Consider the following 55,177-nt stretch of genomic DNA (forward strand, 5'->3'; position numbering starts at 1 on the left):
TGCGCGACTGCGACGCAGCGGAACTGGGATTCTGGACGCAGTTCAGCACCTACATCCCCGAGGGCCTCGCGGAGCTCGAGCGGCGACCGGACCTGCTCGACACCGCCGATGTGGCTCGCGCGCAACGGGAGTGGGCCGACATCGCGCCGGTCTTCGCATCGCGCGCGGCGTTCGAGCGTGAATTCCCCGGCGTGGACGTCCAACCGATCCACGGCGATGCCCCCTTCTACAACATGATCGCCACCCCGTCGGGCGAGTACTGGTCGGACTTCGAGCTGGTCACGCTCGGGGCCGTCGAATCCGACCTCGCGCTCGCCGGCGCCGAGGGGGTGGCGGCCTACGACGCGGCCGCGGCGCGGCTGGGTATGCGGAAGCTCGACGAACGGGTGCTCGCGCTCACCGAGGCCGCGGGCCGGCTCGCCGCGGTAGCCGTCCTGGCGCTGGCGCCGCAGCTGCCGATGCTCGCCGACGCGCTGCGGCCGACGGTCGACGAGTGGCGTTCGCGACCGCGCGATTAGGCGGGTGGGCCGGACGTGCGGCCGCGGATCAGCTCGATGTCGAGCAACTCGACCTCCGGCAGTCCCGAGCGCGGCGGGTGGTGCAGCAGCCTGCCTGCGCGCCGGCCCTTGTCCATGCTGGGCTGCACCACGGTGGTCAGGCCGCGGCGCAGCGCGTCGGGGATGCCGTCGAAACCTGTCACGGTCATCTGGCCGGGCACGTAGATGCCGCGGCCGCGCAGGTGATCCATCGCCGAAAGCGCCAGCACGTCGGCGGTGCACATCAACGCGGTGAGTCGCGGATTGGCGGCCAGCGCCACCTCGGCGGCGGCCCCGCCCGAGGAGGGCATGTGCTCGTAACTCTCCACCACGGTCAACGATTCGCGTGACAGTCCGGCTGCGGCGAGGGCGTCGTACACCCCGTTGACGCGTTCGCGCTGCACGTGGAAGTGCGGTGTGGACAACCGCTGCGGGTCGGCCACCGCCGGCTGGACGCTGCCGTTCGGCGGCTCCCTGCCCAGCCGCATCGTCAGCAGAGCGATCTCCCGATGACCCAGCCCGACAATGTGTTCGGCGAGCCGGCGCATCGCCGACCGGTCGTCGATGCCGACCCGCGACAGGCCTGGCACGTCCTTGGGCTGGTCGACCACCACCACCGGCAGGTGCCGCTGCTGCACCACCGGAAGGTACGGGTCGTCGTCGGAGGCGGAGTACACCACGAAGCCGTCGACCCCGGCGGCCAGCACCGCGGCCGAACCGTCCTCGACGCTGCGGTTGGGACCCATGGCCACCAGCAGCAGGCCCTGTCCGGCTTCCTCGCACGATTCGGCAAGGCCGGCAACGAAATCGAGCGCCGCCGGATCGCTGAACGAATAATTCAGCGGCTCGGTGATCATCAACCCCACCGCGCCGGCCCGCCGGGTGCGCAGTGAGCGGGCCACCGGATCAGGCCCGGGATAGCCGAGTTGCTTGGCGGCGGCGAAGATTCGGTCACGAAGGTCCGACGACAACTGGTCGGGGCGGTTGTAGGCGTTGGAGATCGTGGTCCGCGACACCTTGAGTTCGGCGGCCAGCGAGGCCAGGGTCGCCCGCCGGCGCGGGTGCGGACTCCTGGACATGCTGTGTCAGGTTAGCGGACGCACCGTCGATCGCGAGGTGGGTGCGGGCAGGTCAGGTCACCAGTACGCGGTTCGCCGACGACCGCAGCCCTCGCTGCGCCGCCCACACCACCGCCCAGACGGTGCAGGCGATGGTGATGACGACGAAGCTCGGCGGGGCGTTGAACATCGCTGACACCCCGAGCCCGAGCCACACCGACACCAGGCTGATCAGCGTCGCGACGCCGATCGCCGCCGGAGGCCGCGGTGTCAGCATGATCGCCGCCGCCGCAGGAGTGACGACGAGCGCGAACAGCAGCAGCGTGCCGACGGCCTGCACGGCCATCGTCACCGTGAGGCCCAGCAGCACCATGAATGTGATCGACAGCCCGCGCACCGGGACGCCGCGGGCGTCGGCCACCTGCGCGTTGATCGAGGTGAACAGCAGCGGCCGGTAGATGACGCCGATGCTGAGCACGACCATCCCCAGCAGCGCGGCGAAGGTGACCAGCTGCTGATCGGTGATGGCCAGCAGGTTGCCGAACAGCACGTTGGTCAGGGTGCTCGAGTTGCGGGTGGCCAGAGAGTTGAACAGCAGGCCGAGACCGGTGGCCATCGCCAGCACGGTTCCGGTCGCGACCTCGCGGTCGGCGGCGCGGCGCCCCAGCGCGCCGATGACCAGCGCTCCCCCGACGCAGAACACCCCGAGGCCGAATACCACCGGCAGCCCCAGCAGCACCGCGCCGGTCGCGCCGGGCAGACCGATGTGCGCCAGTGCGTGCGCCGCGAACGCCGTGTTCCGGACGACGACGAAGTAGCCGATGAGCCCGGCGGCCAGCGCCACGAGCGTGCCGCCGATCAGGGCGTTGCGCATGAAACTCGACGTCAGGATCTGCCACCAGTTCTCCTGGTAGCCCAACGCCACCAATGTCGTGGTCACTCAGGTCCTCCGCACGTACAGGTCGCCCTGTGGAGTGTGCACGACCTCGACCGTGGTGCCGTAGAGGTGGGTCAGCAGGTCCTCGTCGACGACGCCGTCGATGGTGTCGTAGTGCGGGTGCCCGTCGAGCAGGTAGACCGCGCCGGTGAGCACTCCCAGCAGCGGGTTGAGGTCGTGGGCGACGACCAGGATGGTCACGCCGAGCTCGGCGTTGATCCGGCCGAGCAGTGCGACCATCTCGCGCTGGTTGCGCAGGTCGAGTGAGGCCAGCGGTTCGTCGAGGATGAGCATCTCGGGGTCGCTCACCAGTGCCTCGGCCAGCGCGACGCGCTGCCGCTGCCCGCCGGAGAGCTGCGACAGCCGCTTGTCGGCCAGCTCGGTCGCGTCGACGGCGGCGAGCACCTCGTCGACACGCCTGCGCTGGTCACGGTTGGCGACGCCGAATCCCCAGCGGTGTCCGTTGAGACCGAGCGTCACCGCGTCGCGCACCCGGATGGCCTCACCGGTGTGAGAACCGATGGTCTGCGGCACGTAGCCGATGCGTTCGTTGTCGGTGCCGGGCGGGCGGCCGAACACCCGGACCAGGCCCGCCGACAGCGGTAGCACTCCGAGCACCACCTGCAGCAGCGTGGTCTTGCCGGTGCCGTTGGAGCCGATGACCGCGACGATCCCGCCCGCGGGGATCTCGAAGTCGGCATGCGACCAGACCGTGCGCCCGCCGCGGGCGACGGCGGCGCCCTCGAAGGTGAGCGCCGGTTCAGCGGTCACCGGATCAGGCGGGGACACCGAGCGCCTTCGCGAGTGCGGTCAGCTGGTCGACCTGCCACGTCTGGAACGACTGGGCGTCTGCGGGCACCGTCTCGGTCACCTCGACCACCGGCACGCCCGCCTGTTCGGCCGCCGTCCGGATCTGCTGCGGGACAGAGCCTTCGGTCTGCACGTTGTACACCAGGACGTCCACTCGGCGATCGCCCAGCAGCCGCAGGAACGCGTCGAGGTCGGCCGGTGACGGGTCGCTCTCGGAAGCCGAGGCCGCCCGGTAGCCCTCGGGCGTGCGGTCGGTCAGGCCGACGGCGGTGGCCATGTCGTCGAAGACGCTCTCGGTGGCGGCGGAGGTCTTGCCGGATGCGCCTGCCTTGATCGACGCGATCAGGTCGTCGTACGGCGCGAGCGACTGACCGAATTCGGCCCGCCGCTCACCGAAGTAGCCCTTGGCGTCCGGGGCGAGCTTTCCGAGCTCGGCGGTGACCGCGTCGGCGACCGCCGTGACGCCGGTGGGGCTGTACCAGACGTGCGGGTTCGGTTCGCCGTCCTCGTGGGCGTGGGCCTGGCCTGCCTCGTCGGCGTGGTCCTCGCCTCCGCCTGCCTCGAGCGCGTCGATCAGTGGCGCGTCCGGCGCCGAGCCGGCGGCCAGCTTGGTGGCCCACTCGTCGTAGTGACCGCCGTTGACGACCACGAGCTGGGCGTCCTCGAAGAGCGCGGCGTCCTTGGGAGCGGGCTCGAAGTCATGCGGATCGACACCAGACCCGGCGAGCACCGTGGTGACCTTCGCACACTGTCCGCCGAGGTCGGAGACGATGTCGCCCCACTGGTCGACGCTCACCACCACCGACACCGGATCGGTGGGGCACGCGGGCGCGGCGGATTGCGCCGGGGTGGCGGAGGGTTCGTCGCCGTTGCCACAGGCCGCCGTCCCGAGGGGCAGGACCAGCAGTGCACCGGCGGCCAGTGTGCGGACCACAGCGCGCTTCGTCGTCACCCGATAATGATAACGGTTTGCATTATCGGTGGCGAACCGAGTGCACGTCAGTGTCCGGTGGCCACCGCCCGGGTGGGGTCCGACGACCATTGCGACCACGAACCGGGGAACAGCTCCGCCTCGACGCCCGCGGCGCGCAACGCCGCGATCGTCACCGCGGCGGTGACACCGGAGCCGCAGTACACGCCAACCCCGGGAGCCACTGTGGCGCCGTGTGATTCGAATATCCGGGTGAGGTCCGCCGTCGGCAGGAACGTGCCGGCGTCGTCCAGCACGGCCGTGCTCGGTGCGTTGCGCGCGCCCGGGATGTGACCGGCCACCGGGTCGACGGGTTCGACCTCGCCGCGGAAGCGTTCAGGTGCACGCGCGTCGAGAAGCACCCCGCCGTAGCCCGCGACGTCGTCGGCGGTCAGCGTCGGCAGCGCGCCGGCGTACAGATCATCGTGTGCGACGGTGACGTCACCGGGAGCCGGGGTGACGGGGCCCGACTCGACGGCACCGCCCGCCTGCCGCCACGCGGCCAGCCCGCCGTCGAGGATTCGCACGCCGGAGATTCCTGCGGCGGTCAGCACCCACCACGCCCGGGCCGACCCGGCGCGATTCCAGTCGTCGTAGACGACGGTCGGTACACCGTCGCGCGCACCCCACCCGCGTGCCGCCGACTCGACCGCGCGGCCGGCAGGCAACGGATGGCGACCCCGGCCGGTGACGCCGTGGTCGGACAGCTCGTCCTCGAGCGAGACGTACACCGCGCCGGGCAGATGACCGCGAAGGTAGGTGTCGCGGCCGTCGGGCTCGGTGAGCTGCCAGCGCACGTCGAGCAGGGTGACCGGCCGCCCATCGGCGAGCAGGCCGAGCAGCTCGTCGGCGGTGATGAGGACGTCGGCACGGGCCACCACTCGATGGTGCCATCCCTAAGCTGGGCCGGTGACCGACCATGCGTTCAGCGCCGCCGAGCGGCGTGCCGTCTACCGGGTGATCGCCGAGCGGCGCGACATGCGCCGGTTCGTGGCGGGCGCGACGGTCGACGAGGAGGTGCTCGGCCGGCTGCTTCAGGCGGCCCACGCCGCGCCCAGCGTGGGGCTGATGCAGCCCTGGCGCTTCATCCGCGTCACCGACGGCACACTGCGGCGCCGGATTCACGCAGTGGTCGACGAGGAGCGGCTCCGGACCGCCGAGGCGCTCGGTCCGCGCGCGGCGGAATTCCTGGCGCTGAAAGTCGAGGGGATCCTCGAGTGCGCGGAACTGCTGGTCGTCGCACTCGGCGACGACCGGGCGCGGCACGTGTTCGGCAGGCGCACCCTGCCGCAGATGGACCTCGCCTCGGTGTCGTGCGCGATCCAGAACCTGTGGTTGGCCGCCCGCGCCGAGGGCCTCGGCATGGGCTGGGTGTCGATCTTCGACCCGGACCGGCTCGGCGCGCTGCTCGGACTGCCCGACGACGCGCAGGCCGTGGCGGTGCTGTGCCTCGGCCCGGTGCCCGAGTTCCCCGACCGGCCCGCGCTCGAGATCGACGAGTGGACGCACGGTCGCCCACTGGCCGAGTTCGTCAGCGAGAACTCCTGGCCCTCCGGACCACTCGGTGATCGTGTCGGACCGGATGCCGCCGCACTAGGCTGACGGCATGCCAACGGCTCGCGCCGAACTGTCCGTCGACCTCAACGCCGACCTCGGCGAGGGCTTCGGGGTCTGGGACCTCGGCGACGACGACGCGATGCTCGACATCGTCACCAGCGCCAACGTCGCCTGCGGCTTCCATGCCGGCGACCCGGCCCGGCTGGCCCGGGTGTGCCGCGCCGCCGCCGAGCGCGGCGTCCGGATCGGCGCGCAGGTCAGCTACCGCGATCTCGCCGGCTTCGGCCGCCGGTTCATCGACGTCACCCCCGACGACCTCACCGCGGACGTGATGTATCAGATCGGGGCGCTGCAGGCGCTCGCCCATGCCGCGGGGTCACGGGTGTCCTACGTCAAACCCCATGGTGCACTGTACAACTCGATTGTCAGCCATCACGCCCAGGCCAGGGCGGTGGCGGCCGCGGTACACGCCGTCGACCCGGGACTGCCGGTACTGGGCCTGTCCGGGTCGGTGTTCTTCACCGCCGCCGAGGAACTCGGATTGCGCACGGTGCCCGAGGCGTTCGCCGACCGGGCCTACCGCGCCGACGGTCAACTGGTGTCGCGACGCGAACCCAACGCGGTGCTCGGTGACGTCGGCGAGATCGTCGAACGGGTGGTGTCGATGGTGACCGAGGGCCGCGTCGACGCGGTCGACGGGTCGACGATCCCGATCTCCGTCGCCTCGGTGTGCGTGCACGGCGACTCACCGGGCGCGGTGCAGATCGCCACGGCGGTGCGGCGCCGCCTCACCGACGACGGCATCACCGTCGCACCGTTCACCGGCTAGCGGGCCGCCTCCCGGTTGGCGCCCGCGACGACGGAGCCGAGCAGACCCGGCAGCGCCGCGTCCACCTCCTCGATGCGCAGTCGCTGGCAGGTGTGCCCGTCGAGCACGAGTCGCTCCGTGAGCCCCGCCTCGCGCAGGATCCGGAAATGGTGGGCGGCCGTCGACTTGTTGATGCCGTCGTAGAGCCCGCCGCACTGCACCGGGGCGCCTGCGTTGAACAGCCGGCGCACCATCTCCAGCCGCACCGGGTCACCGATGGCGCCCAGCACCTGCTGGACGGACCCGACCGGATGGGTCGGGTAGGCGGCGGTCGTCGGTGTCATGTGTCCTCTGCCACGCGAAGTTTGATGTCGATCGAACCTAACGTACTCTCGATTGAAGTTCGATGCCTGTCAAACCAATCGTCAGGAGGGATCGGGAGTGGTCGCGATCGAGCCCCCGCGCACCGACACGCAGCGCTGGGCATACCCGCTGCTGCTGGTGCTCAGCGGTGTGGCGCTCGGGGTCTCCGGACTGCCCGCCCCGCTCTACGGCATCTACGAGTCCGTGTGGCACCTCTCGCCACTGGCCACCACCGTCGTGTTCGGGGTCTACGCGGTCGCGGCGCTGGCCGCCGTGCTGGTCTCCGGCCGCATCTCCGACGTGGTGGGCCGCAAGCCCGTCCTGGTCGGCGCACTGATCGCCCTGCTCGTCGGACTCGGCGTGTTCCTGATCGCCGACAACATGGCGCTGCTGCTGGTGGCCCGCACGATTCACGGCGCGGCCGTCGGCTCCATCGTCGTCGCGGGCGCCGCCGCACTGCTCGACCTCCGTCCCCACCACGGCGTGCGCTCCGGCCAGCTGAGCGGCGTCAGCTTCAACATCGGCATGACGATCGCCATCGTCGGCTCCGCGCTGCTGGCCCAGTACGCGCCGCACCCGCTGCGGACCCCGTATGCGGTGGTGGCCGTCCTGTGCCTGATCGTCGGCGTCGGCCTGCTGGCGCTGCGCGAACCCCACCTCGCCCGCAGCAGCGGACCGATCCGCATCGCACGTCCCGCCGTGCCGGCCGAGATCCGCGCCGACTTCTGGTTCGCCGCGCTCGGCGTGATGGCGTCGTGGTCGGTGCTCGGTGTGCTGCTGTCGCTGTACCCGTCGCTGGCCGCCCGCCAGACCCACATCGACAACCTGGTGTTCGGCGGCGCTGTCGTCGGCACCACCGCCTTCGCCGCCGCGCTGTCACAGCTCTTCGCCACCCGGGTGCCCGCCCGGCGGGCGGCCGTCGTCGGAGACGTCGGCATGGCGGTCGCGCTCCTCGTGACCATCCCGGTGCTGATGTCGCACCAGTGGCAGCTGGTGTTCGTCGCGGCTGCGCTGCTCGGCGCGACCTTCGGGCTCGGCTTCGGCGGCTCGCTGCGCCACCTGTCCGACGTGGTGCCCGCCGACCGTCGCGGCGAGACGATGTCGGCGTACTACCTGCTGGCCTACACCGCGATGGCGGTGCCGACGCTGATGGCCGGATGGGCCGCGACACGCTGGGACATCACCGCGGTGTTCCCGTGGTTCGCCGGCGCTGTCGCAACGGCCTGCCTGGTGGCCGCCGCCTTCGGCATGCGCAGCACCCGGGCCGCCGCCCGCGGCTAGCGGGAGCAGCACCGCTCTAGAGTCGAGCCATGCGCCTACGCGCCGGCCGGCCCGACCTCGATGCCCACGCCCACCTGTTCGACGCGCCCGCCGCGGCCGCCGACAGCCCCCTGACCGTCACGTGGGCCGGCGTCACCACCCTGCTGGTCGACGACGGCACGTCGGCCCTGATGACCGACGGCTTCTTCTCCCGGCCCGGCCTGCTGTCCGTCGGGCTGGGCCGGATCGCGCCGTCACCGCCGCGGGTGGACGGGTGCCTCGGCCGGCTCGGCGTGCAGCACCTGGACGCCGTGCTGCCGGTGCACACCCACTTCGACCACGCACTCGACTCCGCACTGGTCGCCGAGCGCACCGGCGCCACGCTGGTCGGCGGTACCTCGACCGCCCAGGTCGGGCGCGGTCACGGACTGCCCGCCGACCGGCTGCTGATCGCCGAACCCGGGACGACGATGACGCTCGGCGCCTACCGCGTCACACTGCTCGAGTCGGAACACTGCCCACCCGACCGGTTCCCGGGTGAGATCACCGAACCCGTCAGGCCGCCGGTGCGAGCGTCGGCCTATCGCTGCGGGGAGGCGTGGTCGACGATGATCGAGCACTCCCCCACCGGCCGGCGGCTGCTGATCGTGGGCAGCGCGGGCTTCGTGCCCGGCGCGCTCGACGGCAGCCAGGCCGACGTGGTCTACCTGGGAGTCGGCCAGCTCGGCGTGCAGCCCGAGCGCTACGTCGTCGACTACTGGACCCACGTGGTGCGCGCCGTCGGCGCCCGCCGCGTCGTGCTCATCCACTGGGACGACTTCTTCCGGCCGCTACACCGGCCGTTGCGGGCGCTGCCCTTCGCCGGCGACGACCTCGACTTCTCGGTGCGGGTGCTCACCCGCCTCGCCGAGGCCGACGGCGTGCCGCTGCATCTGCCGACACTGTGGCAGCGCGAGGATCCCTGGCTCACCTGATCCGGACATACGCCGGCGGCAGCGGCATCCCGAGGCCGGCCAGCACCGCGCGCAGCCTGGTCGGGTAGTCGGTGATGATGCCGTCGGCGCCCGCGGCGATCTGCGCGCGCATCGCATCCTCGTCGTTGATCGTCCACGGGATCACCCGCAGGCCCGCCGCGTGTGCCCGGTCGACGAACGCCCGGTCGGCCACCAGCCGGAAGCCGGGATCGGCGGGCGTCTGCCCGTAGGGCACCGAATAGCCCGGCGACAGGATGTTCGCGCCGACCTGCTGCGCGGCCGCGATCGGGTCGGGCGTCACCGCCGGGTCGATGCCGGCAAGCCACGGCGACCCCGGCACCCAGGTGGTCTCGTCCCACAGGGCGACCAGCGGGATCGACGGCTCCGCGCGGCGAACCATCGGCAGGGTGCGCCAGTCGAAGCTCTGGATGTCGACCCGGCCGACCTTGCCCGCCGCCCGCACCGCCGCGAGGATCACGTCGACGAACACCTCCGGGGCCGCCGACTGCTCGGGATGTTCGGCCTCGACCTTGGTCTCGATGTTGAACCGCACGCCCGCCCCGAAGTCGTCGGCGAGGGTGAACACCTCCGGCAGCACGGCGATCCTGTTGCCCCGCACGACTTCGGCATTCGGGTAGTCGGCCAGCATCTTGCCGCAGTCGAGCGTGCGGATCTGGGCGAGGGTGAGGTCACGCACCAGCTTGCCGACGTAGGGATACTGCGGGTCGGCGGGGAACGCCGGGGCGGTGTCCGCGCACTTCTCCGGTGCGATCTTCGGGTCGTGCCACACCAGCGGCTGGTTGTCCCTGGTGATGACGACGTCGAGTTCGAGTGTGCTGACCCCCAACTCGAGCGCCTTGGTGAACGCGCGCAGCGACTCCTCGGTGGTCTCCCCGCGCCCGCCCCGGTGCGCCTGCAGATCGAAACCCGACGGCTGCGCGGCGGCAGGGGGTACGCCGAACGCGACCGCAGCGGCGACGAGCATGATGAGGGTGGCAGCTCTGCGCATGGCTGAAGACGTTATCCGCGTCGGCGCTGCAGCAGGCGGAGTCGAGGCGGACCAACGCAGTTTCGTCATCGAGAGTTCGAAGGGATGTCACGCGCGTTGGTCATGAGCCTGCTGCTGCTCGCCGTCGTGCTTGCGTTCGCGGTGATCCGCCCGCGGGGCCTGCCCGAGGCGGTCGTCGCCGTGCCCGCCGCGGCGCTGCTCGTCGGCGTCGGCGCGATCTCAGTCGACGACGCCGCCGCCGAGATCCGCGAACTCCTGCCGGTGGTCGGGTTCCTGGCGGCGGTGCTTGTGCTGTCGCGGCTGTGCGACGACGAAGGCCTGTTCCACGCCGCGGGCGTGCTGATGGCCCGGGTCAGTGCGGGCGATCCGCGGCGCCTGCTGAGGATGGTGTTCGTCGTCGCGGCCGCTGTCACCGCGGTCCTGAGCCTGGACGCCACCGTGGTGCTGCTGACGCCGGTGGTGATCGCCACCGCGGCGACGCTGTCGATACCGGCGCGGCCGCACGCCTACGCGACCGCCCACCTGGCCAACAGCGCGTCGCTGCTGCTGCCGGTGTCCAACCTGACCAACCTGCTGGCGTTCGCGGCGGCCGGGCTGTCGTTCACCCGGTTCGCCGCACTGATGGCGTTACCGTGGCTGGTGACGGTCCTCGTCGAGTTCCTGCTGCTGCGTTGGCTGTTCGCTCGCGACCTGGCCGTCGCACCGCAACGGTCCGATCACCCGCCGCCTGCGGAGGTGCCGGTGTTCGTGCTCGTGGTGCTGGCGCTCACGCTGCTCGGGTTCGCGCTGACCTCGCTGGCCGGCCTGTCACCGGCGTGGGCGGCACTGGCCGGCGCCGGGGTGCTCGGCGTGCGCGGCCTAGCACGGCGCCGCAGTTCGGTGGCCGGTATCGCGCGGGCGGTGAACGTGCCGTTCCTGGCGTTCGTGCTGGCGCTGGGTGTGGTGGTCGAGGCGGTGATGGTGCACGGCCTCGACGACGCGATGCGCGACATCCTGCCCGGCGGCCACAGCCTGCCCGCGCTGCTGGGGTTCGCGGCCGTCGCCGCGGTGCTCTCCAACGTCGTCAACAACCTGCCCGCGGTGCTGGTGCTGCTTCCACTGATCGCGGGCGCCGGTCCGGCCGCCGTGCTCGCGGTGCTGATCGGGGTCAACGTCGGACCCAATCTCACCTATGTGGGTTCGCTGGCAAACCTGTTGTGGCGCAATGTGGTTCGCAGACACGACATTCCGGCGGGTGCGATCGAGTTCAGCCGGGTCGGGGTGGTCACCGTGCCGCTGACCCTGGTCGCCGCGGTGGTCGCGCTGTGGGCCGGCATCCGGCTGTTCGGCGTGTGAGCCGTGGCGTACCGAGCGGATCCGGCGGCGACTGGGCACAATTGGGGCCGTGCCGAGGTTCAGCAGGTACGTGGCGATCGGAGACTCCTTCACCGAGGGAGTGGGTGACCCGCATCCGGGCAGCAGGAACGGACTGCGGGGCTGGGCCGACCGGGTGGCCGCCCACCTCGCGCACGGCCATTCCGGATTCGGCTACGCCAACCTCGCTGTGCGGGGCCGGGTGATGGACGACATCGTTGCCGAGCAGATCCCGCTGTGCGCGCTGCTCGAACCCGACCTGGTCACCGTCTACGCGGGCATGAACGACCTGATGGCGCTGGCCGTGGACACCGACGCGGTGATGGCCCGCTACGCCGAGGGGCTCAAGGCGCTGCAGCAGACCGGCGCGGTAGTGCTCGCCTTCACCGCACCCGATCTCGGCGCCAAGCCGCTGTTCCGCGGACTGCGCGGCCGGGCCGCCATCTACAACGAACTGCTGCGCGCCACCACCGACGACCTCGGCATCGGCCTGGTGGACTTCTGGCGGTTCGACGAGTTCCGCGACCCACTGCTGTGGGACGGCGACCGGGTGCACCTGTCACCGCTCGGCCACGAGGTGATGGCGGCGCGGGTGCTCGAGGCGCTGCCGGACACCGGGTCGCGCGCGGCGCCGGTGCCGAACTTCATCCCGGCGCCCACGTCGGGCGCGGACGTGTACACCAATGTCCGGTGGGCGATCTCGTTCGCCGCACCGTGGGCGATCCGGCGGCTGCGGCGGATGACACCGGGAGCGGGCATCGAACCGAAGTCGAGCACGCTCGTCAGCGTCGGCTGACGAGATCTCAGCTGCGTCGCTGGCGGGCGATCTCGGCGAGCACCACGCCCGCGGCCACCGATGCGTTCAGCGATTCCGTCGGTCCGGCCATCGGGATCGACACCACGGCGTCGCAGGTCTCGCGGACCAGTCGGGAGAGCCCCTTGCCCTCGGAACCGACCACCACCACCATCGGCCCCGTGCCCTCGAGCTCGTCGACCGTGATGTCGCCGTCGGCGTCCAGCCCGACCACCTGCAGACCGGCGTCCGACCACGACTTCAGCGTGCGGGTCAGGTTGGTGGCCCGGCTCACCCGCAGCCGGGCCGCGGCGCCCGCGCTGGTGCGCCACGCGACGGCGGTGACCGACGCCGAGCGGCGCTGCGGGATCAGCACACCGTGGCCGCCGAACGCCGACACCGACCGCACGATCGCGCCGAGGTTCCGCGGGTCGGAGATGTTGTCCAGCGCGACCAGCAGCGGCGGCGCGCCTGCGGCCTTGGCCGCCTTGAGCAGGTCGTCGGGATGGGCGTAGTCGTAGGGCGGCACCTGCAGGCCGAGCCCCTGGTGCAGGGTGAACCCGCTCATCCGGTCCAGGTCGGAACGCGGCACCTCGAGGATGGAGATGCCTGCGTCGGCGGCGATCTGCACCGCCTCGGTCAGACGTTCGTCGTTGTCGGCGCCCAGCGCCACGTACAGCGCCGTCGCGGGCACGCCGGCCCGCAGGCACTCCACCACCGGATTGCGGCCGAGCACGAGTTCGGTGGTGTCCTCGGGCTTCTTCTGCCTGCCCTGCTGTGACCTCGCGGTCTTGGCCGCACGTTTCGCCGCCGGGTGGCTCGGCCGCTGATGGGCGGGCGGCGTCGCGCCGCGGCCCTCGAGGCCACGTCTGCGCACCCCGCCCGAACCGACCGTCGGCCCCTTCTTCGTGCCTTCCTTGCGTACCGCCCCGCGCCGCTTGGAATTACCCGCCATGGTCAGTCGTCCTTGCTGTGGCCGTCGAGCAGCGTCCACTGCGGACCGTCGGCGGTGTCGGTGACCTCGATGCCGGCCTCTTTGAGGCGATCGCGGATCTGGTCGGCGGTGGCCCAGTCCCGGGTGGCGCGAGCCTCGGCGCGGCCCGCGAGCGCCCACTGCACCAGCACGTCGACCGCCGCCAGCGCGGCCGTCGTCTCGTCGCGGGACTCCCAGCGCTCGTCGAGCGGGTCGCACCCGAGGATGCCCATCATCGCCCGGATGGCGCGGGCGTGGCCCATCGCCGTCTCGTGGTCCCCGGACTCGAGCGCACGGTTGCCTTCGGCGCGCGCGGCGTGCACCTCGGCCAGCGCCGCGGGCACCGCCAGGTCGTCGTCCAGGGCGGCGGCGAATCTCGGCGTCCAGTCACCGGGCACCACGGTGCCGACGCGGCTGCACACCCGGTGCAGGAAGTCCTCGATGCCGGTGTAGGCCTTCACCGCGTCCTGCAGCGCGTTCTCGGAGAACTCGAGCATCGACCGGTAGTGCGCGCTGCCCAGGTAGTAGCGCAGCTCGGCAGGCCGGACCCGTTGCAGCACAGCGGGAATGGAGAGCACGTTGCCCAGCGACTTGCTCATCTTCTCGCCGCCCATGGTGACCCAGCCGTTGTGCAGCCAGTACCGCGCAAAGCCGTCGCCGACCGCCTTGGCCTGGGCGATCTCGTTCTCGTGGTGCGGGAACACCAGATCCATTCCGCCGGCGTGGATGTCGAACTCCGCGCCGAGATAGGACTCGCACATCGCCACGCACTCGGTGTGCCAGCCCGGGCGGCCCGGGCCCCAGGGCGTGGGCCACGACGGCTCGCCGGGTTTCGCGCCCTTCCACAGCGTGAAGTCGCGCTGGTCGCGCTTTCCGGTGGCGACGCCCTCACCCTGGTGTACGTCGTCGATGCGGTGCCCCGACAATCTGCCGTAATCCGGGTAGCTCGCCACGTCGAAGTAGACGTCGCCGTCACCGGTGTAGGCATGCCCCTGGTCGATGAGTCGCTGGATCAACTCGACCATCTGGGTGATGTGCCCGGTGGCGCGGGGTTCGGCCGAGGGCGGCAGCACGCCGAGGGCGTCGTAAGCGGCCGAGAACGCCCGCTCGAAGGTGGCGGCCCACTCCCACCACGGCCTGCCCGCGTCGGCGGCCTTGTTGAGGATCTTGTCGTCGATGTCGGTGACGTTGCGGATGAACGCGACGTCGTAGCCCTTGGCGGTGAGCCAGCGGCGCAGCACGTCGAAGGCGACGCCACTGCGGACATGGCCGATATGCGGGAGGCCCTGAACCGTTGCGCCGCACAGATAAATGGACACGTGGCTGTCGCGCAGCGGGACGAAGTCACGCACGCCACCGGTCCAGGTGTCGTGGAGGCGGAGGTCGCCTCCGGCGCGGGCTTCGGTCACGACGCGCCAGCTTACCGGCAGGTTTACGACATTCCGGCATCGGCGACGACAAGAGCCGTCGCGATCGCCGCCAGCCCCTCGCCGCGCCCGGTCAGCCCCAGGCCGTCGGTGGTGGTCGCCGACACCGACACCGGTGCCTCGAGCAGTTCCGTCAGCAGGCGCTGAGCCTCCGCCCGCCGCGGCCCCACCTTGGGCCTGTTGCCGATGACCTGCACCGCGGCGTTACCCACCCGGAAGCCCTCGGCGTGCAGCAGGCCGTGGACGTGGCGCAGCATGTCCGCCCCGCCGACGCCCCGCCACTCCTCGCGACCGGTGCCGAACACCGAGCCCAGGTCGCCGAGCCCGGCCGCCGAGAGCAGCGCGTCACACAGCGCGTGTGCGGCGACATCGCCGTCGGAGTGCCCCGCGCAGCCGTCGTCGTCAGGGAACAGCAGCCCGAGCAGCCAGCACGGCCTGCCGGGCTCGACGGGGTGGACGTCGGTGCCGAGACCGACGCGCGGCAGGTTCACGGTCGGCCCCTCACACCCGGGCGCCGAGCAGGGCCTCGGCCAGCAGCAGGTCGTTCGGCGTGGTGATCTTGAAGGCCAGCGGGTCCCCGTCGACGGTCTGCACCTGACCGCCCATGCGCTCGACCATCGACGCGTCGTCGGTGAACCCGCCGCCGCCGGCGGCGGACCGATAGGCGCGCCGCAGCACGTCGGTGTGGAAGCCCTGCGGGGTCTGCACGGCGCGTAGCCCCGCCCGCTCGGGCGTGCCGAGCACCGCGCCGTTGGCATCCACGGCCTTGATCGTGTCGGTCAGGGGCAGCGCAGGCACGACGGCGGTGTGGCCGTCCTGCAGTGCGCGCACCACCCGCACGATCAGCGATGGTGGGGTCAGCGCGCGCGCTGCGTCATGGACGAGCACGAATTCCGCGTCACCCACCGCGTCGAGCGCCAACCGCACGGATTCGGTGCGATCGGCCCCGCCGGAGACGATCACCGCATGCGCGCCGAAGACCAGTTTCGCCTCGTCGGTGCGGTTGGGCGGCACAGCCACCACCACGCTGTCGACGACACCAGAATCCCGCAGGCCGGCCAGCGCGTGTTCGAGCATCGGCCGACCGGTGAGATGGACGAACGCCTTGGGCGCGCCCGCCGCGAGCCGTTGACCGGATCCCGCGGCAGGCACGACGGCCACCGTGGTCATCGGGCGTCAGGACGCGGTGGCAAGCGCCTCGTCGAGGATGTTCATGGCCTTCTCGTTATCGGTGTTCTCGGCCAGTGCGAGTTCGCCGACGAGGATCTGCCGGGCCTTGGCCAGCATCCGCTTCTCGCCTGCCGACAGGCCGCGCTCCTGATCGCGGCGCCACAGGTCGCGAACCACCTCGGCGACCTTGTTCACGTCACCCGAAGCCAGCTTCTCGAGGTTGGCCTTGTAGCGGCGCGACCAGTTGGTCGGCTCCTCGGTGTGCGGGGCGCGCAGCACCTGGAAGACCTTGTCGAGGCCCTCCTGTCCGACCACGTCGCGAACGCCCACATATTCGGCGTTGTCAGCGGGCACTCGAACGGTCAGATCACCCTGGGCGACCTTCAGGACGAGGTATTCCTTCGCCACACCCTTGATCGTCCGGGTTTCAATCGCATCGATCAACGCAGCACCGTGATGCGGGTAAACAACGGTGTCTCCGACCTTGAAAATCATCAGTTTCGAGCCCCTTTCACGTGTCCATGTTAACACGACGCCCAGACAGGCGGGGATCAACGATGCAGGTCAGGGGCGTTGACCGGGAAGACCAGGGGTTGACACCGCCAAGAATCCGTGCAAGGCGAGGGTTGCCTGGCCGCGTTGTCCGGCGAACCTGTGACGGCCCCGAATGGTGTCTGGGAGGGCCCTTCGCGGCCCGCCGCGCAAACCCGCTCCGCCCTGCGGTACCGCCCGCTCACCGCACCTACTACTCTGCATAGTCGAACGGCATGTCGTCGGTCCGTCATCGCCGGACCCGCACCCAGGAGGCTCGAGTGAACCGCTTCGGACTGCGCGCTTCGGCGGTCACCTCCGGCCTGGCCGTCGCCGGGCTGGCCGCGACACTGACACTCAGCGGATGCAGCGCCGGGCAGATCGCCCAGACGGCCACCCAGGAACCCGCGATCAACGGCGTCAGCGCCAACGCCGGCGAGATCGCGTTGCGCAACGTGCACCTGCGGGCCCCGCAGACGTCGGACTACGTGCGCCCGGGCACCGATGCCGAACTGCTATTCGTCGCCGCCAACAACTCCCCCGACGTCAACGACAAGCTCGTGTCGATCCGCTCCGACATCGCGACGGTCACCCTCGCCGGTGACGCGCAGATACCCGCAGGCGGCGCCCTGATCGTGGGCGAGCCCGACGGCCAGATCGCGCCGCTGGAGGCCGTCGAGGCCGCAGACACCGTGACCGCCCAGGTGAAGCTGACCAAGCCGATCTCCAACGGCCTGACCTACGACTTCGAGTTCACCTTCGAGCGCGGCGGCAAGGCCACGGTCGCGGTGCCGATCTCCGCGGGCGAGCAGCAGCGCCGCGACGACCCCGGCCAACTCGACAACGAGGGCGACGAGGGACACGGCGCCGGACACTGACGTTCTGTCGGTCGCGCGGGATACCGTCGACCCGTGGCAAGAGCGCGCGCGCAGTACCGCTGCTCGGAATGCCGGCACATCACCGCCAAGTGGGTCGGGCGCTGCGCTGAGTGCGGCACCTGGGGCACCGTCGAAGAGATCGCGGTGCTCGCGCCCATCCGGACCGGGCAGCTCGGCCAGGCCGGTACGGCGCTGCGGATGCCCGCCTCCCCCGCGGTGCCCATCAGCGCCATCGCCGCGGGCACCACACGCCATGAACACACCGGCGTCCCCGAACTCGACCGGGTGCTGGGCGGTGGGCTGGTCCCGGGCTCGGTGACCCTGCTGGCCGGCGAGCCGGGCGTCGGCAAGTCGACGCTGCTGCTCGAGGTCGCGCATCGCTGGGCCGCGGCGGGCCGGCGCGCGCTCTACCTGTCCGGCGAGGAGTCGGCAGGCCAGGTCAGGCTGCGCGCCGAACGCACCGGCTGCACCCACGACGAGCTGTACCTGGCCGCCGAATCCGATCTGTCGACCGCGCTCGGCCACATCGACGCGGTGCAGCCGACGCTGGTGATCGTCGACTCGGTGCAGACCATGACCAGCGGCGAGACCGACGGCGTCCCCGGCGGGGTCACCCAGGTGCGGGCGGTCACCACCGCGCTCACCTCCTACGCCAAGAACAGCGGCGTCGGCGTGTTGCTGGTCGGCCACGTGACCAAGGAGGGCGCCATCGCAGGGCCGCGGTCGCTGGAACACCTGGTCGACGTGGTGCTGCACTTCGAAGGGGACCGGGCGTCGACGCTGCGGATGGTCCGCGGCGTCAAGAACCGGTTCGGCGCCGCCGACGAGGTGGGCTGTTTCCAGCTGCACGACACCGGGATCGAGGGCGTCGCCGACCCGTCCGGACTGTTCCGCGACCAGCGCACCACACCCGTGCCGGGCACCGCCGTCACCGTCACGCTCGACGGCAAGCGGCCGCTGATCGGCGAGGTGCAGGCGCTGGTCGGTGCACCCACCGCGGCGATGCCGCGGCGGGCGGTCAGCGGCATCGACTCGGCCCGCGCCGCGATGATCGCCGCCGTCCTCGACAAGCACCTCCGCCTCGGCGTCGGAAGCCAGGACATCTATCTGTCCACCGTCGGCGGCATGCGGCTCACCGATCCGTCCGCGGACCTCGCCATCGCGCTCGCGATGGCATCGGCGCGCAAGGACCTGGCGATGCCCGCCGATTCGGTGGTGATCGGCGAGGTCGGCCTGGCAGGTGACCTGCGCCGGGTCACCGGGATGGACCGCCGCCTCGCCGAGGCGGCCCGGCTGGGCTTCACCTCGGCCGTGGTGCCCGCCGGGTTGAAGTCCGTTCCGACCGGGATGCGCGTGCTGCAGGCCGACAACATCGGCGCGGCATTGCGGGTGCTGCGCCGGATCGCGGACAATAGCGCCCGATCCGAGGAGTAGCCATGGCAGTGAAGTCGACCGGCCGGACCGGCCGCACCGGGCGCAACGTGGTGCCACTGACGCGTCCGACGCTGCGGGAGACGCTGGGCAGGCTCGCACCCGGGACACCACTGCGCGACGGCCTCGAACGCATCCTGCGCGGCCGCACCGGTGCCTTGATCGTGCTCGGCTACGACGACAGCGTCGAGGTCATCTGCGACGGCGGCTTCGAACTCGACATCCGCTACGCCCCCACCCGGCTGCGCGAGCTGTCCAAGATGGACGGCGCGGTGGTGCTGTCCACCGACGGCAGCCGCATCCTGCGCGCGAACGTGCAACTGGTGCCCGATCCGTCGATCCCCACCGACGAGTCCGGCACGCGGCACCGCTCGGCCGAGCGCACCGCCATCCAGACCGGATATCCGGTGATCTCGGTGAGCCACTCGATGAGCATCGTCACCGTCTACGTCGCCGGCGAGCGGCACGTGGTTCCCGACACCCCGACCATCCTGTCGCGGGCGAATCAGACCATCGACACCCTGGAGCGCTACAAGACCCGGCTCGACGAGGTGAGCAGGCAGCTGTCCACCGCCGAGATCGAGGACTTCGTGACGCTGCGCGACGTGATGACCGTGGTGCAGCGGCTGGAGATGGTGCGCCGGATCAGCCTCGAGATCGACGCGGACGTGGTGGAACTCGGCACCGACGGCCGTCAGCTCAAGCTCCAGCTCGAGGAACTCGTCGGCGACAACGACACCGCCCGTGAGCTGATCGTGCGCGACTACCACGCCAACCCCGATCCGCCGTCCCCCGCGCAGGTCGGCGCCACGCTGGAGGAGCTCGACAGCCTCTCCGACGCCGAGTTGCTCGACTTCACCACTCTCGCAAGAGTTTTCGGCTACCCGTCTACGCCGGAGGCGCAGGACTCGGCGATGAGTTCACGCGGCTACCGGGCGATGGCGGGCATCCCGCGGCTGCAGTTCGCCCACGTCGACCTGCTGGTGCGGTCGTTCGGATCGCTGCAGGGCCTGCTCGCCGCCAGCGCCGACGACCTGCAGTCGGTGGAGGGCATCGGCTCGATGTGGGCCCGCCACATCCGGGAGGGCCTTTCGCTGCTGGCCGAGTCGACGATCGCCGACCGGCTGGCCTGACCCGGCGTCAGCCGACGGGCGGTACAGGTCCGGGCGGTGCACCCACAGGCGCAGGGGAGCCCGGCTGAGCGGCCAGGATGAACGGCACCGTGGCGGACCGCAGGTTGCCCAACTGGACGATCAGGTTATAGGTGCCGGGCCCGATCGGCTGACGCGGCAGCGGGCAGTCCGGCGCCGATCCCATTCCGGTCCAGGTGACCTCGGTGGTCACCTGTTCACCCGGCGCGAACGTCTTGACCAGGGTCTCGTTGGACGGCGCGCAGTCGAGGTTCGACCACAGCCGGGTGTTGTCGAGTGCGTACACGTACGCGGCCAGCACGGCGGCGCCGACGTCGCGCTGACAGGCCACCAGGCCGATGTTGGTGACGACCATGGTGAACTTCGGCTGGTCGCCGACGACGTACTCGGGCTGGCTGGTGATGCCCTTGACCGCGAGCGTGGAGTCGGGGCAGTCGTCGCCCTCCTTGAGCACCGGCGGCGGCGCCACCGCGGCGGTCGGTGTCGGCGTCGGGGGCGGGGCGGCCTGCGCCGGAGGCACGACGGGGGTCTTGATCTCGGGGTTCTCCCCCGGCAGCGGAGTGGGCGCGGCGGCGGTGGTCGGCGTCTGCTGATCTGCGGTGTCGCCACCGGAACCGCTGGTCACGATGATGATGACGAGGGCGGCGATGATGCCGACGACGAGTACGCCGACGCCGAGCGCGAGCGCTCTGCGCCGCCGGTAGATCTCAGGGGGCAGCGGGCCCTGCGGTTCAACGTCCAGCACAAGTTCACGGTAAGGGCAGGTCACGCATAGTTGTCCGAGGTGACCCGGCGTGTCGTCGTCAGCCTTCGCCGATGTCACCCACGTGTTCGCGCAGCACCACCCGGCCGTCGGCCAGATGGTAGGTCACCCCGGCGATCGCGAGCGTGCCGTCGAGGATGCGCTGGGCGATCGGCGCCGACCGCAACCGAAGCTGCTGCACGGTCTCGATGACGTGCTTGGCCTCGAACTCGTCGACGCGGGTCAGGCCCTGGTTGCGGCCGAGCAGGATCGACGGCGTCACCCGTTCGACGATGTCGCGGACGTAGCCGCCGGGCACCTCGCCGTCCTCGAGCGCGGAGAGGGTGGCTTTCACCGCACCGCAGCTGTCGTGGCCCAGGACGACCACCAGCGGCACATCGAGGACGGTGACCGCGTACTCGATCGAGCCGAGCACCGCCGAGTCGGCGACGTGACCCGCGGTGCGCACCACGAACATGTCGCCGAGCCCCTGGTCGAAGATGATCTCCGCGGCCACCCTGCTGTCGGCGCAGCCGAACACCACCGCGGTGGGCTTCTGACCTGCGGCCAGGCCGGCCCGGTGCTCGATGCTCTGGCTGGGGTGTTGTGGACGGCCGGCAACGAAGCGCTCGTTACCCTCGGTGAGTGCCTTCCACGCCGACTTCGGACTCGAATTGGGCATGGCCGACATTCTGCCCGAGGGCTTCCCGGTGATCGCACCGGCCGAGCTGTTGACGTGGTACGGCCACGCGCAGCGCGACCTCCCGTGGCGCAGGCCGGGCGTCAGCGCATGGCAGATCCTGGTCAGCGAGTTCATGCTGCAGCAGACACCGGTGGCCCGGGTGGAGCCGATCTGGCGCGACTGGATCGCGCGCTGGCCCACCCCGTCGGCCACCGCCGCGGCCGGCGTCGGCGAGGTGCTGCGCGCGTGGGGGAAGCTGGGTTACCCCCGCCGGGCCAAGCGGTTGCACGAGTGCGCGACGGTGATCGCCACCGACCACGGCGACGAGGTGCCCGCCGACGTGGAGACGCTGCTCACGCTGCCGGGCATCGGCGCCTACACCGCCCGCGCCGTCGCCTGCTTCGCCTACCGGCAGCGGGTTCCGGTGGTGGACACCAACGTTCGGCGGGTGGTGGCCAGGGCGGTGCACGGCCGCGCCGACGCCCCGGCCAGCACCCGTGACCTCGCCGACGTCGAGGCGCTGCTGCCCGACGGGGACCGGGCGCCGGTGTTCTCGGTGGCGCTGATGGAACTCGGCGCCACGGTGTGCACGGCCCGCGCGCCGCGGTGCGGGCTGTGCCCGCTCAGCGCGTGCACCTGGCGGACGCTGGGCTATCCCGCCGCGATCGCGCCGGCGCGGCGGCCGCAGAAGTACGCAGGCACCGACCGCCAGTGCCGCGGCCGGCTACTGGACGTGTTGCGCGGCAACGACTCTCCGGTCAGCCGTGCGCAGCTGGACCTGGCCTGGCTGACCGACACCGCCCAGCGCGACCGGGCGCTGGACTCGCTGCTGGTCGACGGGCTGGTGGAGCAGACCGCCGACGGCCGTTTCGCGCTCGCAGGCGAGGGCGGCTGAGCGCTACGCCGTCTGCTCGGATTCGGCTACCACCGCGGCGAATTCGCTGTCGAGTTCGCTCGCGCCCGCAGGGTCGTTGCCGGTGCAGCAGAAGCGGCGGCGGTAGTCCGACGGCGTCACCCCGATCACCCGGCGGAAGTGGTGCCGCAGCAGGGTCGCGGTGCCGAAGCCCGACCGTTCGGCGATGTGGTCGATGTCGAGGTCGCTCTCCTCGAGCATCCGGCGGGCGTAGAGCACGCGCTGATCGGTGACCCACTGCATCGGGGTGGTGCCGGTCTCCTCGACGAACCGGCGGGCGAAGGTCCGTGCCGACATGTTGGCGCGCCGGGCCAGCGTGGCCACGGTGTGCGGCTTCTCGAGGTGCGCCAGGATCCAGTCCAGGTGCGGGGCGAACCGCTCCGAGCAGCGCACAGGGATCGGCTGGTCGATGTACTGGCGCTGGCCGCCGTCGCGCTGCGGCGGCACCACCATCCGCCGCGCGATCTTGTTGGTGACCTCGCTGCCGAGTTCCCGCCGCACCAGGTGCAGGCAGGCGTCGATGCCCGCCGCGGTGCCGGCGCTGGTGATCAGGTCACCGTCGTCGACGTAGAGCACGTTGCGGTCGACGAGCGCGGTCGGGTACATCCGGGCCAGCTCGTCGGCGTGCATCCAGTGTGTGGTGCAGGGGCGGCCATCGAGCAGGCCCGCGGCGCCCACGACGAACGCGCCGGAGCACACCGTGAGGATGATCGAACCGGCCGCACTGGCCGTTCGCAGGGCCTCGAGCGCCTCCGGCGGATACCCGTTGGGTCCGGCCGAGATGGCGGGCACCGCCACCAGGTCGGCGCCGACCAGCTGACTGAAGTCGTGGTCGGGGGTCAACGACGCGCCGATCGACGTCCGGACGGGCACGCCTGCCACCGGGCCGCACACCTTGAAATCGAAGTTGGGGACGCCGTCGCCGGACCGGTCGATGCCGAAGACCTCGCAGATGACACCGAACTCGAAGACCGCCAGACCGTCCAGCACCATCGCCGACACGCTCTTGATCGCCATGGCAGCATCTTATCGCATGGTGTCAGTTCCGCCACTGTTGGCGGTATGTGGCGTTGCGAAGAATTACTGCCATGACCATTGCACTCGCCATCCTCATCCTGTCAGCACCGTTCGCGCTGGCCGCAGCCCTCGGCTGGGCGGCCCACCGGTCCGGCGTGCTCCGACTGCACCTCGACCAGTTCCGGGTGTCGGCCCCGATGATGGGCCGGCTCTTCGAGGACGATCGCGACTTCCATCGCGTCACCCACGACGTCGACGCCATCCGGACCCGGTTCGAGCAGCACCCCGCGTGGCCGGCCTCAGGCGCGGTCGGTGAGCGTCGTTAGGAAGGTCTCGACCGCCTGCCGGTACAGCTCCGGCGCGTCGTCGTGCACCAGGTGACCGGCGTCGGGCGCGAGCAGGTAAGTCGTCCGATGGCCGGTCTCGTCCATCCGGCGCATCTGGCCTGCGGGCGTGACGCCGTTGCCCGCCTCGATCAACAACGCAGGCGCCCGCACCGCCGACCACTGCTGCCAGTAGTCGCGCACACCCCACTCGGCGGCGATCTCGATCCACTGCCGCGGGTGCCCGTGCAAGCGCCAGCCGGTGGCGACGCGATCGAACGCCTCGAGGAAGTACTGGCCGGCCACCGGTCCGAACTGGTCGTAAACCTGCTGGGCGGTACCGAACTCGACGGGCAGTGCGTGCACCCACGGCTCCCACGGACCGGTGGTGCGGCCGCGGAAGTCCGGGGCCATGTCCTCCACCACGAGCGCCCTGACCAGGTCGGGGCGCGTCGCCGCGAGACACCAGGAGTGCAGCGCACCCATGGAGTGGCCCACCAGGATCACCGGCCGGCCCAGTTCCTCGACGGCGTCGCCGAGGTCGGCGACGAACCGCTCGCTGCTGATCGGATGAGGGTCGACGACATCGCGGCCGCGGTGCCACGGCGCGTCGTAGGTGTACACCGCGCCGAAGCGCGCGAGCCACGGCGACTGCCGCGACCAGGTGCTGCCACGGCCCATCAGACCGTGGACCAGCACGAGCGGTGTGCCCCCGGCATCGGGCGGGCCGCCGCGCGGGGTGAGCAGTTCGGAGCGCATGCCGCCATCTTGCCCAGCCGGCGAGGCGGTAGCCTGACCGCATGTCCGTGGTGAAGATCAACGCAATCGAGGTGCCGCCGAACGCCGGCCCCGAGCTGGAGAAACGGTTCGCCCACCGCGCGCACGCGGTGGACAACCAGCCCGGCTTCCTCGGCTTCCAGTTGCTGCGGCCGGTCAAGGGCGAGGATCGCTATTTCGTGGTGACGCAGTGGGAGACCGAAGAGGCGTTCCAGGCCTGGGCCACCGGCCCGGCCATCGAGGCGCACAAGGGCCAGCAGAACAACCCCGTAGCGACCGGGGCATCGTTGCTGGAGTTCGAGGTCGTGTTGGACGTTGCCGGCAGCAGCGACAAGAGCTGACGCGAGGCGGGCGGGACGCCGGGCCACCGGCCTGCTGACCGCTGCCGCCCTCGTCGTCACCATCGCCTCAGGTTGCGGCGACGCGGGTACCGCGCCCGCCGACGCCGCCTACGGCGCCCACATCGGGACCACCACCCCGCAGGGGCTGCGCGCGAGACAGACCATGGACATGGTCAATTCGGACTGGCCCATCGGCGACGTCAACGTGCGCACCATGGCCGTACCCGGTCAGGTGGACCACATCATCGACGCCATGGGCAACCTGTGGTGGGACCGGCCGATCACCGTCACCGGCGTCGACATCGGCGCGGGCACCGCGACCCTGCACGTCAAGACGTCCTACGGGGTCGCCCAGGACATCGTGCTGCGCACCGACGACGCCGGCCTGGTCGACCAGTTCGACGTGTCACTGCAGCCCACGGTCATCCGGAACTGGGCCGACATCGACCGGGAGCTGTCCGCGTCGGGAGCCCGGTACTCCTACCAGGTGTCCCGGGTGGTGCCCGGCGACGCCGGAACGGGCGCCAGGTGCGACACCGTCGCAGGCACCAACCTCGACCTGTCGCTGCCCCTGGCGTCGATCTTCAAGCTCTACGTGCTGCTCGCGGTCGCCGAGGCCGTCACCGCAGGCCGGGTCTCCTGGGACGACTCGCTGACCATCACCGAGGAGGCCAAGGCGGTCGGCTCGGCGGGACTCGACGAGCTGCCGCCGGGCTCGCAGGTGTCGGTGCGCGACGCGGCGCAACAGATGATCTCCGCCAGCGACAACATGGCCACCGACCTGCTGATCGACCGGCTGGGGCCGGGCGCCGTCGAGCATGCGCTCAAGACGGCCGGGCACCACGACCCGGCCAGCATGACGCCGTTCCCGACGATGCACGAGCTGTTCTCGGTCGGCTGGGGCGAGCCGGACCTGCGCGAGGAGTGGAAGAAGGCCGACCCCCCGCGTCGCGCACAGCTGCTGCGGCAGACCAAGTCCCGGCCCTACGAGCCGGACCCCGCCCGCACCCACACGCCGGCGTCGACCTACGGCGCCGAGTGGTACGGCAGCGCCGCCGACATCTGCCGCGTGCACCTGGCGCTGCAGGCGGCCGCTACCGGACCGGCCGCGCCCGTGCGCGACATCCTGTCGGCCATCCCCGGCGTCGACCTGGACCGCAAGAAGTGGACCTACATCGGCGCCAAGGGCGGCAACCTGCCCGGCGACCTGACGTTCTCCTGGTACGCGGTCGACCACACCGGCCAGCCGTGGGTGGTGAGCTTCCAGCTCAACTGGCCCAGATACCGCAGTACCACCGCAGCGACGTGGCTGCTGTCGATCGTGCACCAGACCTTCGCACTGGTTCCGGTCGGGCGTTAGCCGGCCTCAGACGGCGGACCGCAGCGTCCAGGCGTGGCCGCGGAAGTGCATGACCGTGCGGCTCACCGGCGCGATGTCGATGCGCCAGAACGACTTCGGCGGCGCGTCGAGGGCGATCAGGATTGCGGCGCGGATCACCGACGGATGGGTGACGGCCACCAGCCTGCCCCGCCGGCTGGTGAGTGACTCCATCCAGGTGCCCACCCGGGCGATCAGGTCGACCACCGACTCGCCACCATGCGGCGCCCGCGCCGGATCGGTCAGCCAGATCGCCAGCTCGGCCGGGCGCACCCCGCCCAACACGTCACCGCGCCACCGGCCGCAGTCCAGGTCGGCCAGCTGCGGTTCGATGAGGGCGGGCAGGCCGAGCAGCTCGGCGGTCTGCCGGGCGCGCTTCTCCGGCCCGCAGTAGGCCGCGTCGGTGCGGCCCAGCTCGACACACGCGTCGACCTGCCGGTGACCCGTCGAGTTCAGCGGTTCGTCGGTGGGGAATCGTCCGGCTGCCATCGCATCGGTCATCGCGTGCGAGACGAAGGTCAGCCGGACGACCTCACTCACTGTCGGCTCAGCGCCTCGTGACGCTTGCCGTCGAGCAGCCGCGACACCAGAGCAGCGAACACCAGCGCGAGAGTCACGTACATGACCACCTGCGTGCCCAGCGAGAACAGCCGGAACTCGTAGAGGTCGTCGGCCGGGAAGCCCTCGTAGACGATGGTGCCCGCGTCGTCGGTCAGCGGGCCCGGCGTCTCGTGGATGGCAGGCAGCGCCAGCATCAGCACCGTGACCGCCACCAGGTAGGCGCCCGCGGCCGCCAGGGTGGCGTTCCAGGTGCCCAGCCGGTCGGTGAGCCTCCTGGCCAGGTATACCGCGCCGACCAGCAACGCCGCCGACAGCACCACCATCAGCAGGTAGAGCAGAGTGCGCTGCCGGATCGTCTCGTCGAGGCTGAGCGCGGGCGGGCTCGCCGGGTACTTCAGGAACGGCACGACGTACAGGCTCAACAGCATGCCGCCGGCGACATACACCGACAGCAGCCGGGCGGAGACCGTGCCCACCCGGCCGTAGGCCACGGCGAACACCACCGCGAAGATGGCGCCGATGGCCAGGCTGAACAGCAGCACGCCCAGTCCCATGCCGATGTTCATCTGCACGGTACGGCTGAACCCGCCGCCGTCCGCTCCGTGACTGTGGCCCGAGTGCGCAGCGGACTCGAGTGCCTCGCGTGCGGCGCCCACACCCTCCTCATAGCCGACGGCCCGTTGGATCACGGGTTCGACGAAGATGCGGGCGAAGACGAAGGCGAGCACGCCCGCAGCGGCCCCGGCCAACAGGCCGCGACCGATGATCTGCTTCTCCATGTTTACTTGTTCTCCCTACGGCTGGTCAGTGGCAGGGGAACCCGAGGAGATGGCGTGCGTCGTGGACGAACTCGTGGATCGCGGTGCTGTTGCCGAACACCGACGTCGCGCCCTGGTCCAGGCCGATGAAGTACAGCACCAGCAGGGCGAGGAATGCGGTGGCCGAAAGCCACACTGCGGCCCGGGTGGCCGAGAGGTCGAGTGCGGGTGCTGCGCTCCGGCGAGCCTCAGAAGATGTCATTGACCAGTCCTTTCGGGATGTCGCGTCCCGTTAGCAGATGGCGGACGTCGGGTCTGACTGTCACAGTGGCGCGACCGTTCTGGACTCTCACCAGATTCCTTCGCCCGCCGATTACCTGAGCATCGTAAGCACTCGGCGCGCTCCTTGGCGACGCGTGACGCAAAACGGGCGGCTTTCCCGTGAGGGAAAGCCGCCCGCTTCGTCGTGCAGGTCGTGCGCTGCTACTCGGTGACGACGCTGGGGGCGCCTGCCGCACCGGCGCTCGCCAGGTCCGGCTCGACGGCCTCCGGCCGCTTGGGCCCACCGCTGAAGGTGAACTTCGCGTCCTCGCCGGCACCCTCGCCGTCCCAGTTCTCGACGTCGACGGTGACGAGCTGCCCCGGGCCGATCTCCTCGAACAGGATCTTCTCGGAGAGCTGGTCCTCGATCTCGCGCTGGATGGTCCGGCGCAGCGGCCGGGCCCCGAGCACCGGGTCGAACCCGCGCTTGGCGAGCAGCGACTTGGCCTTGTCGGTCAGCTCCATCGTCATGTCCTTGGCCTTCAACTGCTTGGAGACCCGGCCGATCATCAAGTCGACCATCATCACGATCTGATCGGTCGTGAGCTGGTGGAAGACGATGATGTCGTCGATGCGGTTGAGGAACTCCGGGCGGAAGTGCTTCTTCAGCTCGTCGTTGACCTTCTGCTTCATCCGCTCGTAGTTGTTCTCGCCGCCACCCTGGGTGAAGCCGAGGCCGACCGCCTTGCTGATGTCGGACGTACCGAGGTTCGAGGTGAAGATCAGCACGGTGTTCTTGAAGTCGACCGTGCGACCCTGACCGTCGGTGAGACGGCCGTCCTCGAGGACCTGCAGGAGGCTGTTGTAGATCTCCTGGTGGGCCTTCTCGATCTCGTCGAACAGCACCACGCTGAACGGCTTGCGACGCACCTTCTCGGTGAGCTGGCCGCCCTCCTCGTAGCCGACGTACCCCGGAGGGGCACCGAACAGCCGCGAGGCGGTGAAGCGGTCGTGGAACTCGCCCATGTCGATCTGGATGAGCGCGTCGTCGTCGCCGAACAGGAAGTTGGCCAGCGCCTTGGACAGCTCGGTCTTACCGACACCGGACGGGCCGGCGAAGATGAACGAGCCCGACGGGCGCTTCGGATCCTTCAGCCCGGCACGGGTGCGGCGGATCGCCTTGGAGACGGCCCTGACGGCATCCTCCTGGCCGATGATCCGCTTGTGCAGCTCGTCCTCCATGCGGAGCAGACGGGTGGTCTCCTCCTCGGTGAGCTTGAACACCGGGATGCCGGTCCAGTTGCCGAGCACCTCGGCGATCTGCTCGTCGTCGACCTCGGCGACCACGTCGAGATCACCCGACCGCCACTGCTTCTCCCGCTCGGCACGCTGAGCGACCAGGGTCTTCTCCCGGTCACGCAGGCTCGCCGCCTTCTCGAAGTCCTGCGCGTCGATCGCGGACTCCTTCTCCCGGCGGGCGTCGGCGATCTTCTCGTCGAACTCGCGCAGGTCCGGCGGAGCGGTCATCCGGCGGATGCGCATCCGGGCGCCGGCCTCGTCGATCAGGTCGATCGCCTTGTCCGGCAGGAAGCGGTCGTTGATGTAGCGGTCGGCGAGCGTCGCCGCGGCCACGATCGCGCCGTCGGTGATGGAGACCCGGTGGTGGGCTTCGTAGCGGTCGCGCAGCCCCTTGAGGATCAGCACCGTGTGCTCGACCGTGGGCTCGCCGACCTGCACCGGCTGGAAGCGTCGCTCCAGGGCGGCGTCCTTCTCGATGTACTTGCGGTACTCGTCGAGAGTGGTGGCGCCGATGGTCTGCAGCTCACCGCGGGCCAGCTTCGGCTTCAGGATCGATGCCGCGTCGATCGCGCCCTCGGCGGCACCCGCACCCACGAGCGTGTGCAGCTCGTCGATGAACAGGATGATGTCGCCGCGGGTGTTGATCTCCTTGAGCACCTTCTTCAGGCGCTCCTCGAAGTCGCCGCGGTACCGGCTGCCCGCCACCAGCGACCCCAGGTCGAGGGTGTAGAGCTGCTTGTCCTTCAGCGTCTCCGGCACGTCGCCGTGCACGATGGCCTGCGCGAGGCCCTCGACCACGGCGGTCTTGCCGACGCCGGGCTCGCCGATCAGCACCGGGTTGTTCTTGGTGCGGCGGCTCAGCACCTGCATGACCCGCTCGATTTCCTTCTCGCGGCCGATCACCGGGTCGAGCTTGCCCTCCATCGCGGCCGCGGTCAGGTTGCGGCCGAACTGGTCGAGGACCAGCGAGGTGGACGGGTTGCCCGACTCGCCACCACGGCCTCCGGTGCCCGCCTCGGCGGCCTCCTTGCCCTGGTAGCCCGACAGCAGCTGGATGACCTGCTGGCGGACGCGCGTCAGTTCGGCGCCGAGCTTGACCAGCACCTGCGCGGCGACACCCTCGCCCTCGCGGATCAGGCCGAGCAGGATGTGCTCGGTGCCGATGTAGTTGTGGCCGAGCTGCAGCGCCTCGCGCAGCGACAGCTCGAGCACCTTCTTGGCGCGCGGCGTGAACGGGATGTGGCCGGAGGGCGCCTGCTGGCCCTGGCCGATGATCTCCTCGACCTGGCTGCGCACGCCTTCGAGCGAGATGCCCAGCGACTCCAATGACTTGGCCGCTACGCCCTCGCCCTCATGGATGAGTCCAAGGAGGATGTGCTCGGTGCCGATGTAGTTGTGGTTGAGCATCCGGGCTTCTTCTTGAGCCAGGACGACGACCCTGCGGGCACGGTCGGTGAATCTCTCGAACATCGGTGGTTACCTGCTCTCCATCGCATAAGTGGCGCCCCGCGTCCCGAAGGCGTGCTCCGAGCCGCATCGCACCTGCCGTCCACTGTATCGGGCGGCTGCCCCGGGTGCCGTGGTTGGCGGTCCCTTCCCCATCCGGCCCGCAGCCGTCGCGAGTGTCTCCGCCCGCCGCGTCTGCCCTGTTCCCGGTGCTTGCCTGCATCAACGCCGCGGTCAGCGCATTCGTTTCCGCCTGCGCGGCCGGAGCGCTTCGCCGTCAGCGAAACGTCAGCGTGAGGCCGCGGCCGGGCCCGAAAAAACCAGGATCAGCGGTTCTGGCAACGCCGAATCAGGTTGCCGCGTGGAAGGCGTCGATGACGTCGGCGGGGATCCGGCCGCGCGTCGACACGTTGTGACCGTTGCGGCGCGCCCAGTCCCGGATGGCCGCGCTCTGCTCGCGGTCGATCGCGCCGCGGCCGCGGCTCGAACCGGCGGACCGGCCCCGGCGGCGGCCGCCGACGCGACGGCCGGCCTCGACCCACTGCTTCAGGTCTTCGCGCAACTTCTTCGCATTCTTCGCAGAAAGGTCGATCTCATAGCTGACTCCATCGAGCCCGAATTCAACCGTTTCGTCGGCGTTACCCGACCCGTCGAAATCGTCCACCAAAGTGACGGTGACCTTCTTAGCCATCAGCTCACACTGACCCTTCTGCCTGCGCATTGACGAGTTGTTCGTCTCTCGACCACAACAGTTATGTGCTCGCAGTGTACGTCATTAAACGAAGTGCAAGACCCAGTCGCTCAACCACCGTGCCGACGAACTATGGGAAAAAGAACAGTCTCCCTAATCGACAGGCCCGTCAATGCCATCAACAACCGGTCGATGCCCATTCCGGTGCCCGTCGTCGGCGGCATGCCGTACTCCAGAGCGGCGAGGAAATCCTCGTCGAGCGCCATTGCCTCGTCGTCACCGGCGGCCGCCGCGGCGGCCTGGGCCTGGAACCTTTCCCGCTGGATTATCGGGTCGATCAGTTCGGAGTATCCCGTCGCCAGTTCGAACCGCCGGACGTAGAGATCCCATTTCTCGGTCACGCCGGCCTGGCTGCGGTGCGGCCGGGTCAGTGGGGTTGTCTCCACGGGGAAGTCGCGCACGAAGGTCGGCGCCCACAGCGTCTCGCCGACAGTGTGCTCCCACAGTTCTTCGACCAATTTCCCGTGGCCGTAGCCGCGATCCCGGGCAATCTCGAGGCCCAACCGGTCGGCGATCGACCACAACGTCTCGGCCGATGTCTGCGGGGTGATCTCCTCACCGAGCGCCCCGGACAGCGACGGGTACATTTCCAGCGTGTCCCATTGGCCGTCGAGGTCGTAGACATCGCCATCGGGCAATGGGACCTGTCGGGTGCCGATCGCCTCGTCGGCCACCTCCTGAATAAGCTCACGCGTCACGACGGCCGAATCGTTGTAGTCACCGTAGGCCTGATAAGTCTCGAGCATCGCGAATTCCGGTGAATGCGTGGAATCAATACCTTCGTTCCGGAAATTTCGATTGAGTTCGAAGACCCGCTCGAATCCACCGACCAGACAGCGCTTCAGGAAGAGTTCCGGTGCGATACGGAGGTACAGATCGGCGTCGAGCGCGTTGGAGTGCGTGACGAACGGGCGCGCCGCGGCGCCGCCCGCCAGGGTCTGCAGCATCGGCGTCTCGACTTCGAGGAAGCCGCGACATTCCAGCGCCGAGCGCACCGCCCGCACCACGGCGATGCGCTGCCGGGCGATGGTGCGCGCCTCGGGGCGGACGATCAGGTCGACGTACCTCTGCCGCACCCGGGCCTCTTCGCTCATCTCACGGTGGGCGACGGGAAGCGGGCGCAGCGCCTTCGACGCCATTTGCCAGCTGTCGGCGAGCACAGAAAGTTCCCCACGGCGCGAACTGATCACCTCGCCGTGCACGAAGACGATGTCACCGAGGTCGACGTCGGCCTTCCACGCGTCAAGGGACTCCTGCCCCACCTGCGCCAGGCTGATCATCGCCTGCAACTGGGTCCCGTCACCTTCCTGCAGCGTCGCGAAGCAGAGCTTGCCCGAGTTGCGGGCGAACACCACCCGGCCGGTGACGCCGACCATCTCGCCGGTCGCGGAGTCCGCCACGAGGTCGGGGTGCGCGGCCCGGACCTCGGCAAGTGTGTGGGTGCGAGCCACCACGACCGGGTAGGGATCGCGGCCCTCGTCGAGCAGCCGCTCCCGCTTCGCCTGCCGGATCCGGAACTGCTCGGGGAGGTCGGGTCCGTCGTGCGCCGCGTCGGCGCGGTCATCGGCTGCCATCACGAGGTGCCAGCTTAAATGAACGAATGCCGGGTGAAATCGACGCGCAGCGGGTGGCAGCCCTGTCCGACGAACCGCTGGACTGGCGGTTCAAGGGCATCCCCGCGCCGTGGTGGGGTCTGCGTCCGGCCGAGATCTGTCGCCGCACCCCTGATCTGTTCGGCGCGGGGGCCGTCGGACCGGTGTGCGTGCTGCGGGCGTCGGCGCTGACCCACAACCTGGTGACGATGGCGCGGTGGTGCCGACGCCGGGGTGTCGAGCTCGCCCCCCACGGCAAGACGCACATGGCTCCGCAACTGCTGGCACGCCAGTTCGACGCGGGGGCGGTGGCGGTCACCGTCGCCACCATCAGCCAGGTCCGGGTCTTCCGGGCGTTCGGGGTGCGGCGGGTGGTGCTGGCCAACGAGCTGGTCGACCCGGCCGGATTGGCGTGGCTGGCCGCCGAGCTGGACGCCGACCCGGGCTTCGGCGTGGTCTGCTGGGTGGACTCGGTGCGCGGCGTCGAGTTGATGTCCGCGGCGCTCGGATCCGAGGGCCGGCCGGTCGACGTGTGCGTCGAGCTGGGCATGGCCGGCGGGCGGACGGGCTGCCGCGACGCGGAGACCGTCGACGCGGTCGCCCGTGCGGCCGTCGCGGCGCCGCGGCTCCGCCTGGTCGGGGTGGCCGGTTACGAGGCGGCAGTCGGCCACGCCGTCACCGCCGACGCGCTGGCCGTGGTCACCGGTTACCTGAGCGACCTGCGGGCCGCCGTGGTGCGGCTGGCGGGCCTGTTCGAATCCGACGAGGTGGTGGTCACCGCCGGCGGCAGCACGTACTTCGACCTCGTCGCCGATGTCCTCACCGGCGATTGGCCCGGCGGGCTGACCGTGCGGACCGTCATCCGCAGCGGGTGTTATCTCACCCACGACGACGGGCTGTACCGCCGGACCTCACCGCTGGGCCGCACCAGCGACGGCGAACTGGAGGCCGCGCTGAGCGTGTGGGCGCAGGTGGTGTCGCGGCCCGAGCCGGGCCTGGCATTGCTGACGATGGGCCGCCGCGACGTGTCGTTCGACCAGGATCTGCCGGTGCCCTACGGCATGACCGGCAGCGCCGTCACCAAGCTCAACGACCAGCACGCCTACCTGCGGCTCGACGCCGCCGACCGCGCCGAGGTCGGGGACTGGGTGCAGTTCGGCGTATCCCACCCGTGCACGGTGTTCGACAAGTGGCCGGTGATCCCGGTGGTCGACGAGCAGAACCGGGTGGTCGACCTGGTCCGCACCTTCTTCTGAGCGATTTCGGCGCGGTTTCGCTCGGTGCGCGATCGTTTGCGCGCCGAAATCGCCGAGGGACCGGCCTAGCGGCGGCCGCGGTGGTTGTCGCGGTTGCGCTCGAACACCAGCCGCAGGCCGTCGAGCGTGAGGTGCCGGTCGTAGGTGCCGACGGTCTGCACGTCGGGCAGCACCAGCGGGGCGGTGTGACCGGTGGCGACGACCGTGACGTCGTTGCCCGCGAAGCCGTCGACATCGGCGCGGATGCGACTGACCAGCCCGTCCACCAGGCCGGCGAAGCCGAACACCGCACCGGACTGCATGCACTCCACCGTGTTCTTGCCGACCACCGACCGGGGCCGGGTCAGCTCGACCCGGCGCAGCGCTGCCGACCGGGCCGCCGCCGCGTCCGAGGACACCTGAACGCCGGGCGCGATCGCACCACCGAGGAACTCGCCCTTGGCCGAGACCACGTCGACACAGATCGACGAGCCGAAGTCGACGACGATCGCCGCGCCGCCGTACTTGTGGTAGGCCGCAAGGCAATTGACGATCCGGTCGGCGCCGACCTCTTTCGGGTTGTCCACCAGCAGCGGTATCCCGGTGCGCACACCGGGCTCGATCAGCACGTGCGGCACCGACGGCCAGTACTGCTCGAGCATCACCCGCACCTCGTGCAGCACCGACGGCACGGTCGACAGGCCTGCCGCCCCGGTCAGCCGTTCGGAGTCGTCACCGATGAGCCCGTCGATGGTCAGCGCCAGCTCGTCGGCGGTGATCTCCGACTCGGTGCGGATCCGCCAGTGCTGCGCCACCTTCGCATGTTCGCCCGCGCCGGAGACCAGGCCGACGATGGTGTGGGTGTTTCGGACGTCGATCGCCAGGAGCACGTGATTACCGTGGCGACAGCAGGTCGGCCGCCGTGTCCGGCACGAATGCGGGGTCGTCCGACAGGTCGACCTGCCGGTTGTCGGCGTCGACGAACACCACCCGCGGGCGGTACCGGCGGGCCTCGGCGTCCTCCATCGTGGCGTACGCGATGAGAATGACCAGGTCGCCGGGATGAACGAGATGCGCTGCGGCGCCGTTGATCCCGATGATCCCGCTGCCACGCTCACCGGTGATCGCGTAGGTGACCAGCCGGTTGCCGTTGTCGATGTCGACGATGGTGACCTGCTCGCCCTCGAGCAGGTCGGCGGCGTCCATCAGGTCGGCGTCGATGGTCACCGAGCCGACGTAGTGCAGATCGGCCTGCGTCACGGTGGCGCGGTGGATCTTCGACTTCAACATCGTGCGTATCATCAGTTCCTCCATGGCAATTCGTGATTGTCGTCCGGCCCCGCCATCCCGGGATGGCCGTTGATGCCTGCGCTCGCGCCGATGTCGACGGCGATGTTGTCCAGCAGCCTGGTGCGGCCCAGCCGGGCGGCCACCAGCAGTCGAGCCGGCCCGTGGGCGGGCGCGGGGCCCAGCCAGGTGTCCCGCAGCTCGAGGTAGTCGACGTCGATGGCCGGCACCTCGTCGAGCACCGCCCTGGCGGCGTCGAGCACGGCAGCCGCACCGCCGGACGCCGCGTACATGCCCGCGAGCAGCGCCGCCGACAGCGCAAGGGACTGCTCGCGCTCGACGTCGTCGAGGTAGCGGTTGCGTGAGGACAGCGCAAGGCCGTCGCCTTCGCGCACGATCGGCACGCCGACGATCCGGGTGTCGACGTCGAGGTCGTCGGCCATCTGACGGATCAGCACCAGCTGCTGGTAGTCCTTCTCACCGAAGAACGCCCGGTCCGGCCGCACGATCTGCAGCAGCTTGAGCACCACGGTCAGCACACCGGCGAAATGCCCGGGCCGCGAAGCACCTTCGAGCTCGCCGCCGAGCGGCCCGGGGTGCACGGAGGTGCGCGGCCCGGCGGGGTACATGTCGGCGGCGGTCGGGGTGAACGCCACCTCGACCCCCTCGGCGCGCAGTGCCTCCAGGTCGTCGTCCAGGGTGCGCGGATAGGCGTCGAGATCCTCACCCGCGCCGAACTGCAGCGGGTTGACGAAGATCGAGACCACCACCACGGCGCCCTGCACCCGCTTCGCGTGCCGGATCAGCGTCAGATGGCCTTCGTGCAGGGCGCCCATCGTCGGCACGAGCATCACCCGCCTGCCGGTGGTGCGCAGCGCGCGGCTGACGTCGGCGACGTCGGCCGGGCGGGCGTAGACGTTGAGCTGATTGGCCGCGAATTTCGGCGGCTTGCGCACGATCACGATCTGTTCACCTCGGCCAGCACCGCGAAGACCTCCTCGGGAGCGTGTGCGCGCTGCGCGGTACGCAGCGAGTCGGCCCGGTACGCCGCGGCCAGTGCGGGGTCGACCTCGCCGAGCGCGCGCAGATGGCCGGCAACGGCGGCGGCGTCCCCGCGGGCCACCGGACCCGTCAGCGCCGACTGGCCGCGTTGCAGCGCGTTCTCCAGCGCCGCCCGCGCGAGCGGACCGACGACGCGTTCGGCGATGCCGCCCGGCGCCCCACCGACCAGTTCCTGCCCGAGCAGCTCCTGCCCCCACAGCGCCGACCGCAGCGCCTCGACAGCGTCGAGCAGCACGGTGACCAGGTGATTGCTGCCGTGCGCCAGGGCGGCGTGGTACAGCGTGCGGGCGTCCTCGCGGACCCGGAACGGCTCGCCGCCGATCTCGAGGACCAGCGACTGCGCGATGGCGTAGCCGACCTCGTCGGCGGCAGTCACGCCGAAGCACGATTCCGACAGCCGGGCGATGTCCTCGTCGGCCCCGGTGAACGTCATCGCCGGGTGGATGGCCAGCGGTATGCAGCCCTGCTCGGTCAGCGGCGACAGGATCGCCACCCCGTTGGCTCCCGAGGTGTGCGCGACGATCGTGCCCGCACGCACCGCCCCGGTGGCCGCCAGGCCCGCCACCAGGCCGGCGAGTTCGGCGTCGGGCACCGCGAGCAGCAGCAGCTCCGCACGGGCGGCCACGTCCTGGACGGGCAGCACCGCGGTGTCGGGGAGCCGGCGCTCGGCGCGTTTGCGGGACGCCTGCGAGATCGCGCTGCAGGCGACGACGACGTGGTCGGCGCGCTCCAGCGCCACGCCGAGCGCGGTGCCGACCCGGCCGGCCGAGATCAGGCCGACCGTGAGCCGGGCAGGACGCAGCCCGTCGGGGACGTCCGACGCACGCGCAGGGGGCTGCTCCATCGCAGACGACCTCGCAACTTGTCGTTGATTTCTACGTTCCGGTCCCGCTCTGCGGGTACCGGACGGTCTGTAGCAGACTAGCTCACTCTTCGCGGCGCCTGCGCCTGCCGCCTCCGGACGGGGCGGTGCCCATCCGGGCGAGCAGGTCGGCGACCGACTGTCCGCCGGTGTCCTCGATGCTGCGGTGCCGGCGGGCGGCGGACTCCTCGGCCGTCTCCGGCTCCGGGTCCGGCTCACTCACGGGCTCCGGAGGTGGTGGCGGACCCGCGGGTTCGGCGGCCAGCGCCGGCTCGGGACGGGCGCCGTCCTGTTCCTCAGCCGCGGCCGAGTGCTTGCCCCGCCGCGGCTCGGGCGCAGGCGCGGACATCGTCGGCTCCGGCGCGCGGCGGCGCCCGACGTACTCCGACGACTCGGTGCTGGTCTCGGCCTCTGGAGCGGCCCAGTTGCTGCCCGGAACGCCCGCCGGGATCCACTGCCCCTCAGCCGGCGCGGGCTGCCACTGCGGATCGCCCGGCTCGCGGAGCGGCGGTGCCTCCGGCGCGGTGAAGCGGTGTGGCTGCGGGGGCTCGGTGGGCCGAGGCGGCTCCGCCTGCTGCACGGGCTGGCGGGGCGGTTGGGGCGGCTCCTGCGGCGGCAGCCACGGCATCAGCGGTTCGGCCTCGGGCTGGGACACCGGCACGGCTTCGGGCTGGGAGACCGGCTCGGCTTCGGGCTGCGGCACCGGTGCCGCCTGCGCGACGGGCGTGGGCTCGACGACGGGCGCCGGTTCGGGTGGCGGTGGCGGCGGGGCCTGGGGGGTCGGTGCCGCCCACCGCTGCGCGGCTTCGCGAGGCGTCTGCGGCGGCGGCGGTGGCGGCGTCCCGTCGCGACGCCGCTGCCCACGGGCCTCTTCGGGCCGGTGTCGGCGGCCGTTGACCGCGGACTCGGTCTCCGAGGGCCTGCGGTGCGCACCTCCGTGCGGTGGTGGCGGCCAGTCCGCCTCGGCCGGCTGCGGCTCGGCGGGCACGTCGATGATCGGGCTCTCCTCGGTGCGCGGATCCGGATCGTCTGTGTCGCCGTCGAAGGAGAGCGGAAAGTCGGAGACCCGCCCGGTGGTCTCCGCGTCGCGGGCCCAGTCGGCGAAGGCGCGCACGGTGGTGCGCTCACCTTCGATCGCCGGCCGGTGGTTGAGGTCGGTGTCGAACAGGATCTCCAGGTTGGTCCGCAGCGCCGCCAGCTCGGCGCGCAGCGCGGCGACCTCGTCGGCGGACTGTGCCCGCAACTCCGACGCGAGTTCGCGACGAAGCTGCGTCTCGACCGTCAGCTCATACTCGCGGCGCGCCGAGATCTCGCGATCGAGCTGCAGGTCGTAGACGAGTTTGAGGTCACGCGCCTTCGCCTGGTCGGCGTCGCTCTGCCTGCGGTAGATCACCGAGACGAATGCGGCCGCCACGGCCGCCCAGAGCGCGAGGATCACCGCGAGCTTCAGCAGCTCCACCCGGTTGGTGAAAACCAGGGCCGAACTCGCCACTATGGCGAGCACCAGCAACACCGTCAACAGCACCCAGCCCGGCCTGCGTCCGCCGCGCCGGGTGCGCGCGCCGCGGGACAGAACGGTCATGGGGCGACTGTACCCGCCACAGGTCACTCAGCGTGTCGACCATCCGGCGATTCGGCGCGTCGTCGCGGGCGTGATGTCAGCCGGAGGCGTTGTCGCCGTTGTCCGGTGGCTCCAGCGGAGACCTGCAGCAATGCTGCAACCACAATCCGGCGACGGCGAGTGCCAGCGCGCTCACCGCCGCAACCACGATTCCCGCCGTGTCGTCGTTCGCCGCCTGCAGCACGCCGCGCTGCGGGAGCACGTGCACCAGCACGCCGAGCCACCAGCCTGTGACCAGCGCTCCCACCCAGGCCGACGCCTTGGCGATGGTCACCGAGCGGGCGACGGCCAACGGGTGCAGCCGTCCGGCGCCGTCGCCGATCTCGTTTTCGCTGATCTTGGCCCGCACATAGAAAGCCCACCCCCCGACGGCGATCGCCACAGCGAGCAACGACAGCCCGCTCCAGACGGTGACCGGCGGGAAACTTCGGGGATAACCGACTGCGGCGGCGAGGTAACCGGCCACGGCTGCGGCCACCGCGGCGAGCGCCAGGTCCCGCAGCCTGGTCGGCCCCATCAGGCGGTACCGGTCTCGAGCACGAACGGCGTCAGCACCACCCCGTCGCGCTCGGCCGGGTCGATGTCGGCGAGCAACCGCGCCACCGGCCGCTCCCGGCCCGACACCGTCAGCGTCGCCTCCGGGTCGACCGCCAGCCAGGGAATGAGCACGAACGCCCGCAGGTGCGCCAGCGGGTGCGGCAGCGTCAGGCCGTCGTCGCGCGACGTCACCTCGGTGTCACCGTCGTGGCAGGTGACGAGGTCGACGTCGAGGGTGCGGGGGCCCCAGCGCTGACCGCGCACGCGGCCCGCCGCTTCTTCGAGCTGCTGGCCACGGCGCAGCCACCCGTGCCCGTCCAGGGCGGGGTCGTCGGCGACCAGCACCGCGTTGAGGAACGGCCCCTGCTCGACGCCGCCCCACGCCTCGGTCTCGTACACCGGCGACACCGCTCGGACGGCGCCGCCGAGGCCGTCGACCACCGACTGCAGCCGCCCGAGCCGATCGCCGAGATTCGACCCGATGGACAGGACGACTCTGCTCATGCGCGATCCGCCTCCGGCTCCTCGCTGGCCCTCATGCCCGTCCCGCCCGACGCGACCGCCGCGCCACCACCGCCACGTCGCCGAAGGTCAGCGGGATCGGCGCCGACGGCTTGTGCACCACCACCTCGACGGCGTGGATGCGCTCGTCGGCCATCGCGTCGTCGGCGATCTCGGCGGCCACCGTCTCGATCAGGTTGCGGGGTGGTCCGGCCACGATGTCGGCGGCGCGCTGCGCGAGGCCGCCGTAATCGAGGGTGTCGGCGAGGTCGTCGCTCGCCGCGGCGGCCGCCAGGTCGATCCAGACGGTGATGTCGACGACGAAGTCCTGGCCGTCCTGCCGTTCGTGGTCGTACACACCGTGGTGTCCGCGAATGGTCAACCCGCGCAACTCGATTCGATCAGTCATTCCGCTCCGTCCAGGCCTGCAGCACCTTCAATGCGTCGACCGAGGCACGCACGTCGTGCACCCGGATCCCCCAGGCGCCGTGCAGCCCGGCCAGTGCGGACACCACGGCGGTGGCGGTCTCCCGCCCGTCGGGCGGCCGCGGCTCGCCGTCGGCGCCGGCCAGCAGGGTGCCGAGGAAGCGCTTGCGCGACGCGCCGACGAGCACCGGGATCCCCGTCGCGACGAATTCGGGCAACGCGCGCAACAGCGCCCAATTGTGTTGCGCCGTCTTGGCGAAGCCCAGGCCGGGGTCGATCACCAGCCTGGCGGGGTCCACACCGGCGGCGACCGCGGCGTCCACGGCGGACAGCAGTTCGGTGCGAACCGCGGCGACCACGTCGCCGTACTGGGGCACCTCGTGTGGCCGTTGCGCGTGCACCGAACGCCAGTGCATCAACACCCACGGCACCCCGGCGTTGGCGATCAGCGGCGCCATGTCCGGGTCAGCCCGGCCGCCTGAGACGTCGTTGACGATTCGCGCGCCGTGTTCGAGGGCGAGCTCGGCCACCTTCGCGTGCATGGTGTCGATGCTGACGGTGATGCCATGGGCCACCAGGCCGTCGATCACCGGCAGCACGCGGCCCGCCTCGACCTGCGGGTCGACGCGGGTCGCGCCCGGCCGGGTCGACTCGCCCCCGACGTCGACGATCGCGGCGCCCTCGGCGGCCAGCGCCACGCCGTGTTCGACGGCCCGATCACGGTCGAGGAACAGGCCTCCGTCGGAGAAGGAGTCGTCGGTGACGTTGACGACCCCCATCACCTGCACGCGCGTCCCGCCGGGCGCCGGGACCGGAAGGCCGGGTGAACTCACTTGCGCAGGATGAGATCCAGCGCCTCGGCGCGAGATGCCTTGTCGGTCTTGAACTGTCCGCGCACCGCCGAAGTGGTGGTGACGGCGCCGGGCTTGCGGATACCGCGCATCGCCATGCAGAGGTGCTCGGCCTCGATCACCACGATCGCGCCGCGCGGGTCCAGCTTGCGCATCAGGGCGTCGGCGATCTGGGTGGTCAGCCGTTCCTGTACCTGCGGCCGCTTGGCGTACAGGTCGACGACGCGGGCCAGCTTCGACAGCCCGGTCACCCGGCCGTCCTCCCCCGGGATGTAGCCGACGTGAGCCACCCCGTGGAAGGCCACCAGGTGGTGCTCGCACGTCGAGTACATGGGGATGTCCTTGACCAGCACCATCTCGTCGTGCTGCTCGTCGAACGTGGTGTTCAGCACGTCGTCGGGATTGGTGTGCAATCCGGCGAACATCTCCCGGTACGCGCGCGCCACCCGCGCAGGCGTGTCGGCCAGGCCGTGGCGGTCGGGATCCTCCCCGATCGCGATCAGCAGCTCCCGGACCGCCGCTACGGCGCGCTCCTCATCGAATTCGACGCCCGTGGCCGTCGAGTTGTGCGACCGCGTCATCGGGGCCTCCCGTTGTGAAGTTGTCAGTTCTGGGTCGGTGGATTGGGCCGGCCGGCGTCTCGCGCCTGCTGGTCCTCGGGGCCGCTCGCCTGTGAGCCGGTCTGCCCGGGCGGCGGGTAGTTCGGGTACGGCGGGGGGTACGCAGGCGGATACGCCTCCGGCCAGCCCGACGGATGGGGCGGCGGCGGGTACCAGTGGCCCTGCGGCTGACTTCCGGGCGGACCGCCCGGCGGCCAACCCGGTGCGTGCCAGCCGGCGGGTGCGCCGTAATTCGGTTGCGTCGCAGCGCCGTTCGCCGGTACGCCGTTGCCGCCGGCGCCGTTGGTGCCCGGCGCGCTTCCGCCGTTCTTGGCGGCCGCCTCCTCGGCAGCCTTGGAGGCCGCGGCGATCGCCGCCTTGAAGGCGGGCTCCTTGACCGGCGGGGGCCATGGCTCGCCGCGTTCGATCGCGAGTTCTCCAGGAGTCTTGATCGGCGGCTTGTCCGACGGCACCCGGCCACCGAAGTCGTCGAACATGGTCAGCCGCGGCCGCTTCTTGACGTCACCGAAGATCGCCTCGAGCTCGGCCCGGTGCAGCGTCTCCTTCTCCAGCAGCTCTCCGGCGAGGGTGTCGAGCACGTCGCGGTACTCGGTGAGGATCTCCCACGCCTCGGTGTGCGCGGCCTCGATGAGCTTGCGCACCTCGTCGTCGATGATCTGGGCGACCTCGTGGCTGTAGTCGGCCTGCGTGCCCATCGTGCGGCCGAGGAACGGATCGCCGTGCTCGGTGCCGTAGCGCACGGCGCCCAGCTTGGAGCTCATGCCGTACTCGGTGACCATCGCGCGGGCGATCTTGGTGGCCTGCTCGATGTCGGACACCGCGCCGGTGGTCGGCTCCCGGAACACCAGTTCCTCCGCGGCGCGTCCGCCCATCGCGAACACCAGCCGGGCGATCATCTCCGACCGCGTCATCAGGCCCTTGTCGTCCTCGGGGACCGCAACGGCGTGGCCGCCGGTGCGCCCGCGGGCCAGGATCGTCACCTTGTAGATCGGCTCGATGTCGGGCATCGCCCACGCCGCCAGGGTGTGTCCACCCTCGTGGTAGGCGGTGATCTTCTTCTCGTGCTCGCTGATGATGCGGCCCTTGCGACGGGGCCCGCCGACGACGCGGTCGACGGCCTCCTCGAGCGCGGCGCCGGTGATGACGGTGCCGTTCTCGCGGGCGGTCAGCAGGGCCGCCTCGTTGATCACGTTCGCCAGGTCCGCGCCGGACATCCCGACGGTCCGCTTGGCCAGCCCGTCGAGGTCGGCGTCCTGGGCGATCGGCTTGCCCGCAGAGTGCACCTTGAGCACGGCACGCCGCCCCGCGATGTCGGGGTTGGACACCGGGATCTGCCGGTCGAAGCGGCCGGGACGCAGCAGCGCCGGGTCGAGGATGTCGGGCCGGTTGGTGGCCGCGATCAGGATGACGCCCTGGCGTTCGCCGAAGCCGTCCATCTCGACGAGCAGCTGGTTCAGCGTCTGCTCGCGTTCGTCGTGCCCGCCACCCATGCCTGCGCCGCGCTGGCGGCCGACCGCGTCGATCTCGTCGACGAAGATGATGCACGGGCTGTTCTGCTTGGCCTGCTCGAACATGTCACGTACGCGGGAGGCGCCGACACCGACGAACATCTCGACGAAGTCCGAACCGGAGATGGTGAAGAACGGCACGCCGGCCTCGCCTGCGACGGCACGGGCCAGCAGCGTCTTGCCGGTGCCAGGCGGGCCGTAGAGCAGCACGCCCTTGGGGATCTTCGCGCCCAGCGCCTGGTAGCGGCTCGGGTTCTGCAGGAAGTCCTTGATCTCGTAGAGCTCCTCGACCGCCTCGTCGACGCCGGCGACGTCGGCGAAGGTGGTCGTCGGCATGTCCTTGCCGAGTTGCTTGGCCTTCGACTTGCCGAACCCGAAGCCCATCCGCCCGCCGCTCTGCATGCGGGAGAACATCACGAACAGCGCGACGAGCAGCAGCAGCGGCAGCATGTAGATGAGCAGCGAGCCGAGCACGCTGCCCTGGTTCACGACGGTGTTGATCTTGACGTTCTTGCCCTGCAGCGCCTCGAAGACCGTCACCCCGTACCCGGTGGGGTACTTGGTGATGATCTTGTCGCTGTCCTCGGTCTCGCCCTTGCCGCTCTTCAGGTCGAGTCGCAACTGCTGTTCGCGGTCGTCGATCTGGGCGCTGTTGACGTTGCCTTCGTTGATCTGGGCGATCGCCACCGAGGTGTCGACGGGTTTGTAGCCCCGGGTGTCGTCGCTGAAGTAGAAGAACGACCAGCCCAGCAGCAGCACGACCGCGATCACGGTCAGCGTGCGGATCACATTTTTCCGGTTCATCATTTTTCGGCCAGCGATGAGTCTGTCGGCCAGGTCCTTCCGATACGCGCAGCTGGGATCACTTCAGGCTACCGCTAGACCAACGTGCGGAAGTTCCCGACGGCAGACGGGTGACTTCGTGGGGATTCTGGCTACACACGTCGCCAGAAGCCTTCCGCTGCCCGCCGCCCGTGTGCTTGGGTGAGCCGGTGGGCACCGACGCAACCACCCCGGCCGAACGTCTCGTCGACACCAACGGAGTCCGGCTACGGGTGATGGAGGCCGGTGAGCGCGGCGCCCCGGTGGTGGTGCTGGCGCACGGCTTCCCCGAACTGGCCTTCTCCTGGCGCCGTCAGATCCCGGTGCTGGCCGCCGCGGGTTACCACGTACTGGCACCCGATCAACGCGGGTACGGCGGGTCGTCGCGGCCGGCGGACGTGCAGGACTACGACATCGTCCATCTCAGCGGCGACCTGATCGGGCTGCTCGACGACGTCGGCGCCGACACCGCGGTGTTCGTCGGCCACGACTGGGGCTCTCCCGTGGTGAGCCACACCGCGCTGCTGCACCCCGACCGGGTGTCCGCGGTGGTGGCCATGAGCGCGCCGCCGGTGCCGCGGTCGTCGAGGCCGCCCACCCAGATCTGGCGCAAGATCTTCGCCGACAACTTCTTCTACATCCTCTACTTCCAGGACGTCGGCCCCGCGGACACCGAGTTGAACGAGGACCCGCGCCGGACGATACGGCGCATGCTGGGCGGACTGAAGAACCCGGCCGAGGCGACCGCACTGGTCGACATGGCGACACCCGACCGGCGCGGATTCCTGGACCGCATCCCCGAGCCGGACGGCATCCCGTCGTGGATCACGGCCGACGAGGTCGAGCACTACATCGCGGAGTTCACCCGCACCGGTTTCACCGGCGGCCTGAACTGGTACCGCAACTTCGACCGCAACTGGGAGATCACCGCGGACACCCCGGCGACCACGATCGGGGTGCCGACCCTGTTCATCGCGGGCACCGCCGATCCGGTGCTGTCCTTCACCCCCCGCGACCGCATCGGCGACGTGGTCACCGGCCCGTACCGCGAGATCCTGCTCGACGGCGCAGGCCACTGGCTGCAACAGGAACGCGCCGACGAGGTCAACACCGCCCTGCTCGAATTCCTCGGAGGTCTGCCGTGAACCGTCCCCTGAACTTCGGCGTCTTCATCACGCCGTTCCACCCCGTCGGCCAGTCCCCCACCGTTGCCCTCGAGTACGACCTCGAGCGCACCGTGGCGCTGGACCGGCTCGGCTACGACGAGGTGTGGTTCGGCGAGCATCACTCCGGCGGCTATGAGCTGATCGCCTGCCCCGAGGTGTTCATCGCCGCGGCGGCCGAGCGCACCAAGCACATCAGGTTGGGCACCGGCGTGGTGTCGCTGCCCTACCACCACCCGCTGATGGTCGCCGACCGCTGGGTGCTGCTCGACCACATGACCCGCGGCCGGGTCGTGTTCGGCACGGGGCCGGGCGCCCTGCCGTCGGACGCCTACATGATGGGCATCGACCCGGTGGACCAGCGCCGGATGATGCAGGAGTCGCTCGAAGCGATCCTCGCCCTGTTCCGCGCCGGACCCGACGAGCGCATCACCCGCGAGACCGACTGGTTCACGCTGCGCGACGCCCAGTTGCACATCCGGCCCTACACCTGGCCGTACCCCGAGATCTCCACCGCGGCGATGGTCTCGCCGTCGGGGCCCCGGCTGGCCGGGCAGCACGGCACGTCGCTGCTGTCGCTGTCGATGTCGGTGCCCGGCGGCTTCGCCGCGCTGGAGAACACCTGGCAGGTGGTCACCGAGCAGGCCGCGAAGGCAGGCCGCGAGACCCCCGACCGGTCGGGCTGGCGCGTGCTGGGCATCTTCCACCTCGCCGACACCCGCGAGCAGGCCATCGAGGACTGCACCTACGGGCTGCAGGATTTCGCGAACTACTTCGGCGCCGCGGGCTTCGTCCCGCTGTCCAACACCGTCGAGGGTGAACAGCAGACGCCGCGGGAGTTCGTCGCCGAGTACGCCGCGGGAGGCAACTGCTGCATCGGCACCCCGGACGACGCGATCGAGTACATCACCGGCCTGCTCGAGCAGTCCGGCGGCTTCGGCACGCTGCTGCTGCTGGGACACGACTGGGCCGACCCCGAGGCGACGTACCACTCCTACGAGCTGTTCGCGCGGAAAGTGATGCCGCACTTCAAGGGTCAGCTGACCGCGCCGCAGGCGTCGCACGAGTGGGCGAAGGGCATGCGCGACCAACTGCTCGGCAGCGCCGGGCAGGCCATCGTGAACGCCATCACCGCGCACACCGACGAGATGCAGGCCAAGAGCTGATGCGGGCGTCGGTGCTGCGCGGCGGCCGCATGGTGCTGCGCGACGACGTCGCCGACCCGGTGCCCGGGCCCGGGCAGGTTCTCGTCGCGGTGAAGGCGTGCGGGATATGCGGCTCCGACCTGCATTTCGCCCAGCACGGCCCGACCGTGCTCGAGCTGGGCGCCCAGATGCAGGGCTCACCACTGGGCGGCGCGTCACTCGATCTGGCCGCCGACGTCTACATGGGCCACGAGTTCAGTGCCGAGGTCCTCGAAGCCGGTCCGGACACCGACGCGCCCGCCCCTGGCACCGTGGTCACGTCCATCCCGGTGCTGCTGTCCGGTTCGGGTGTCGAGCCGATCGTCTACTCCAACACCACGATCGGCGGCTACGCCGAACGTATGCTGCTCTCGGCGCCGCTGCTGCTGCCGGTGCCCAACGGGCTCGACCCGCGGCATGCCGCACTCACCGAGCCGATGGCGGTCGGCCTGCACGCGGTGAACAGGTCTGCGATCGCGCCGGGTGACACCGCGCTGGTGCTGGGGTGCGGGCCGATCGGCGTGGCGATTATCGCGGCCCTGCGGCACCGCGGCGTGGAACACATTGTGGGATCGGATTTCTCGGCGAAGCGCCGCGAACTCGCGGCGACCGTCGGCGCACACGAGACCGTCGACCCGGCGCAGGAGTCGCCGTTCGACACGGTCGCCCCCGCGGTGGTGTTCGAGGCCGTCGGCGCACCCGGCATCATCAACGACGTGCTGCGCCGCGCGCCGGCCCGCACCCGGCTGGTGGTCGCGGGGGTGTGCATGGAACCCGACACCATGCTGCCGTTCTTCGCCGCCACCAAGGAGATCGCCATCCAGTTCGTGTTCGCCTACGAGCCCGCCGAGTTCGCGGAATCCCTGCGCGCCATCGCCGAAGGAGCCATCGACGTGGCCCCGCTGATCACCGGCGAGGTGCCACTCGACGCGGTCGGCGCCGCGTTCCACGACCTGGCGCACCCCGACCAGCACTGCAAAATCCTCGTGACACCCTGACGGTAGGGTGCCAGGCATGCCGATCGCCGCGCGCGCGAAGAACCTGCTGACCACCCTCGCCGTCGCCGCGCTGACCGTCGGAGCGCTGTCGGCCTGCGACGCCACAGCGGGCCCCGCCGCCCCGGCGAACACGGACTCCCGTCAGGTCACCGTGGTCGGCGAAGGCCAGGTGCAGGGCACCCCGGACCTGTTGACCGCCAACGTCTCCATGGAGTTCATCGCGCCCGACGTGACCGCCGCGATGAACCAGTCCAGTGACCGGCAGCAGGCTGTCATCAACGCCCTGGTCGACGCCGGGATCGAGCGCAAGGACATCAACACCACGCAGGTGAGCCTGCAGCCGCAGTTCGGCGCGGACAGCGTCGCCATCGCCGGCTACCGGGCCAGCAACTCGCTCGACGTCAAGATCCGCGACCTGGGTAAGGCGTCGCAGGTGCTGGCGCTGATCGTCGGCACCGGCGGTGACGCCGCGCGGATCAACTCGGTGAACTACTCGATCGAGGACGATTCGCAGCTCATCCGCGACGCGCGGGCGCGGGCGTTCGAGGACGCCAGGAGCCGCGCCGAGCAGTACGCCGGCCTCTCGGGACTCGACCTGGGCGACGTGATCTCGATCTCCGAGCTGGCCGGCGAGACGCCGCCCGTGCCGATGCAGGCGCCGCGCGCGGCGATGGAGTCGGTGCCGCTGGAGCCGGGTCAGCAGTCCGTCGGCTTCACGGTGACCGCGGTGTGGGAGCTGTCCTAGCCGGCAGGGCTGATGTCGACCGGGATGCCGTTGAGCACCGCGGTGCCCGACAGCCGGTCGAGCAGCGCACCGTCGTTGAGCCGGTTGACGTTGACGCCCGGCCGCTCGGCGGCGACGGTCAGCCGGGTGCCGAGCACGTCGTGACCCCAGCCGTGCGGTAGCGACACCACGCCGCGGCGCAGTCCGTCGAACATCTCGACCGGCGCCTCCACCTCGCCGCCGGGCCCCTTGATCACCGCGGCGCCGGTGAGCCCTAGTTCGGCGGCGTCGGCCGGGTGGATCTGCAGCGTGCAGCGGTTGGTGCCGCCTGCCAGCGCGGGCAGGTTGTGCATCCAGCTGTTGTTGGAGCGCAGGTGCCTGCGGCCGATCAGGACGAACGCGGCGTCGCGGCGTTGCAGCGAGTCCAGCAGACGGCCGACATCGGCGGCGAACGGCTCGGGAGCGAGTTCGACCTTGCCCGACGGGGTGCGCAGCACCTCGGTCAGTCGCGGCCGCAGCGGGCCGAGGTCGACGCCGTGCGGGTTCGCCTTGAGCGTGTCGAGGGTCAGCCCGCCGGGCCGGGCGCCGAATGCGTCGCCGTAGGGGCCGAGGCGCAGCATCATGTCGAGGCGCCGTTCGTAACCCGGGCCGGGTGTCAGCATCGCGGTCAGCTCGGCGGCGTCGCGACCGGCGACCGGGGAGTCGGGGTCGGCGGTCTCCCTGCCCAGCGTGGTCGCGATGACCTGGTCGTCGACGAGTCCGGGATCGCCGTCGGGCGACAGCCCGTAGAGGATCAGCGCGAGCCGGGCCACGATCTCGGCTTCGCCGGGCCTGCCGTCGGGCAGGGGCAGCGCGGGCGGCGAGTACCGCGCGGTGTTGCGGACCGCCAGGTTGTTCAGCGCGACGTCGAAGTGGGCGGTCCGCGACGGCGGCGGTGGCGGCAGGATGACGTCGGCGTGCCGGGTGGTCTCGTTGAGATACGGGTCGATCGAGATCATGAAGCCGAGGCCGTCGAGGGCGCGGCTCAACCGGTCACCGTCAGGGGCGGACAGAACCGGGTTGCCCGCCACGGTGATCAGCGCCTGCACCTGGCCGTCGCCCGGCGTCTCGATCTCCTCGGCCAGCGCGGTGGCGGGCAGTTCGGACAGCGCCTCGGGATGCCCGGACACCCGGCTGTGCCAGCGGCCGGTGCGGAAGCCGCGGCCCGGCCGGTGCGGCCGCGGGGCCGGGGACACCGGCGACTGCGGGAACATCGCCCCGCCGGGCCGGTCGAGGTTGCCGGTGAGGATGTTGATCACGTCGACGAGCCAGCTGGCGACGGTGCCGAATTCGACGGTCGAGGTGCCGAGGCGGCCGTACACGGCGGCGCTCGGCGCGGCGGCGATGTCGCGGGCCAGCGCGCGGATCTCGTCGGCGGCCACGCCGCAGTGCGCGGCGACCACCTCCGGTGCGAAGTCGGCGGCCAGCGCGCGGACGGCGTCGACACCGGCGACCAGACCGTCCGGCCCCGGGGTGGTCAGCTCCTCGTCGAACAGCACGTGCACCACGGCCATCAGCAGTGCGGCGTCGGTGCCCGGCCGCGGCGCGAGGTGGCGGTCGGCGAGTTCGGCGGTGCGGGTGCGCGCCGGGTCGATGACGGTCAGCGTCCCGCCGCGCTTGCGCAGTGCCTTGAGCTTGCCGCCGAAATCGGCTGCGGTGGTGACGCTTCCGTTGGACACCAGCGGGTTCGCGCCGATGATCACCAGGTGGTCGGTGCGGTCGAGGTCGGGCACCGGGAAGGCGATCGGGTTGCCGAACAGGTGCCCGACCGAGACGTGCTTCGGCATCTGGTCGAGCGTGCTCGCCGAGTACACCTGGCGGGTGCCGAGCGCCTTGACGAGCAACGGGACGTAGAGCGCGCCCGCGATGCTGTGCGCGCTCGGGTTGCCGAAGTACACCGCGACCGACGGGCCACCGTGCTCGCGCAGCACCGCGCCCAGCCGGTCGGCGACCTCCGCGAACGCCCCGGCCCAGGTGGTCTCGACCAGTTCGCCGTCGCGGCGCACCAGCGGTGCGGTGAGCCGGTCGGGGTCGTTGTCCAATTCGGGAAAGCCGGCGCCCTTCGGGCACAGGTAGCCGGCGCTGAACACGTCGGCGCGATCGCCGCGGGCAGCGGTGACGACTCCGTCGTCGACGGTCAGCGTCAGTCCACAGGTGGCTTCGCACAGCGGGCAGATCCGGAGCGCGGTGCCGGTCATCGTCTAGACCTCGTAGACCTTCGGGTCGAGCGTGCCGATGTAGGGCAGGTCGCGGTACCGCTCGGCGTAGTCCAGGCCGTAGCCGACCACGAACTCGTTCGGGATGTCGAAGCCGACGTAGGCCATCTCGACATCGGCGCGCACAGCGTCCGGTTTGCGCAGCAGTGTGCACACATTCAGGGACCGCGGCCTGCGCTGGGCCAGGTTGCGCAGCAGCCAGGACAGCGTCAGCCCCGAGTCGACGATGTCCTCGACGATCAGCACGTCGCGGTCGTTGATGTCGCGGTCGAGGTCCTTGAGGATGCGCACCACGCCCGACGACGACGTCGACGAGCCGTAGGAGCTGACGGCCATGAATTCGAGCTGGGTGGGCAGCGGGATCGACCGGGCCAGGTCGGTGACGAACATGACCGCGCCCTTGAGCACCGTCACCAGTAGGAGGTCCTGCCCGTCGGGGCCGATGTGGTCGCGGTACTTCTCGGCGATCAGCGCGCCGAGTTCGGCCGTGCGCTCCTGGATCTGCTGTTCGGACAACAGCACCGACTTGATGTCCCCGGGATACAACTCGGCTGATTGCGCAGACACGCCCACAGCGTGCCAGAAGCCGGGGCCGCCGACCAGCGCAAGGGGGTCGAAAAGCGGGATGGTCCCGCAGTCCGGCCGTTATTTCTGGGATCGGTAGCCGAGCGGGTCGGGTCAGCTTGCCTCAACGACGCCGCACGGTGTGGCGCAGGAGAAGATGAGGACGCACATGACCACTCACAAGATGGGCACCCGGATCCTCGCAGGCGCCGTGCTCGCGGGCGGCCTCGCCCTCACCGGCGTCGCGCTGACGCCCGGCATCGCGCAAGCCAAGTGCAACTCGCTGAGCATGTGCAGCCGAGTGTGGTGCCCCGGACAGCCGCTGCCCGTCGGCGGCTGGGGCCTGCAACCCGACGTCAAGTGGGACATGAACGTCTGCCACACCTATTTCGAGGGTTTCGCCGGTCGCACCGGCGCGACCAACAGGCAGGTCCAAGTGGGATGGCGAATCCTGGAGGGTGAGCCGTCGCCCGTCGGCCCCTTCGACTTCTTGCAGCGCTAACGACTGACCGGTTCGGCACGCAGGGTCAGCGCACCGTCGTGACGCCCCGCGACCAGCCGTTGCGCCGGTAGCGAGGACCCGACCGCGACGCCGCCCTGCCCCCGCCAGCCGGTGACCAGGGCGTCGACCCCACGGATCTGCCTGTCGGTGAGCCCACGGGCCCCGCCGGCCAGCAGCCACAGCCGGATCACCCGGCGCCTGATCGCCTCCGGGAGGGCGGCCAGTCCGTCCGTGCTCAGTCCGTCATCGGTGACCACCGCATCGAGGCTGTCGCGGGCCAGGTCGTCCAGCGCGTCGTTGTCCTCACGCAGGGCGGTGGCGGTGCGGGCCAGCGCTTCGGCGACACCACCGGAGAGGACGTCCTCCAGCAGCGGCAGCACCTCGGCGCGCAGCCGGCTGCGGGTGAAGCGGGGGTCGGTGTTGTGCGGGTCCTGCCACGGCGTGAGTCCCCACTCGGCGCACGCTGCCACGGTGGTGGCCCGGCGGACCGCGAGCAGCGGGCGATACCACGGTGGGTCACACGGCCTTATGCCGGCGATCGAACGGGCGCCGGAGCCTCTGCCGAGACCGAGCAGCACCGTCTCGGCCTGGTCGTCGAGGGTGTGGCCGAGCAGCACCGGCGCCGAGTCGCGAGCTGTCTCCAGCGCTGCGTAGCGGGCTGACCGTGCCGCCGCTTCCGGCCCGCCCACGGCGCCTACGTCGACCCGAAGCACCTGTGCGTCAACGCATCCCAGGCGCAGCGCCTGTTCACGTGCGGTGTCGGCGATCCGCGCGGAATCGGTTTGCAGCCGGTGGTCGACGATCAGGGCCGTGGTCGGCCTCAGTTCGGCGGCCGCCGCCGTCAGCGCCAGCGAGTCGGGACCACCCGACAGGGCGACGCACCACCGCTCGTCGCCGGTCGCGTACGTGGCCGCGAAGGCCGCGACCGCCGCCCGCAAGGCGGCTACAGCACCCGGTCGATCCATCGTTGCGGTTCGTCGATCTCGGCGGGCAGCGGCAGCGTGTCGGGCCCCGACCAGACGGTGTTGAAGCGTGCCATCCCGACCCGGCCGACGACGTGGTCGACGAACGCCTTGCCGCGGGTGTACTGGCTCATCTTCGCGTCCACCCCGAGCAGCGCCCGCACCACCCGTTGCAGCGGCGGCTGCTTGCGGGTGCGCCGTTCGTCGAACCGGCGCCGGATGGTGGCAACCGACGGCACCACCTTCGGGCCGACGGCGTCCATCACGTGGTCGGCATGTCCTTCGAGCAGCGTGCCGAGCACCAGCAGCCGATCCATCGCCTCGCGCTGCGGTTCACCCTGCATGGCGCGCATCAGCCCGATCACCCCGGTGGTGTTGGGATCCTGGTCCGCGTCAGCCCCGTTGCGCCGGGCCCGGACGAACTCGGCCAGCCGGCCGATGACCTCGGTGACGTCCTCACCGGCTTCCTGGGTGAGCACGGCCAGGCTCTGCGACATGTGGTCGGCCAGCCACGGATTGGCCCGGAACTGCACCCGGTGGGTGACCTCGTGCAGGCAGACCCACAGCCGGAAGTCGGTGGGTGAGACCCGCAGCTGCCGCTCGACGGCGATCACGTTCGGCCACACCAGCAGCAGTTCACCCCCGCCTGTCGCAAACGGGTCGTACTGGCCGAGGATCCCCGACGAGATGAACGCCAGCACCGCCCCGGTCTGGGCGCCCGTCACGTGTCCGGAGACGAACCCCCGCGGCGCGTCACCGCCGCCCGTCATCACCCGCATGGACCCGGTGGCCGCGCGGACCCACTGCGCGCGGTCGACGATGCGGGCCTCGGTGACGGCCTGCCCCTCGTTCAGTCCGGTCACCTCGCGCACCGGCAGTTCGGCCTCGCGGGCGGCGGCGGCCAGCTGGTCCACGGCCTGGCGGCGGGTGTAGTCGGTGGTGACCGGGCCGGGCCGGGCCAGCTTCGCGCCGACATTCGCGGCGAACTGCCAGTCGACGGCGCGCCCGACGGTCAGCTCGGCGCCGCTCATCCGGTGCACCCGCAGCTGCGCAGGGTGGCCGCGAACGCGTCGAGCGCGGTGCGGCCGGTGGGGCCGGCGTTGTTGGACATCAGCGCGAACGTCAGCACCCGACCGCTCGCGTCGGTGACGATGCCGGCCAGCGAATTGGTTCCGGTGAGCGAGCCGGTCTTGGCGCGCAGCCAGCCCGCGGCGGCGCGGCCCTCGTCGGTGTCGAGGTAGCGGTTCGACAGCGTGCCGCTGCCACCGGCGATCGGCAGCAGGTCGACCAGCGGGCGCAGCTTCGGCTCGTCGTCGCCGGCCGCGACGGTGACGACCCCGTCCAGGGTCAGCGCGGTCAGCCGGTCGTCGACGGACAGCCCGCTGGAGTCCTTCAGCACGGCGCGGCGGGTGTCGACACCGGCGTCCTCCAACTGGTCCAGGACGGCCCGCGCCGCGCCGTCGAAGCTCTGCGGCTCGTCGACCTGGGCGGCGACCTCACGCCCGATGGCCTCGGCCATCACGTTGTCCGACGCGTTCATCATCGTGCGCAACCTCTCCATCAGCGGCGGCGACTGCACGGCCGCGATCTGGCTGCCACCGGTGTAGGCCGTGGGCCGCACCCGGACGACGGCCGGGTCGATGTCGAGCGCGTCGGCGAGGGCACGGCCTGCGTCCAGCGCCGGAGTGGTGGACCGCCGCGACTCGTCGCTGACCGGCTGGGTGCGGCCCGCGTCGAGCATCACCGGCGCCATCGGCGCGATGTCGCCGCCGGGGATGTCGAGCGGATCCCAGCCGACGGCCATGTCGGGCCCGCTGTAGGCGCTGACGTCGACCTGTACGGCCTTCACGTTGATGCCGCTGCGGCGCACCTGACCGGCGAGGTCGCTGATCCGGGCGGCGTCCTTGTACCAGGTCTCGGTGCCCTCGGGCGCCGCCGAGAGGGTCCCGTCGCCGCCGCCCTTGAGCACCACCAGGCCGGGGTCGCGCTGCTGATCGCCGGCGACCACGGTGGTGGTGAGGCGGGCCTCCCGGTCGAGGGTGAGCAGCGCGGCGGCCGCGGTGAGCGTCTTGTTCGTCGACGCGGGCTGCATCGGGACATCGGCGCCCCTGGCCCACACCTCGCCACCGGTGAGCGCGTCGGTGATGCGGCCGGTGAAGTTCCCGAGGTCCGGGTTGGCCAGCGCGCGGGCCAGCGCGGCGGCCATCCCGCGCGACGTCGGCCGCGGCGCGTCGTCGGCGACCGGCTTGACCGCCGGGTCGGCGGTGACCGGCGCGGGCAGCGGTTTGGCGGCCTGGGCCTCTCCGCCGCGGCCCGCGGTGAGCACACCGGCCACGGCGACCACGGCGGCGACCAGCAACAGCACCGCCGCCCCGATCACCACATGGGTGGAGCGCTTCCACCGCGCGGGCCGCATCACGTCCGTGGTTCCTGCCTTCGCCACTCTCGCCCGGGTGGAACTCACCCGAGGCACCCCCCGGGCACCTAATCAACGAGGGTATCCGCTCCATTAGGGTTGTCCCGCGTCGTCGTCACGACGCCCCGAATCGCAAACGACGTTCAAAGGAGCCGGGCCGTGGAGTTCGAGGTCGTCATCGAGATCCCCAAGGGGTCGCGCAACAAGTACGAGGTCGACCACGAGACCGGCAAGGTCAAGCTCGACC

Annotated in this window: 59 protein-coding genes and 1 riboswitch (2 of these 60 running past the window's edge); of the genes, 21 read left to right on the forward strand and 38 right to left on the reverse strand. The window is 70.9% G+C overall.

Annotated elements, in window-relative coordinates:
- On the forward strand, positions 1–518 hold the 3' portion of the coding sequence (locus AB0K11_RS11640) for an aminoglycoside phosphotransferase family protein (protein WP_364976116.1). It extends 415 nt beyond the left edge of the window; 518 of the gene's 933 nt are visible here — the last part of the coding sequence; its start codon lies beyond the left edge, outside the window; it ends in the stop codon at positions 516–518.
- On the opposite strand, the gene AB0K11_RS11645 is transcribed toward AB0K11_RS11640, so the two are convergent.
- From AB0K11_RS11645 to AB0K11_RS11665, 5 genes are all read right to left on the reverse strand, one after another.
- Positions 515–1,615 (reverse strand): substrate-binding domain-containing protein, encoded by a 1,101-nt coding sequence (locus AB0K11_RS11645; protein ID WP_364976119.1) that lies wholly within the window; start codon positions 1,613–1,615, stop codon positions 515–517. The two genes, AB0K11_RS11640 and AB0K11_RS11645, sit on opposite strands and share 4 nt — an antisense overlap.
- Before the next feature lie 52 nt (positions 1,616–1,667).
- Complete coding sequence (locus AB0K11_RS11650) at positions 1,668–2,534, reverse strand: metal ABC transporter permease (protein ID WP_364976122.1); 867 nt, start codon at positions 2,532–2,534, stop codon at positions 1,668–1,670.
- Positions 2,535–3,302, reverse strand: a complete 768-nt coding sequence (locus tag AB0K11_RS11655; RefSeq protein ID WP_364976125.1) for an ABC transporter ATP-binding protein — start codon at positions 3,300–3,302, stop codon at positions 2,535–2,537.
- Between the two features lie 4 nt (positions 3,303–3,306).
- On the reverse strand, positions 3,307–4,263 hold the full coding sequence (locus tag AB0K11_RS11660) for a zinc ABC transporter substrate-binding protein (protein ID WP_364976768.1): 957 nt from the start codon (positions 4,261–4,263) through the stop codon (positions 3,307–3,309).
- Between the two features lie 77 nt (positions 4,264–4,340).
- A complete protein-coding gene (locus AB0K11_RS11665; RefSeq protein ID WP_364976128.1) occupies positions 4,341–5,189 on the reverse strand; it encodes a sulfurtransferase in 849 nt (282 codons plus the stop codon).
- 31 nt (positions 5,190–5,220) lie between these two features.
- Between AB0K11_RS11665 and bluB the strand changes: the two genes are divergently transcribed.
- A complete protein-coding gene (gene bluB / locus AB0K11_RS11670; RefSeq protein WP_364976131.1) occupies positions 5,221–5,913 on the forward strand; it encodes a 5,6-dimethylbenzimidazole synthase in 693 nt (230 codons plus the stop codon).
- A gap of 4 nt (positions 5,914–5,917) precedes the next feature.
- Positions 5,918–6,697 (forward strand): 5-oxoprolinase subunit PxpA, encoded by a 780-nt coding sequence (locus AB0K11_RS11675; protein ID WP_364976135.1) that lies wholly within the window; start codon positions 5,918–5,920, stop codon positions 6,695–6,697.
- Here the strand turns inward: AB0K11_RS11675 and AB0K11_RS11680 are convergent.
- A complete protein-coding gene (locus AB0K11_RS11680) occupies positions 6,694–7,020 on the reverse strand; it encodes a helix-turn-helix transcriptional regulator (protein ID WP_364976138.1) in 327 nt (108 codons plus the stop codon). The genes AB0K11_RS11675 and AB0K11_RS11680 overlap by 4 nt on opposite strands.
- A 97-nt stretch (positions 7,021–7,117) precedes the next feature.
- Here AB0K11_RS11680 and AB0K11_RS11685 point away from each other — a divergent pair, with 97 nt between their 5' ends.
- Together AB0K11_RS11685 and AB0K11_RS11690 are read left to right on the forward strand one after the other, a co-directional pair.
- Positions 7,118–8,320 (forward strand): MFS transporter, encoded by a 1,203-nt coding sequence (locus AB0K11_RS11685; protein WP_364976142.1) that lies wholly within the window; start codon positions 7,118–7,120, stop codon positions 8,318–8,320.
- Positions 8,321–8,349: 29 nt separating this feature from the next.
- Entirely contained in the window at positions 8,350–9,273 is a 924-nt protein-coding gene (locus AB0K11_RS11690) for an MBL fold metallo-hydrolase (protein ID WP_364976145.1), read from the forward strand.
- Here the strand turns inward: AB0K11_RS11690 and AB0K11_RS11695 are convergent.
- Positions 9,266–10,282, reverse strand: a complete 1,017-nt coding sequence (locus AB0K11_RS11695) for a glycerophosphodiester phosphodiesterase family protein (RefSeq protein WP_364976148.1) — start codon at positions 10,280–10,282, stop codon at positions 9,266–9,268. The two genes, AB0K11_RS11690 and AB0K11_RS11695, sit on opposite strands and share 8 nt — an antisense overlap.
- An 84-nt stretch (positions 10,283–10,366) precedes the next feature.
- Here AB0K11_RS11695 and AB0K11_RS11700 point away from each other — a divergent pair, with 84 nt between their 5' ends.
- Together AB0K11_RS11700 and AB0K11_RS11705 are read left to right on the forward strand one after the other, a co-directional pair.
- The gene (locus tag AB0K11_RS11700; RefSeq protein WP_364976151.1) at positions 10,367–11,617 is read left to right on the forward strand and encodes an SLC13 family permease; all 1,251 of its coding nucleotides are present in this window, start codon (positions 10,367–10,369) and stop codon (positions 11,615–11,617) included.
- A gap of 49 nt (positions 11,618–11,666) precedes the next feature.
- Entirely contained in the window at positions 11,667–12,431 is a 765-nt protein-coding gene (locus tag AB0K11_RS11705; RefSeq protein WP_364976154.1) for an SGNH/GDSL hydrolase family protein, read from the forward strand.
- A 7-nt stretch (positions 12,432–12,438) separates the two neighbouring features.
- On the opposite strand, the gene rlmB is transcribed toward AB0K11_RS11705, so the two are convergent.
- Genes rlmB through AB0K11_RS11730 form a run of 5 tightly spaced genes read right to left on the reverse strand, consistent with a single transcriptional unit; the run spans position 12,439 to position 16,493 of the window.
- Positions 12,439–13,383 (reverse strand): 23S rRNA (guanosine(2251)-2'-O)-methyltransferase RlmB, encoded by a 945-nt coding sequence (gene rlmB, locus AB0K11_RS11710; protein WP_364976157.1) that lies wholly within the window; start codon positions 13,381–13,383, stop codon positions 12,439–12,441.
- A gap of 2 nt (positions 13,384–13,385) precedes the next feature.
- Complete coding sequence (gene cysS / locus AB0K11_RS11715; protein ID WP_364976160.1) at positions 13,386–14,810, reverse strand: cysteine--tRNA ligase; 1,425 nt, start codon at positions 14,808–14,810, stop codon at positions 13,386–13,388.
- Between the two features lie 23 nt (positions 14,811–14,833).
- On the reverse strand, positions 14,834–15,319 hold the full coding sequence (gene ispF, locus AB0K11_RS11720) for a 2-C-methyl-D-erythritol 2,4-cyclodiphosphate synthase (RefSeq protein ID WP_364976163.1): 486 nt from the start codon (positions 15,317–15,319) through the stop codon (positions 14,834–14,836).
- A 10-nt stretch (positions 15,320–15,329) separates the two neighbouring features.
- Positions 15,330–15,998, reverse strand: coding sequence for a 2-C-methyl-D-erythritol 4-phosphate cytidylyltransferase (ispD, locus tag AB0K11_RS11725; protein WP_364976166.1), 669 nt, complete (start codon positions 15,996–15,998; stop codon positions 15,330–15,332).
- Between the two features lie 6 nt (positions 15,999–16,004).
- A complete protein-coding gene (locus AB0K11_RS11730) occupies positions 16,005–16,493 on the reverse strand; it encodes a CarD family transcriptional regulator (protein WP_364976770.1) in 489 nt (162 codons plus the stop codon).
- Between the two features lie 317 nt (positions 16,494–16,810).
- On the opposite strand from AB0K11_RS11730, the gene AB0K11_RS11735 reads away from it, so the two are divergent.
- The 3 genes from AB0K11_RS11735 to disA are packed head-to-tail and all read left to right on the forward strand — an operon-like array spanning position 16,811 to position 19,971.
- Positions 16,811–17,407: a hypothetical protein gene (locus AB0K11_RS11735; RefSeq protein ID WP_364976169.1), complete on the forward strand. Its 597-nt coding sequence runs from the start codon at positions 16,811–16,813 to the stop codon at positions 17,405–17,407.
- A 33-nt stretch (positions 17,408–17,440) separates the two neighbouring features.
- Entirely contained in the window at positions 17,441–18,841 is a 1,401-nt protein-coding gene (gene radA / locus AB0K11_RS11740) for a DNA repair protein RadA (RefSeq protein ID WP_364976172.1), read from the forward strand.
- 47 nt (positions 18,842–18,888) lie between these two features.
- Positions 18,889–19,971: a DNA integrity scanning diadenylate cyclase DisA gene (disA, locus tag AB0K11_RS11745; protein ID WP_364976772.1), complete on the forward strand. Its 1,083-nt coding sequence runs from the start codon at positions 18,889–18,891 to the stop codon at positions 19,969–19,971.
- 7 nt (positions 19,972–19,978) lie between these two features.
- Here the strand turns inward: disA and AB0K11_RS11750 are convergent, their stop codons facing one another.
- Both AB0K11_RS11750 and AB0K11_RS11755 read right to left on the reverse strand, forming a co-directional pair.
- Positions 19,979–20,734 (reverse strand): hypothetical protein, encoded by a 756-nt coding sequence (locus AB0K11_RS11750; RefSeq protein ID WP_364976175.1) that lies wholly within the window; start codon positions 20,732–20,734, stop codon positions 19,979–19,981.
- A gap of 58 nt (positions 20,735–20,792) precedes the next feature.
- A complete protein-coding gene (locus AB0K11_RS11755) occupies positions 20,793–21,413 on the reverse strand; it encodes a carbonic anhydrase (protein ID WP_364976178.1) in 621 nt (206 codons plus the stop codon).
- Here AB0K11_RS11755 and AB0K11_RS11760 point away from each other — a divergent pair.
- Positions 21,412–22,308 (forward strand): A/G-specific adenine glycosylase, encoded by an 897-nt coding sequence (locus AB0K11_RS11760; protein ID WP_364976181.1) that lies wholly within the window; start codon positions 21,412–21,414, stop codon positions 22,306–22,308. The genes AB0K11_RS11755 and AB0K11_RS11760 overlap by 2 nt on opposite strands.
- A gap of 3 nt (positions 22,309–22,311) precedes the next feature.
- Here AB0K11_RS11760 and AB0K11_RS11765 read toward each other — a convergent pair whose 3' ends face one another.
- Entirely contained in the window at positions 22,312–23,343 is a 1,032-nt protein-coding gene (locus tag AB0K11_RS11765; protein WP_364976184.1) for a helix-turn-helix domain-containing protein, read from the reverse strand.
- A gap of 71 nt (positions 23,344–23,414) precedes the next feature.
- On the opposite strand from AB0K11_RS11765, the gene AB0K11_RS11770 reads away from it, so the two are divergent.
- Complete coding sequence (locus AB0K11_RS11770) at positions 23,415–23,669, forward strand: hypothetical protein (protein ID WP_364976187.1); 255 nt, start codon at positions 23,415–23,417, stop codon at positions 23,667–23,669.
- Here AB0K11_RS11770 and AB0K11_RS11775 read toward each other — a convergent pair.
- Positions 23,643–24,425 carry an alpha/beta hydrolase gene (locus tag AB0K11_RS11775; protein WP_364976190.1) on the reverse strand — a complete coding sequence of 261 codons (783 nt, stop codon included), beginning with the start codon at positions 24,423–24,425 and terminating at the stop codon, positions 23,643–23,645. The genes AB0K11_RS11770 and AB0K11_RS11775 overlap by 27 nt on opposite strands.
- Positions 24,426–24,466: 41 nt before the next feature.
- Between AB0K11_RS11775 and mhuD the strand changes: the two genes are divergently transcribed.
- Both mhuD and AB0K11_RS11785 read left to right on the forward strand, forming a co-directional pair.
- Positions 24,467–24,784, forward strand: a complete 318-nt coding sequence (mhuD, locus tag AB0K11_RS11780) for a mycobilin-forming heme oxygenase MhuD (RefSeq protein WP_364976193.1) — start codon at positions 24,467–24,469, stop codon at positions 24,782–24,784.
- Positions 24,759–26,144 (forward strand): serine hydrolase, encoded by a 1,386-nt coding sequence (locus AB0K11_RS11785; protein WP_364976196.1) that lies wholly within the window; start codon positions 24,759–24,761, stop codon positions 26,142–26,144. Before mhuD ends, AB0K11_RS11785 begins: the two co-directional genes overlap by 26 nt.
- 6 nt (positions 26,145–26,150) lie before the next feature.
- Here the strand turns inward: AB0K11_RS11785 and AB0K11_RS11790 are convergent, their stop codons facing one another.
- The 6 genes from AB0K11_RS11790 to lysS all read right to left on the reverse strand — a co-directional run bounded on the left by AB0K11_RS11790 (position 26,151) and on the right by lysS (position 32,812).
- Positions 26,151–26,702 carry a histidine phosphatase family protein gene (locus AB0K11_RS11790; protein WP_364976199.1) on the reverse strand — a complete coding sequence of 184 codons (552 nt, stop codon included), beginning with the start codon at positions 26,700–26,702 and terminating at the stop codon, positions 26,151–26,153.
- Positions 26,699–27,502: a CbtA family protein gene (locus tag AB0K11_RS11795; RefSeq protein ID WP_364976202.1), complete on the reverse strand. Its 804-nt coding sequence runs from the start codon at positions 27,500–27,502 to the stop codon at positions 26,699–26,701. The genes AB0K11_RS11790 and AB0K11_RS11795 overlap by 4 nt, the downstream gene beginning before the upstream one ends.
- 25 nt (positions 27,503–27,527) lie before the next feature.
- On the reverse strand, positions 27,528–27,743 hold the full coding sequence (locus AB0K11_RS11800) for a CbtB-domain containing protein (protein WP_364976205.1): 216 nt from the start codon (positions 27,741–27,743) through the stop codon (positions 27,528–27,530).
- A 28-nt stretch (positions 27,744–27,771) separates the two neighbouring features.
- Positions 27,772–27,885, reverse strand: a riboswitch (cobalamin riboswitch).
- Positions 27,886–27,964: 79 nt separating this feature from the next.
- Positions 27,965–30,511 (reverse strand): ATP-dependent protease ATP-binding subunit ClpC, encoded by a 2,547-nt coding sequence (clpC1, locus tag AB0K11_RS11805; protein WP_364976208.1) that lies wholly within the window; start codon positions 30,509–30,511, stop codon positions 27,965–27,967.
- Positions 30,512–30,836: 325 nt separating this feature from the next.
- Entirely contained in the window at positions 30,837–31,178 is a 342-nt protein-coding gene (gene lsr2, locus AB0K11_RS11810; protein ID WP_364976212.1) for a histone-like nucleoid-structuring protein Lsr2, read from the reverse strand.
- Positions 31,179–31,288: 110 nt separating this feature from the next.
- A complete protein-coding gene (lysS, locus tag AB0K11_RS11815; RefSeq protein ID WP_364976217.1) occupies positions 31,289–32,812 on the reverse strand; it encodes a lysine--tRNA ligase in 1,524 nt (507 codons plus the stop codon).
- 26 nt (positions 32,813–32,838) lie between these two features.
- On the opposite strand from lysS, the gene AB0K11_RS11820 reads away from it, so the two are divergent.
- Positions 32,839–34,086, forward strand: coding sequence for an alanine racemase (locus AB0K11_RS11820; RefSeq protein ID WP_364976220.1), 1,248 nt, complete (start codon positions 32,839–32,841; stop codon positions 34,084–34,086).
- Positions 34,087–34,151: 65 nt separating this feature from the next.
- On the opposite strand, the gene AB0K11_RS11825 is transcribed toward AB0K11_RS11820, so the two are convergent.
- The 11 genes from AB0K11_RS11825 to ftsH form a co-directional block, all read right to left on the reverse strand.
- Positions 34,152–34,955 (reverse strand): type III pantothenate kinase, encoded by an 804-nt coding sequence (locus AB0K11_RS11825; RefSeq protein ID WP_364976224.1) that lies wholly within the window; start codon positions 34,953–34,955, stop codon positions 34,152–34,154.
- Between the two features lie 4 nt (positions 34,956–34,959).
- Positions 34,960–35,367, reverse strand: a complete 408-nt coding sequence (gene panD, locus AB0K11_RS11830) for an aspartate 1-decarboxylase (RefSeq protein WP_364976227.1) — start codon at positions 35,365–35,367, stop codon at positions 34,960–34,962.
- Positions 35,367–36,314, reverse strand: a complete 948-nt coding sequence (gene panC / locus AB0K11_RS11835; RefSeq protein ID WP_364976230.1) for a pantoate--beta-alanine ligase — start codon at positions 36,312–36,314, stop codon at positions 35,367–35,369. Before panC ends, panD begins: the two co-directional genes overlap by 1 nt.
- On the reverse strand, positions 36,311–37,258 hold the full coding sequence (locus AB0K11_RS11840; RefSeq protein WP_364976234.1) for a DUF2520 domain-containing protein: 948 nt from the start codon (positions 37,256–37,258) through the stop codon (positions 36,311–36,313). Before AB0K11_RS11840 ends, panC begins: the two co-directional genes overlap by 4 nt.
- An 82-nt stretch (positions 37,259–37,340) precedes the next feature.
- Positions 37,341–38,858 (reverse strand): DUF6779 domain-containing protein, encoded by a 1,518-nt coding sequence (locus AB0K11_RS11845; protein WP_364976237.1) that lies wholly within the window; start codon positions 38,856–38,858, stop codon positions 37,341–37,343.
- 76 nt (positions 38,859–38,934) lie between these two features.
- Positions 38,935–39,414 (reverse strand): DUF3180 domain-containing protein, encoded by a 480-nt coding sequence (locus tag AB0K11_RS11850; protein WP_364976240.1) that lies wholly within the window; start codon positions 39,412–39,414, stop codon positions 38,935–38,937.
- Entirely contained in the window at positions 39,414–39,938 is a 525-nt protein-coding gene (folK, locus tag AB0K11_RS11855) for a 2-amino-4-hydroxy-6-hydroxymethyldihydropteridine diphosphokinase (protein ID WP_364976243.1), read from the reverse strand. The genes AB0K11_RS11850 and folK overlap by 1 nt, the downstream gene beginning before the upstream one ends.
- Before the next feature lie 31 nt (positions 39,939–39,969).
- Positions 39,970–40,344, reverse strand: coding sequence for a dihydroneopterin aldolase (gene folB, locus AB0K11_RS11860; protein WP_364976245.1), 375 nt, complete (start codon positions 40,342–40,344; stop codon positions 39,970–39,972).
- On the reverse strand, positions 40,337–41,140 hold the full coding sequence (gene folP, locus AB0K11_RS11865; protein ID WP_364976774.1) for a dihydropteroate synthase: 804 nt from the start codon (positions 41,138–41,140) through the stop codon (positions 40,337–40,339). The genes folB and folP overlap by 8 nt, the downstream gene beginning before the upstream one ends.
- Before the next feature lie 50 nt (positions 41,141–41,190).
- Positions 41,191–41,793 carry a GTP cyclohydrolase I FolE gene (gene folE / locus AB0K11_RS11870; protein ID WP_302916300.1) on the reverse strand — a complete coding sequence of 201 codons (603 nt, stop codon included), beginning with the start codon at positions 41,791–41,793 and terminating at the stop codon, positions 41,191–41,193.
- Between the two features lie 23 nt (positions 41,794–41,816).
- Positions 41,817–44,144, reverse strand: coding sequence for an ATP-dependent zinc metalloprotease FtsH (gene ftsH / locus AB0K11_RS11875; protein WP_364976248.1), 2,328 nt, complete (start codon positions 44,142–44,144; stop codon positions 41,817–41,819).
- 254 nt (positions 44,145–44,398) lie between these two features.
- On the opposite strand from ftsH, the gene AB0K11_RS11880 reads away from it, so the two are divergent.
- Genes AB0K11_RS11880 through AB0K11_RS11895 form a run of 4 tightly spaced genes read left to right on the forward strand, consistent with a single transcriptional unit; the run spans position 44,399 to position 48,252 of the window.
- A complete protein-coding gene (locus tag AB0K11_RS11880; RefSeq protein ID WP_364976776.1) occupies positions 44,399–45,307 on the forward strand; it encodes an alpha/beta hydrolase in 909 nt (302 codons plus the stop codon).
- Complete coding sequence (locus AB0K11_RS11885) at positions 45,304–46,491, forward strand: LLM class flavin-dependent oxidoreductase (RefSeq protein WP_364976251.1); 1,188 nt, start codon at positions 45,304–45,306, stop codon at positions 46,489–46,491. The genes AB0K11_RS11880 and AB0K11_RS11885 overlap by 4 nt, the downstream gene beginning before the upstream one ends.
- Positions 46,491–47,507, forward strand: a complete 1,017-nt coding sequence (locus AB0K11_RS11890; RefSeq protein WP_364976254.1) for a zinc-binding dehydrogenase — start codon at positions 46,491–46,493, stop codon at positions 47,505–47,507. The genes AB0K11_RS11885 and AB0K11_RS11890 overlap by 1 nt, the downstream gene beginning before the upstream one ends.
- A 16-nt stretch (positions 47,508–47,523) precedes the next feature.
- Positions 47,524–48,252 carry an SIMPL domain-containing protein gene (locus AB0K11_RS11895; RefSeq protein WP_364976257.1) on the forward strand — a complete coding sequence of 243 codons (729 nt, stop codon included), beginning with the start codon at positions 47,524–47,526 and terminating at the stop codon, positions 48,250–48,252.
- Here AB0K11_RS11895 and AB0K11_RS11900 read toward each other — a convergent pair.
- Together AB0K11_RS11900 and hpt are read right to left on the reverse strand one after the other, a co-directional pair.
- Positions 48,249–50,468: a molybdopterin-dependent oxidoreductase gene (locus tag AB0K11_RS11900; RefSeq protein WP_364976260.1), complete on the reverse strand. Its 2,220-nt coding sequence runs from the start codon at positions 50,466–50,468 to the stop codon at positions 48,249–48,251. The two genes, AB0K11_RS11895 and AB0K11_RS11900, sit on opposite strands and share 4 nt — an antisense overlap.
- 3 nt (positions 50,469–50,471) lie before the next feature.
- Positions 50,472–51,113 (reverse strand): hypoxanthine phosphoribosyltransferase, encoded by a 642-nt coding sequence (gene hpt, locus AB0K11_RS11905; RefSeq protein ID WP_364976778.1) that lies wholly within the window; start codon positions 51,111–51,113, stop codon positions 50,472–50,474.
- Positions 51,114–51,219: 106 nt separating this feature from the next.
- Here hpt and AB0K11_RS11910 point away from each other — a divergent pair, with 106 nt between their 5' ends.
- Positions 51,220–51,552, forward strand: coding sequence for a hypothetical protein (locus AB0K11_RS11910; RefSeq protein ID WP_364976263.1), 333 nt, complete (start codon positions 51,220–51,222; stop codon positions 51,550–51,552).
- Here the strand turns inward: AB0K11_RS11910 and tilS are convergent.
- The 3 genes from tilS to dacB are packed head-to-tail and all read right to left on the reverse strand — an operon-like array spanning position 51,549 to position 54,930.
- On the reverse strand, positions 51,549–52,517 hold the full coding sequence (gene tilS / locus AB0K11_RS11915) for a tRNA lysidine(34) synthetase TilS (RefSeq protein ID WP_364976266.1): 969 nt from the start codon (positions 52,515–52,517) through the stop codon (positions 51,549–51,551). The genes AB0K11_RS11910 and tilS overlap by 4 nt on opposite strands.
- Positions 52,496–53,545, reverse strand: coding sequence for a zinc-dependent metalloprotease (locus AB0K11_RS11920; protein WP_364976269.1), 1,050 nt, complete (start codon positions 53,543–53,545; stop codon positions 52,496–52,498). Before AB0K11_RS11920 ends, tilS begins: the two co-directional genes overlap by 22 nt.
- The gene (dacB, locus tag AB0K11_RS11925) at positions 53,542–54,930 is read right to left on the reverse strand and encodes a D-alanyl-D-alanine carboxypeptidase/D-alanyl-D-alanine-endopeptidase (RefSeq protein WP_364976780.1); all 1,389 of its coding nucleotides are present in this window, start codon (positions 54,928–54,930) and stop codon (positions 53,542–53,544) included. Before dacB ends, AB0K11_RS11920 begins: the two co-directional genes overlap by 4 nt.
- 159 nt (positions 54,931–55,089) lie before the next feature.
- On the opposite strand from dacB, the gene AB0K11_RS11930 reads away from it, so the two are divergent.
- Positions 55,090–55,177: the 5' portion of an inorganic diphosphatase gene (locus AB0K11_RS11930; RefSeq protein WP_364976272.1), read on the forward strand. It continues 401 nt past the right edge of the window; the window shows 88 of its 489 coding nt (coding positions 1–88); its start codon is at positions 55,090–55,092; its stop codon lies off the right edge, out of view.

It is taken from the genome of Mycobacterium sp. NPDC050551 (genome assembly GCF_040674075.1).
In the GTDB taxonomy this organism is placed as follows: Bacteria; Actinomycetota; Actinomycetes; order Mycobacteriales; family Mycobacteriaceae; genus Mycobacterium.

Excerpts from the sequence above, each read along its gene's own strand:
- folK (WP_364976243.1), bottom strand. The coding sequence starts at position 39,938 with ATGAGCAGAGTCGTCCTGTCCATCGGGTCGAATCTCGGCGATCGGCTC.
- AB0K11_RS11775 (WP_364976190.1), bottom strand. The coding sequence starts at position 24,425 with ATGCGCTCCGAACTGCTCACCCCGCGCGGCGGCCCGCCCGATGCCGGG.
- AB0K11_RS11760 (WP_364976181.1), top strand. The coding sequence starts at position 21,412 with ATGGCCGACATTCTGCCCGAGGGCTTCCCGGTGATCGCACCGGCCGAG.
- AB0K11_RS11840 (WP_364976234.1), bottom strand. The coding sequence starts at position 37,258 with ATGGAGCAGCCCCCTGCGCGTGCGTCGGACGTCCCCGACGGGCTGCGT.
- AB0K11_RS11755 (WP_364976178.1), bottom strand. The coding sequence starts at position 21,413 with ATGCCCAATTCGAGTCCGAAGTCGGCGTGGAAGGCACTCACCGAGGGT.
- ispD (WP_364976166.1), bottom strand. The coding sequence starts at position 15,998 with ATGACCACGGTGGCCGTCGTGCCTGCCGCGGGATCCGGTCAACGGCTC.
- folP (WP_364976774.1), bottom strand. The coding sequence starts at position 41,140 with ATGGGGGTCGTCAACGTCACCGACGACTCCTTCTCCGACGGAGGCCTG.
- AB0K11_RS11890 (WP_364976254.1), top strand. The coding sequence starts at position 46,491 with ATGCGGGCGTCGGTGCTGCGCGGCGGCCGCATGGTGCTGCGCGACGAC.
- lysS (WP_364976217.1), bottom strand. The coding sequence starts at position 32,812 with ATGGCAGCCGATGACCGCGCCGACGCGGCGCACGACGGACCCGACCTC.
- AB0K11_RS11645 (WP_364976119.1), bottom strand. The coding sequence starts at position 1,615 with ATGTCCAGGAGTCCGCACCCGCGCCGGCGGGCGACCCTGGCCTCGCTG.
- AB0K11_RS11850 (WP_364976240.1), bottom strand. The coding sequence starts at position 39,414 with ATGGGGCCGACCAGGCTGCGGGACCTGGCGCTCGCCGCGGTGGCCGCA.
- lsr2 (WP_364976212.1), bottom strand. The coding sequence starts at position 31,178 with ATGGCTAAGAAGGTCACCGTCACTTTGGTGGACGATTTCGACGGGTCG.
- AB0K11_RS11700 (WP_364976151.1), top strand. The coding sequence starts at position 10,367 with ATGTCACGCGCGTTGGTCATGAGCCTGCTGCTGCTCGCCGTCGTGCTT.
- AB0K11_RS11845 (WP_364976237.1), bottom strand. The coding sequence starts at position 38,858 with ATGACCGTTCTGTCCCGCGGCGCGCGCACCCGGCGCGGCGGACGCAGG.
- AB0K11_RS11880 (WP_364976776.1), top strand. The coding sequence starts at position 44,399 with ATGGAGGCCGGTGAGCGCGGCGCCCCGGTGGTGGTGCTGGCGCACGGC.
- rlmB (WP_364976157.1), bottom strand. The coding sequence starts at position 13,383 with ATGGCGGGTAATTCCAAGCGGCGCGGGGCGGTACGCAAGGAAGGCACG.
- AB0K11_RS11690 (WP_364976145.1), top strand. The coding sequence starts at position 8,350 with ATGCGCCTACGCGCCGGCCGGCCCGACCTCGATGCCCACGCCCACCTG.
- ftsH (WP_364976248.1), bottom strand. The coding sequence starts at position 44,144 with ATGAACCGGAAAAATGTGATCCGCACGCTGACCGTGATCGCGGTCGTG.
- AB0K11_RS11675 (WP_364976135.1), top strand. The coding sequence starts at position 5,918 with ATGCCAACGGCTCGCGCCGAACTGTCCGTCGACCTCAACGCCGACCTC.
- panD (WP_364976227.1), bottom strand. The coding sequence starts at position 35,367 with ATGATACGCACGATGTTGAAGTCGAAGATCCACCGCGCCACCGTGACG.
- AB0K11_RS11800 (WP_364976205.1), bottom strand. The coding sequence starts at position 27,743 with ATGACATCTTCTGAGGCTCGCCGGAGCGCAGCACCCGCACTCGACCTC.
- AB0K11_RS11910 (WP_364976263.1), top strand. The coding sequence starts at position 51,220 with ATGACCACTCACAAGATGGGCACCCGGATCCTCGCAGGCGCCGTGCTC.
- AB0K11_RS11795 (WP_364976202.1), bottom strand. The coding sequence starts at position 27,502 with ATGGAGAAGCAGATCATCGGTCGCGGCCTGTTGGCCGGGGCCGCTGCG.
- mhuD (WP_364976193.1), top strand. The coding sequence starts at position 24,467 with ATGTCCGTGGTGAAGATCAACGCAATCGAGGTGCCGCCGAACGCCGGC.
- AB0K11_RS11900 (WP_364976260.1), bottom strand. The coding sequence starts at position 50,468 with ATGACCGGCACCGCGCTCCGGATCTGCCCGCTGTGCGAAGCCACCTGT.
- AB0K11_RS11730 (WP_364976770.1), bottom strand. The coding sequence starts at position 16,493 with ATGATTTTCAAGGTCGGAGACACCGTTGTTTACCCGCATCACGGTGCT.
- AB0K11_RS11695 (WP_364976148.1), bottom strand. The coding sequence starts at position 10,282 with ATGCGCAGAGCTGCCACCCTCATCATGCTCGTCGCCGCTGCGGTCGCG.
- AB0K11_RS11770 (WP_364976187.1), top strand. The coding sequence starts at position 23,415 with ATGACCATTGCACTCGCCATCCTCATCCTGTCAGCACCGTTCGCGCTG.
- folB (WP_364976245.1), bottom strand. The coding sequence starts at position 40,344 with ATGACTGATCGAATCGAGTTGCGCGGGTTGACCATTCGCGGACACCAC.
- AB0K11_RS11920 (WP_364976269.1), bottom strand. The coding sequence starts at position 53,545 with ATGAGCGGCGCCGAGCTGACCGTCGGGCGCGCCGTCGACTGGCAGTTC.
- dacB (WP_364976780.1), bottom strand. The coding sequence starts at position 54,930 with ATGCGGCCCGCGCGGTGGAAGCGCTCCACCCATGTGGTGATCGGGGCG.
- AB0K11_RS11680 (WP_364976138.1), bottom strand. The coding sequence starts at position 7,020 with ATGACACCGACGACCGCCGCCTACCCGACCCATCCGGTCGGGTCCGTC.
- AB0K11_RS11820 (WP_364976220.1), top strand. The coding sequence starts at position 32,839 with ATGCCGGGTGAAATCGACGCGCAGCGGGTGGCAGCCCTGTCCGACGAA.
- AB0K11_RS11765 (WP_364976184.1), bottom strand. The coding sequence starts at position 23,343 with ATGGCGATCAAGAGCGTGTCGGCGATGGTGCTGGACGGTCTGGCGGTC.
- clpC1 (WP_364976208.1), bottom strand. The coding sequence starts at position 30,511 with ATGTTCGAGAGATTCACCGACCGTGCCCGCAGGGTCGTCGTCCTGGCT.
- folE (WP_302916300.1), bottom strand. The coding sequence starts at position 41,793 with ATGACGCGGTCGCACAACTCGACGGCCACGGGCGTCGAATTCGATGAG.
- tilS (WP_364976266.1), bottom strand. The coding sequence starts at position 52,517 with ATGGATCGACCGGGTGCTGTAGCCGCCTTGCGGGCGGCGGTCGCGGCC.
- AB0K11_RS11895 (WP_364976257.1), top strand. The coding sequence starts at position 47,524 with ATGCCGATCGCCGCGCGCGCGAAGAACCTGCTGACCACCCTCGCCGTC.